General features: G+C 46.5%; 28 protein-coding genes (1 of these 28 running past the window's edge). 14 read left to right on the top strand and 14 right to left on the bottom strand.

All coding sequences use genetic code 11. From position 1 onward, the window contains the following. The 3 genes from VNM22_08585 to VNM22_08595 form a co-directional block, all read left to right on the top strand. Positions 1 to 242, top strand: partial view of a hydantoinase/oxoprolinase family protein gene (locus VNM22_08585; GenBank protein HWP47201.1) — the end only. It extends 1,825 nt beyond the left edge of the window; 242 of the gene's 2,067 nt are visible here — the last part of the coding sequence; the start codon falls outside the window, past its left edge; it ends in the stop codon at positions 240 to 242. Positions 243 to 345: 103 nt separating this feature from the next. Next, a complete protein-coding gene (locus VNM22_08590; GenBank protein ID HWP47202.1) occupies positions 346 to 1,737 on the top strand; it encodes a glycosyltransferase family 39 protein in 1,392 nt (463 codons plus the stop codon). A gap of 119 nt (positions 1,738 to 1,856) precedes the next feature. After that, positions 1,857 to 2,711 (top strand): hypothetical protein, encoded by an 855-nt coding sequence (locus VNM22_08595; GenBank protein HWP47203.1) that lies wholly within the window; start codon positions 1,857 to 1,859, stop codon positions 2,709 to 2,711. A 246-nt stretch (positions 2,712 to 2,957) separates the two neighbouring features. Here VNM22_08595 and VNM22_08600 read toward each other — a convergent pair whose 3' ends face one another. Beyond that, on the bottom strand, positions 2,958 to 3,161 hold the full coding sequence (locus VNM22_08600; protein HWP47204.1) for a nucleotidyltransferase domain-containing protein: 204 nt from the start codon (positions 3,159 to 3,161) through the stop codon (positions 2,958 to 2,960). A gap of 414 nt (positions 3,162 to 3,575) precedes the next feature. Here VNM22_08600 and VNM22_08605 point away from each other — a divergent pair, with 414 nt between their 5' ends. Next, positions 3,576 to 5,318, top strand: coding sequence for a hydantoinase B/oxoprolinase family protein (locus VNM22_08605; protein HWP47205.1), 1,743 nt, complete (start codon positions 3,576 to 3,578; stop codon positions 5,316 to 5,318). Next, on the top strand, positions 5,315 to 7,132 hold the full coding sequence (locus tag VNM22_08610) for a PQQ-binding-like beta-propeller repeat protein (GenBank protein HWP47206.1): 1,818 nt from the start codon (positions 5,315 to 5,317) through the stop codon (positions 7,130 to 7,132). The genes VNM22_08605 and VNM22_08610 overlap by 4 nt, the downstream gene beginning before the upstream one ends. 262 nt (positions 7,133 to 7,394) lie before the next feature. Here the strand turns inward: VNM22_08610 and VNM22_08615 are convergent, their stop codons facing one another. Next, a complete protein-coding gene (locus tag VNM22_08615) occupies positions 7,395 to 9,209 on the bottom strand; it encodes a VCBS repeat-containing protein (protein HWP47207.1) in 1,815 nt (604 codons plus the stop codon). Positions 9,210 to 10,201: 992 nt separating this feature from the next. Here VNM22_08615 and VNM22_08620 point away from each other — a divergent pair. The 3 genes from VNM22_08620 to VNM22_08630 all read left to right on the top strand — a co-directional run bounded on the left by VNM22_08620 (position 10,202) and on the right by VNM22_08630 (position 15,888). Continuing rightward, positions 10,202 to 11,026, top strand: a complete 825-nt coding sequence (locus VNM22_08620) for a gluconate 2-dehydrogenase subunit 3 family protein (GenBank protein ID HWP47208.1) — start codon at positions 10,202 to 10,204, stop codon at positions 11,024 to 11,026. 127 nt (positions 11,027 to 11,153) lie between these two features. Further along, on the top strand, positions 11,154 to 12,920 hold the full coding sequence (locus tag VNM22_08625; protein ID HWP47209.1) for a GMC family oxidoreductase: 1,767 nt from the start codon (positions 11,154 to 11,156) through the stop codon (positions 12,918 to 12,920). A gap of 202 nt (positions 12,921 to 13,122) precedes the next feature. After that, complete coding sequence (locus VNM22_08630) at positions 13,123 to 15,888, top strand: pitrilysin family protein (protein ID HWP47210.1); 2,766 nt, start codon at positions 13,123 to 13,125, stop codon at positions 15,886 to 15,888. A gap of 21 nt (positions 15,889 to 15,909) precedes the next feature. Here VNM22_08630 and VNM22_08635 read toward each other — a convergent pair whose 3' ends face one another. The 3 genes from VNM22_08635 to VNM22_08645 form a co-directional block, all read right to left on the bottom strand. Further along, entirely contained in the window at positions 15,910 to 16,980 is a 1,071-nt protein-coding gene (locus VNM22_08635; protein ID HWP47211.1) for an FkbM family methyltransferase, read from the bottom strand. Positions 16,981 to 17,058: 78 nt separating this feature from the next. Continuing rightward, on the bottom strand, positions 17,059 to 18,105 hold the full coding sequence (locus tag VNM22_08640; GenBank protein HWP47212.1) for an Ldh family oxidoreductase: 1,047 nt from the start codon (positions 18,103 to 18,105) through the stop codon (positions 17,059 to 17,061). A gap of 160 nt (positions 18,106 to 18,265) precedes the next feature. Then, positions 18,266 to 20,752, bottom strand: coding sequence for a DUF3536 domain-containing protein (locus VNM22_08645; protein HWP47213.1), 2,487 nt, complete (start codon positions 20,750 to 20,752; stop codon positions 18,266 to 18,268). Between the two features lie 330 nt (positions 20,753 to 21,082). On the opposite strand from VNM22_08645, the gene VNM22_08650 reads away from it, so the two are divergent. Then, positions 21,083 to 22,054, top strand: coding sequence for a peptidyl-alpha-hydroxyglycine alpha-amidating lyase family protein (locus VNM22_08650; GenBank protein HWP47214.1), 972 nt, complete (start codon positions 21,083 to 21,085; stop codon positions 22,052 to 22,054). A gap of 348 nt (positions 22,055 to 22,402) precedes the next feature. Here the strand turns inward: VNM22_08650 and VNM22_08655 are convergent, their stop codons facing one another. The 7 genes from VNM22_08655 to VNM22_08685 form a co-directional block, all read right to left on the bottom strand. Then, the gene (locus tag VNM22_08655; protein HWP47215.1) at positions 22,403 to 25,840 is read right to left on the bottom strand and encodes an EAL domain-containing protein; all 3,438 of its coding nucleotides are present in this window, start codon (positions 25,838 to 25,840) and stop codon (positions 22,403 to 22,405) included. 50 nt (positions 25,841 to 25,890) lie between these two features. Further along, entirely contained in the window at positions 25,891 to 26,940 is a 1,050-nt protein-coding gene (gene cheB, locus VNM22_08660) for a chemotaxis-specific protein-glutamate methyltransferase CheB (protein ID HWP47216.1), read from the bottom strand. A 15-nt stretch (positions 26,941 to 26,955) separates the two neighbouring features. After that, positions 26,956 to 29,535 (bottom strand): hybrid sensor histidine kinase/response regulator, encoded by a 2,580-nt coding sequence (locus VNM22_08665; GenBank protein HWP47217.1) that lies wholly within the window; start codon positions 29,533 to 29,535, stop codon positions 26,956 to 26,958. A gap of 83 nt (positions 29,536 to 29,618) precedes the next feature. Continuing rightward, positions 29,619 to 31,223: a CheR family methyltransferase gene (locus tag VNM22_08670; GenBank protein HWP47218.1), complete on the bottom strand. Its 1,605-nt coding sequence runs from the start codon at positions 31,221 to 31,223 to the stop codon at positions 29,619 to 29,621. A gap of 99 nt (positions 31,224 to 31,322) precedes the next feature. After that, positions 31,323 to 31,781 (bottom strand): chemotaxis protein CheW, encoded by a 459-nt coding sequence (locus tag VNM22_08675; GenBank protein HWP47219.1) that lies wholly within the window; start codon positions 31,779 to 31,781, stop codon positions 31,323 to 31,325. A 291-nt stretch (positions 31,782 to 32,072) separates the two neighbouring features. Beyond that, positions 32,073 to 33,710: a methyl-accepting chemotaxis protein gene (locus tag VNM22_08680; protein ID HWP47220.1), complete on the bottom strand. Its 1,638-nt coding sequence runs from the start codon at positions 33,708 to 33,710 to the stop codon at positions 32,073 to 32,075. A 168-nt stretch (positions 33,711 to 33,878) separates the two neighbouring features. After that, a complete protein-coding gene (locus VNM22_08685) occupies positions 33,879 to 34,661 on the bottom strand; it encodes a chemotaxis protein CheW (protein HWP47221.1) in 783 nt (260 codons plus the stop codon). A 694-nt stretch (positions 34,662 to 35,355) separates the two neighbouring features. On the opposite strand from VNM22_08685, the gene VNM22_08690 reads away from it, so the two are divergent. Beyond that, positions 35,356 to 36,867: a hypothetical protein gene (locus VNM22_08690; protein HWP47222.1), complete on the top strand. Its 1,512-nt coding sequence runs from the start codon at positions 35,356 to 35,358 to the stop codon at positions 36,865 to 36,867. Between the two features lie 122 nt (positions 36,868 to 36,989). Here VNM22_08690 and VNM22_08695 read toward each other — a convergent pair whose 3' ends face one another. Together VNM22_08695 and speB are read right to left on the bottom strand one after the other, a co-directional pair. After that, positions 36,990 to 38,063 carry a spermidine/putrescine ABC transporter substrate-binding protein gene (locus VNM22_08695; protein ID HWP47223.1) on the bottom strand — a complete coding sequence of 358 codons (1,074 nt, stop codon included), beginning with the start codon at positions 38,061 to 38,063 and terminating at the stop codon, positions 36,990 to 36,992. A gap of 96 nt (positions 38,064 to 38,159) precedes the next feature. Further along, positions 38,160 to 39,029: an agmatinase gene (gene speB, locus VNM22_08700; GenBank protein HWP47224.1), complete on the bottom strand. Its 870-nt coding sequence runs from the start codon at positions 39,027 to 39,029 to the stop codon at positions 38,160 to 38,162. A gap of 177 nt (positions 39,030 to 39,206) precedes the next feature. Here speB and VNM22_08705 point away from each other — a divergent pair, with 177 nt between their 5' ends. The 4 genes from VNM22_08705 (at position 39,207) to VNM22_08720 (ending at position 44,946) form a co-directional block, all read left to right on the top strand. Continuing rightward, complete coding sequence (locus VNM22_08705; GenBank protein HWP47225.1) at positions 39,207 to 40,820, top strand: ABC transporter substrate-binding protein; 1,614 nt, start codon at positions 39,207 to 39,209, stop codon at positions 40,818 to 40,820. Between the two features lie 12 nt (positions 40,821 to 40,832). After that, the gene (locus VNM22_08710) at positions 40,833 to 41,678 is read left to right on the top strand and encodes a class I SAM-dependent methyltransferase (GenBank protein HWP47226.1); all 846 of its coding nucleotides are present in this window, start codon (positions 40,833 to 40,835) and stop codon (positions 41,676 to 41,678) included. Positions 41,679 to 41,873: 195 nt separating this feature from the next. Next, the gene (locus VNM22_08715; protein HWP47227.1) at positions 41,874 to 42,941 is read left to right on the top strand and encodes a nitrilase-related carbon-nitrogen hydrolase; all 1,068 of its coding nucleotides are present in this window, start codon (positions 41,874 to 41,876) and stop codon (positions 42,939 to 42,941) included. A gap of 262 nt (positions 42,942 to 43,203) precedes the next feature. Further along, positions 43,204 to 44,946, top strand: coding sequence for a thiamine pyrophosphate-requiring protein (locus tag VNM22_08720; protein HWP47228.1), 1,743 nt, complete (start codon positions 43,204 to 43,206; stop codon positions 44,944 to 44,946). Positions 44,947 to 45,202: the final 256 nt, after the last annotated feature.

A 45,202-nucleotide genomic window follows, 5' to 3' on the forward strand; every position in this document is an offset into this window, starting at 1 on the left:
CCCTGAAAGATTTTTTGACCCGGCCGAAAACTTCTCTGAAAGAGGCCCAGAAAGGTACCCGACCTGTGTTTGTGGAAGATCGATTTATGGAATGCCCGGTCTATGAGCGTTCTCTTCTACCCTGGGACATCCATTTCTCTGGTCCTGCCGTTATCGAGCAGCCGGATACAACCATCTGGCTGGAACCTTGGGTCCGGGCTTACGTGGAGGAAGGTGGAAATCTATTGATGGAGATGAGATAAAATCGCCCTTATCCTAATCCCTCTTCCCTATCATGGCAGAGAAACCCGAGGTGAGGGAAAACACAAGAAAAATATCTCAAACCCTCTAGAAAACCAAAAGCCTATGAAGCAAACTAAAACGAACTATTCCCTCTATGCCTGGCTATTAACTTATTTTATCCTGGTAGGATCGATCCTGAATAATACAGTTCCCTATGAAACCGACGAATCCTTTTATATCACCTCTTCCATAAACATGGTAAAAAACCATAACTATCTCCTTCCCACCTATTTTGGAGATGTAAGATTTCAAAAGCCTATTTTACCCTATTGGATCGTTGTGTTAAGTTATAAATTATTCGGTATTCATCTCTGGAGTTCTCGAATTTTATTTTTAGTCATTGCATGTTTAACCCTTTTTACTCTTTATAAATTCGCACTGTTGATAATCCCCCATCAAGAATTTGCAATCCTGACCATCCTTCTGTTGTCCTCCTCATCGATTTTTATCGAATATTCTCGACTGGCCATGACCGATTTGGTTTTAACTTTTTTTACTACCTTAAGCCTGTATTACTTTTATAAAACCCTGGTCCAGCCTAAGGGGTTAAAAATAAATTATTTCCTTGGATACATGGCCATGGGCCTGGCTTTTTTATCCAAAGGTTTTGTGGGGATTTTTCCCCTCTTCGCCATGCTTTTCTATTTAATTTACTTGAAACCGGAGAATTATAAAAAATATCTCATTTATTTGATTCACCCGATTAACCTGTTAGCCTTCATGCTCATTGCCTTTCCCTGGTATCTGTATGCTTATACCTATCATTACCAGGAGTTATTCGAGCAAATCAAAACAGAATCTTCTGCTGTATCTTTACTGTCTAACCTTGAATCCATGATTGAAAATATGGCCTATTACTTCCGGGTCATTGTGTACTATTTACCACTTACAGTAGTTGCGGCTTATATATACCTAAAAAAAAGAACGGTATTTCCAAAGGAATTTACTTTATTTTTACCCTATATTGGCGCTGTTTTGGTGGTATTTATATTCTTCGTTGAGCGACACAGGGCCAGGTATTTACTGGTTTTATTTCCCCTTTTAGCCATCTTATCTGCCTATCTTTTTTATAAGAATGGCCTCGCCAGCACCCTGAAAAAGATTGCAATAGGTCTTTTTTGCCTGCATTTAACCCTCTTTTTACTTTATTCTTATTTCTCCGGAGAACCTATTAAAAAACTGGTTCTTTACTGGAAGAATCTTCAACAGGGAGACCTTGCCGTATACGGTCTGGATAGATACACTACAAGCTGGGCTCAGGCTTTCTCTGAAGGTCAATTAAAAGAATATGATAGGGAGGTTGAGTATATTATTCTTCTGAAAAAAGATTTGGACGCCTTCAAAAATTACGAAATCCTCCAGCAGGCCAAATTATTAAGAAAAATAAAATTTAAAAACTATCAACCCGTTAAAGACGAAAGGGAATACGTTTTGATCAAGCGGATATCGGGATAATCTCCTCACCCTATTGTCCTTTTTGTTGGAGCAAATCCTTAGTTCTTGACAAATCCTTATCAGGCCTTTAAACTTAAAACAAACGGTTAAGTTAGGATTCAAAATCGAGGACAGAAACGATGAGCGATATAGGAACATCAATCAATCGACAGGCTCTGTTGACCGAGTTGCAACAGGCCTTTGATGAGCGGACCGCAGGCGTTCTCCTGAACGTATTGGATAAAGTGGTCACGCAGATCTACCAGGTTGGTGTGCCGCGCGAGGACTTTCGAGAACTGAAGCAGACCGTGGCCGAGTTAGCCGAGGCCCAGCGGCGGACCGAGGAGCGGGTGGCCGAGCTGGTTGAGGTCCAGCAGCGGACTGAACAGCAGATAGGCGAGTTAGCAGAAGCCCAGCAGCGGACCGAGGAGCGGATAGGCAGTCTGGAGCTGGCTGTGGAGCGGCTGACTGAGGCCCAGCAGCGGACCGAGGAGCGGGTGGCCGAGCTGGCTGAGGCCCAACGGCGCAGTGAGGAGCGCCTGGGTAGATTAGAATCGGCTATTGAGCAACTGGTCCATGCTATCGATGGCCTTCGTAAGCAGGTTGGGGGCCTGAGTGACATGATGGGTGGGGATATTGAAGATGTTGCGCACGGTGTCGTGTATGCTACATTAAGACGTGAATTTGGCTGGCAGGTAAGCATGCTGGAACGGGTATGGAAAACCTGGGACGATGAGCCAGAAGAAGTGGATATCTTCGGAACGGCTATGGATCCAACAAAACCGGAAAGAAAGATCTGGATTGTTGGAGAGGCGAAACGTAATCTGACTCTAAGAGAAGTGGAAAAGTTTAGCGAGCAACTCAAGAGAGCGCGAGAAAATCTACCCGGCGAAATCTTCCCCTTGTGTTTCTGCTACCGGGCCCGACCCGAAGTGCAGGAAGCTGCACAGAATGCGGGTATCCGATTAATCTTTTCTAATGGAAAGTTGATTTAAGAGGCATCCTGCTGGAAAAGGAATCCTAACATCTTACGTCGTGCTTGTTTCACTTGCCATTCATCAGCCCTTTTTTGTCATGGAACACAAGCGGGGAGTCGTTTTCAGTGCCAAAATCCAGAGTTACAGCCACTGAAATACTACAAAACTCCTTCCTCGGTCAAAGACGCTTTGATAGCCTGCACCATCCTTTCGGCAAGTTGAATATCTTCCTTAGCCTCATCTTCCGTAATACTGAGATCAAATTCATAATCCCCGGTCTGCCTTATTGTATCGATAAAGAAACTCACCGGCTATCTCATCGATACTATTTTTGACCTCAGGAGAAACCTCATCCAAAACAACCAAGCAATCATAATCGGAATCCGGAGCATGATCCCCTCGGGCTCTGGAACCGAAAAGAATCACTTGTTTAAGTCGGTCACCGACTGGCTTTCTGATGTTTTGCACAAAAATAGCTCAGATTTCATCTTTTACTTGATCGTCTTGTGACATCGAGATGACAGGCCTCATAGAAATATGGCTACAAGCCTAAAAGTAAAATGTCAAGTAAGAGTTAGAAATTCTTATGGACTCCTATCCATAAATCTTCTATCCTCTTTAGACATGGAACACAAACTAGTCACCAATTTCAGCACCGATGTTCAAAGCTACTTCCATAGTTTTAAATTCCTCTCCAATCAAGATAGTCAAAAAAAATCTCTTGCTTTTAGCAAAGAAACCGGTTTAATAAGATTTATTCCTATTTTAATTTTTAATAATGATATAAAATGGCTTTTTTATTCTGAAAGTCAAGGTATCGTTGCCTGATAGCTTTGGTAAGGTGGGATGGAGGCTTCCCTCGAAGCGTAGGAATTTGATAGTATGAAAGTAGACCCGATTACCTTGGCCGTAATTCGCGGCAGTTTGGAGCAAATAGCCGACGAGATGGATGCTACATTGGAGCATATGGCTTTCTCACCAGTCATCTCCGATGGTTTTGACCGGGCTAGTGGCATTTATCACAAAACCACCGGGGAGGTTATTACCCAGGGACCTCGGGGACTTCCCAACTTCATCTATGTGATGGAGTTTACCGTCCGTTCCGTCATCGAGCGAATTTCAGATGTAGCTCCGGGAGATATCTATATCGTGAACGATCCCTATCTGGGAGGAACCCATTTAATGGATGTAAAGATGGTGAAACCCTTCTTTTATAAAGGGAAATTAACCGCCTTCCTGGCCAATAGCGGCCACTGGCCGGATATTGGGGGACGGGTCCCTGGTGGATTTTGTACCAAAGCCACGGAAATTTATCAGGAAGGGTTACGGCTTCCTCCCGTGCGGCTCTTTGATAAGGGTAAATTGAACCAGGAGGTCCTGGATATTATCCTGCACAATGTACGGGTCCCCGAGGAGCGGCAGGGAGATATCATTGCCAAGGTTGCTTCTCTTAACCTGGGTGCCGACCGACTGACCCGGCTTCTGGATCGCTACGGAGAAGAAACGGTTTTTGCAGCCATTGGGGAAATGAAAACCCGTTCAGAGCAACTGATGCGGCGTTATATTGAGACCATCCCGGATGGAAAGTACGTGTTTGAAGACTATCTGGACAGCGATGGGGTGGATTGGAAACCGCTAGCCATTCATCTGGAGATGGAGGTGAAGGGGAGTGAAGTCTATCTGGATTTTTCCAAAAGCAGTCCTCCCTGTCGAGGGCCGTTGAACAGTGTCCTGAGCACAACCATAGCCGGGGTTTATATTGCTTTTAAGCATATCTTTCCTGATGTGCCCATCAATGCCGGATGTTTTCGACCTTTTTCTTTTAACATTCCTCCCACGACTTTTCTCAATGCACAACCGCCTCGACCTGTATCCGGGTGCGCCGCTGAGGTCTGTCAGCGAATCATCGATGTCGTATTGGGTGCACTGAGCCAGGCTATTCCGGAGAGATGTTATGCAGCCCCCATGGGGACGGTCACAAATCTCTCGGTGGGCGGAGAAGATCCGGCCAAGGGATACTTTGTTTTTTACTCTTTTATCGGAGGGGGATACGGCGGAAATTACCTTACAGATGGATTGATCAACGGTAATCCTACCATTGCCCTGGCTCGAACTCAAGCTTTGGAGATTTTTGAAGCCCGTTATCCGGTTCTATTTACCCAATATGCCATTCGGGAGGGATCTGGAGGAGCTGGTATGCGTCGGGGAGGACTTGGGGTTATTTTTGAGTTTCAACTTAGGCGGGGAACGGCTAGTGCCTCTCTCCTTGGGGACCGGGGGCGCTTTGCTCCTTTCGGAGTCCTTAAAGGAAAACCGGCCAAATCTGCAAAACATACTTTCCTGCTTCAGGGAAAAGAATACTTTCCTCCCCATATCAGCAAAGATGAAGGGATACCGATGCAGGCGGGAGACCGGTTAAGATTGGAAACCCCTGGGGGAGGAGGCTATGGGGATCCGCTGGACCGTCCGCCAGAATTGGTTTTGCAAGATGTTCAGCGTGGATACTACGATCGGGAAATAGCAAAGCAAGAGTACGGAGTCTTGATCAAAGAAGGAAACCAGGAGGTTGATAGAGAAGGGACTGCAAAGTTACGGGCATCCCTTCGTCCTAAGGAGGAACTATGATAAAAAAATTTAACTGGCTGCTGATTATTCTCATGGGTTTGATAAGTTCGTCGTGGTTTGAAAATGGTAAAGCTGAAGAGGTAACCGATGCTCGCCTGCTCGAAGCCTATCAAGACAAAAAAAATTGGCGCCTCTATGGCCATGACTACTCCAACCAACGCTATAGCCCCCTTGACCAGATCAACGTAGAGAATGTCAAAAACCTGACTCCTCGATGGATCTTCCAAACAGGAAAGATCGGATCTTTTCAAACCAATCCTTTGGTGGTGGATGGGGTCATGTATGTAACCACCCCTTTTAATCATGTAGTCGCTTTGGATGCCAGGACGGGCAAACAGATTTGGCGGTATGAGCACAAGCTTCGTACGGAAAAGTTTTGTTGTGGACCGGCCAATCGAGGAGTGGCCGTGGGTTATGGAAAAGTATACATGGCGACCATCGACGCCCGGTTGATTGCCCTGGATCAAAGGACGGGACAGGTGGTATGGGATAGAGAAATCACGGATCCTGAAGCCGGAAAACGTGAGACGGTAGAGGCGGTACTGGGAGTTAAAGAATTTCAGGGAGGAACCGTTACCGGGGCTACTGGATATAGCTCCAATATGGCTCCCATGATTTATAAGGGAAAGGTTATAGTAGGAACCATGGGGGTCGGCTATGGGTTGCACATGAACCTTAAAGAAGGAGACCAACAACTCCATACGGCGATTGGAATCTCCGGGGGAGAATATGGCTTGCGAGGTTTTCTGGCCGCTTACGATGCTCAAAGTGGAAAAGAAATCTGGAGATGGTATACCATTCCTGAGAAGGGTTGGGAAGGGGAATGGCGAACTACAACCCTGGAAGGAGAAGATCTCCATCGGGATATCGAAGCAGAAAAGGTTGCTTTTAAAAAATATTTCCAGACCTGGAAGGTAGGCGGTGGTTCCGTATGGTCGGCCTCTGCTTTGGATCCTGAGTTGGGCTTCCTTTATGTAGGAACCGGAAATCCTTCTCCTCAAATGGATGATTCAACCCGTCCCGGGGATAATCTTTATACCGTAAGCCTGGTGGCCCTGGATGTGGAAACGGGGCAGCTCAAATGGTATTACCAACAGGTACCCCACGACCGGTGGGGCTATGATGTAGCAAGCCCGGCCATATTGTTCGATATCGTCCAGGATGGAAAAAAGATCCAGGCCGTGGGTCAGGCGGGCAAGACCGGATGGTTTTATATTCATGATCGACGAACCGGAAAACTTCTCCTGAAATCCGAACCGTTTGTCCCGCAAGAGAACCTATTTGCCAAACCTTCTCCCGAAGGAACCCGCATTGCGCCCTCTGCAACCGGCGGCTCTTCCTGGTCACCTGTAGCCTATAGCCCGCAAACAGAGGCAGTTTATATCTCCGGGATTCACTTACCTGCCCGATATATCTCCCGAACCTTAACCCCGGAAGAGAACAAACCGTGGGAAAGCTATACCTTTTTTATACAAATTAAAGAAGAACAATGGGGCACTTTTACGGCCATTCATACCTCTACGGGAAAGGTCCTATGGCAGAAAAAGATGGAGCAGCCTATGGTAGGAGGTGCCCTGGCAACGGCAGGGGGGCTGGTATTTACCGGTGAAGGAAACGGTTATTTCGATGCCTTCGATGCTAAAACCGGGGAGATCCTCTGGAGATTCCCCTGTGGAGCCGGAGTCAATGCCCCACCCATCTCCTATGAAGTCGATGGGACGCAATATATTGCCGTTGCTGCCGGAGGAAACTCGATTTTTGGATACCCTCTGGGAGATGATATCCTGGTCTTTGCCCTTCCAGAGAAGAAGTGAATTTGGCCCGACTCTTCAGGAATCAGGTACCAGGGGTCAGAAGTCAGAAGCTAGAAACGAGAATTCATAACCATACAATTTCCGTTTTGAAATACGCCATAAATCTTATCGTTTCTTCCCCGTTTGTCCTGAGTATGGCAGGGCTCCCTGTCAGAGGTTAAAGGTCATCCTTTGACCAGCCCAGGACGAACAGGGTACCTGGCCTGAAGGAATATTCAATTAGGAATTGGTAGGATTCCTGACTTCGTCCGCATAACAGAAGTTATCTTCCACCTGAAGCTGATACTGCAATATCTCCCGGCAGGCCCCAGGGGATTATGGTAAATTGAGTGAATTGAGAGGAAGAGGTAAGAATTCGCCATTCTCCTGGGGAAGCCCGGAAGATTCCCAGATCGGTTCGTCCATCCCCGTCGTAATCGGCCTGAACAGGTAAATCTCCTGGAGATCCCCAAACCCTTTGGATGATTTTACCGTTTTTGCGGATTCCTATCCAGGTTCCAGTACCAGGCCTCCAAACGGCTATATTGGCCAGACGGTCCCCATCGTAATCTCCCGGAACGGGAAGGTCTCCATTCTGCCCAAGAGTTTGCACCTTGATAAAACCATTACTGGAATTAAGGATATACCAGGTTCCGCTGGAGGGTCTAAAAACGGCCAGATCGTCACTGCCATCTCCATCGTAATCGGCAGGAGCCGGAAGGTCTCCGGATATGCCCCAGACGGTTACTGCGGAACCACCCCCTGAGAAAAGTATCCACCATTCTCCGGTAGAAGATCTCCAGACGGCCCGGTCGGTTATCCTGTCTCCATTATAATCCCCTGGAACCGGGGTGTCCTCTGAAGAGCCCCAGTTTTGAATATTCTCGGCCCCATTGAGCAAAACATGCCAGTCACCTGTGGAAGGTCGCCAAACGGCATAGTCTGCCGTTCCATTACCGTCATAATCCCCGGGAACCGGTATATCTCCAGGTAGCCCCAAGGGAACACTAAAGGTATTTCCTAATACCAGCCATTCTCCGGTGGAGGGTCTATATACCGCAATATCTGCTTTGCGATCGCCATTATAATCGGCTGCATCTGCAATGGGAACTGATAAGGCTAACCCTGGAGAAGGTACACGCATTATCGTTTGTCCCGAGTCGGGATGTACCATGAGTGATGACTCCTCTACGGCCTCGAAGTCTGAACCCTGAAGTTGATGGAGTTGGCGAAGATGATCGTTATCCCAGCGTTCATCCGGTACCCCGGAGAGAAACCAGGACGAGCCGTTATCGGCCAGAATCATTCCATATTTTTTTAGGGCCTGAAGGATGACCTGTACTTCAGGCGAAAAACCTGAAATATCAAAATCGGCCCGGAGACGAAAACGTTGACCCATGGGTGGATATTGAGCACCGGTGAGGCTGGAGGCGTAATGGCGGGCGGGCCAGAGGTACTCTTTACGGGTTTGTGGTGCCGTAAAACGAAGGGCATGCCGAATTTCACCGGAAGCTACTTCATCATAACGCACCAATCCCGGCAAGATGGGTAGACTGGCCGCATCAGCTGAGGTCCAACCGGCCGGTCGAAGCGCGTTAGATTTCAGGTCAAAGATCGCCCCTGAGTCTGCATACCAGCTTCCATTAGGTTGGGGAAAGGCATAATACATCTCGTATAGGATACAATTATCATAGTCCAACACCAAAACGTGACGGTCTCCACTGCTATTGCTACCCCCTTCAATGGGTGGATTGGGAGGAATAGGATACGGACCCGGGTCACTTTCGTCACTATACCCGAAGGTAACGGGTACCTTGGGCTGGGTCCCCGGTACCGTCGTATAGGGAATGCCTATAGGACCTCCATTCCAGGTTCCGGAGCCAAAGTCGGCATGAACATATTTCGTGGCCCCAATCGTGGAAATATAAGCCGCCGAATTGGGATCGACAGGTAGGGTATCTACGGGTACGTTCCATACATTATCGGCAGGAAAAACGGCACAGCCTGCTATCTGGGGAGATGCCAGAGAGGGGGTCGATAGAGTTCCCTGGACCAGGATACAGAAAACTAACGTAAATGAAACGGGGATTAGGCCCATCCCCTTTTGAGACCCACCCCTACAGGTAGGTTTGAAACCTGCTTTCCCAGGTGTGAAAAGGTCCGGAGGCTTGCTTCTCTGAGAAATTGATATTCCAACAAGGCCTGGTAAGATAAATAAATGTGCTTTCATGGTTTGCTCCTTTCACTACCTTTCTACCACCCAGGTAGTGGATTGATGTATGAATATTAAGATAAATCCCCTTCCGATATGAGGACTTCTAAAGTTTTGGGGTCGGGTATTCGAAAAGTAACCCGGGTACAGTTTTCCTAACAGCAAGGCATATGCCACAAGGCATTCTCCCATCTTTACGAGTAGAAAGAACTTGAATAGAAAGAATACTTACAATTTTTGGAACTTTAAAGTTAACAGACTCGAAACTCTTCTAAGGCTCTCCGTCTCTCCGGTGTGGGTAGATCCTTCTCCTGAGACTATGCAAGCAACTGCATCCTGTTTCGCGAAAGAAAAGAGGAGTTATAAGGGTTTTATATCTGTGACGATGAAAGACCTGTACCCCCCTCAGTTTCCTACCTCGTTCCCGGTTGAGGTGATGCCTGGGAGGTGAGAAGATAGCATTACAGACCAAAATGTCATACCTGGCCTTATCAGAAAATCTTTATCCCAAAGAAAGTTTTTCCTTGACAATCTTACAGGTACGTTTATGATGCGCCTGGGTAGATATAAAAATCCAGAAGTCCTCAAGTTCCCTCATCATCCTCCAACAAGGGTAAAGCGTTAAGGCCTGCGATAAAGGTTGCCCCTCATACAAGACAGAAGAGCTGGAGCCGATCATTCTGAAATTTATAATTCCCACCCACACCTTGCGCGCTCCGGTCGCCTGAGCCCGAAGGAATAGGGAACTGTAAGACTACCCGCGGAAAAAGTTTTTGCTGTGTGAAGAAAAGATTCTATTCCCTGAAGACGGTCGGAAGTTCATAACTTCTGTCGAAACCTTCCAGGGTTTATCACAGCAGGAAGGAGGCTAGGCGATAATGGATAGGCGCAAGTTTTTGACCATTTTAGGCAGTACGGTAGCGGCGTTGGGCAGTGCGCATCTTTTTTCGGCAACGCCTTCATATGGTCGTAAATTAGGGACTTTGAAAAAGGCGTACACGTTTTTCACCCAGGCCGAGAGCGAATTTATCGAGGCAGCTGTTGCTCGGCTTATTCCGGCAGATGAGTTGGGACCAGGGGCTTTAGAGGCGGATGTTCCCTACTTCATCGATCAGCAGCTCTCCGGGGAATATGGAGCCGGAGCAAGGTTTTATAATCAAGGACCCTTTGGAGCTACAACGCCATACCAGGGGTATCAGTTAGCCCTTACACCTCGGCAGCTTTACCGGGCAGGGATTGCGGCTACCGACCAATACTGTGAAGAAACCTACGGAAAACGCTTTGCCCAACTGGATCCTGAAAAGCAAGACGAGGTGTTAAAAGGACTCCAGGGAATTGCTGGAGATATTAGCCTTAAAGATGTCCCGGGAACTACTTTCTTCAACCACTTATTGAGCGATACGAAAGATGGGTTCTTCTCCGATCCGGCCTATGGAGGCAATAAGGATATGATAGGTTGGAAATTGGTTGGATTTCCGGGTGTACCGGCCATGTACATGGGCCTTATCGGTCGTAATGAGCCTTACCATGTAGAACCGGTGGATTTACGGAGTTTGCAAGAGGCCAAAGCTCCTGTGGATGAGCATGGGCATGTCATTCATCGTCGGGCGGCTATACCCAGGCCAACTACGGCTCCTACTTCGCGTCCTGTGGACTCTTCCAATTCAGATGATTCGAGGCCAGAACCGAGTTTTGCGGTTTGAGGCCTGATTCAAATTAGAGGAAGTTTAGGGGTATAAGTCTGAGGACCGAAATAAACCTGAAACGTGTCAGGTAGCTATGAGGGAGGTATTTAGCCTTAACCTTCATGAGCTGCCTGAGGAGGGAATTATGACCACCACATTAAAACCCGTAGATGTAGTCATTATTGGTGTTGGCTGGGCAGGCTCTATTCTGGCCAAAGAGTTGGCACAAACCGGTCTTAAGGTGGTCGGATTGGAGCGAGGGGGTAACCGAAGACAGGAGGATTTTACGCTACCCGGTATCCATGATCAACTCAAATATGATCGTCGTCTGGAGTTATTCGAAAATCTTTCCCGTACGACCCTCACCTTCCGAAATACCACCCGGGAAGTCGCCCGACCTATGCGACGACATGGACCTTTTCCCTGGGGTGAAGGAGTTGGGGGAGCGGGGCTTCATTGGGCGGGCTGGACCTGGCGCATGACTCCCTGGGATTTTCAAATTAAAAGCCAGACTATAGCCCGATATGGGGAGAGAATGCTTCCAGAAGACTCCACCATCCAGGACTGGCCCATTACTTATGACGAGCTGGAACCTTACTATGATAAATTTGAATATACCTTAGGTATTTCCGGTAAGGCCGGCAATCTTAAAGGGGAGATCCAACCCGGGGGTAATCCTTTTGAAGGAAAGAGGGCCCGTGAATACCCAAATCCACCTCTGAAAAGAAGCTATGGCGAAACTTTGTTTGCCAATGCAACACGAGAACTCGGATACCATCCCTTCCCCATGCCTGCCGCACAAATGAGCCAACCCTATAAAAATCCCGACGGGGTAACTCTGGGAGCCTGTGTATACTGCGGCTACTGTATGAATACAGGTTGTGAAGTTATGGCTAAAGCCGTTCCACAAACGACCACTCTTCCCGTAGCTTTGAAAACCGGAAATTTTGAGATACGGACCCATGCCGCAGTAACCCGAATAAATACTTCCGGAAATCGAGCCATCAGCGTCACTTATTTCGACGGTCAAGGGCGTGAACTTGAACAACCGGCAGATCTCATTCTGCTCACTGCCTTTACCTGGAGCAATACCCACCTGCTGCTGGTCTCCGGAATCGGTAAACCCTATAACCCGGCAACAGGAACCGGAGTTGTAGGAAAAAACTACTCCTGGCATAACGCCTTGCCCTATATCCCCCTTTATTATGATGAGGGTCACATTTTCAATCCCTTTATGGGTGCCGGAGCTCTCGGTACGGTTATTGCCGATTTCCAGGGAGATAACTTTGATCACACAGGCCTCGGCTTCATCGGGGGAAATATCCTTGCGGCTATAGCCATGGGACATGGGCCCCTTACCTTTCAACCAACGCCTCCAGGAACCCCCAGTTGGGGTTCGGAATGGAAAAAAGCCCTGGCCCATTATTATACCCGAACGATACAGATAATCGGACTGCATGACCATCTATCTTATCGCGGCAACTACATGGACCTTGACCCAAACTACCGGGATATTTATGGAAACCCACTCCTGCGCCTGACCTATGATTATGGTCCTAATGAACGGCGGATGTCAGAGTATCTGGTTAGTGTGGGTGACAAAATCGCCAAAGCCATGAGACCCAGTAAATATGCCGTCTATGGATTAGATGCACATTTCAACGCAGGGGCCAGTTATGGTATTATCCATCAGGTCGGTGGAGCCATTACAGGAACTACTCCGGCAAATAGTGTCGTCAATAAGTATCTGCAAAGCTGGGATGTCCCCAATTTGTTCGTGATAGGTGCCAGTTCTTTCCCCCAGATCTCTTCCTTCAATCCAACCGGAACTGTAGGAGCCCTGGCCTATTTCGCAGCAGATGCCATCAAAAACAAATACCTCAAGAACCCAGGACCCCTGGTCCCCTCATAAAACAGAAAGTGGGCCGCTTTATGCGGCCCATTCTTTTTTTATCCCGTTTCTCGCCTGACCCGCCTGATCGGCTTCTTCCGAGAGCACCGGCATCCTGACCTGCTCCTACCCCATTAATCAACATTTTCCTTCATTATCAATGGATACTCTCTTGCCAAATCCGGGTTAATCCTCTTAGATTTACAGGTAGATGCTAACACGTATGGATAAATTTTATCGCCATCCAAATTTTTCCATGATTTATCGTTTAATCTTTATCTTTTTTCTTTGGATTCCAACCGTCCCGGCGGCTCCCATTGAATCCGCCACCCATGTAACTTTGGAAAATGGTCTTCAGGTCATCCTCATGGAGAATCATACCAGCCCCCTGATCGCTTCCACGGTCATCGTAAAAACCGGGGTACGAAACGAAACGCCGGATATTAATGGCGTTTCCCACCTGCTGGAACACCTTCTTTTCAACGGAACCTCCACGCGAACCCAGAAACAACTTTATGAGGAAGTGGATTTTTACGGGGCTTATAACAATGCTTCAACTTCCAGGGACTATACCCTCTTTCAAATGCTGGTCCGAAAGGACTATATTACCCAGATTCTTAATATCCAGGCCGATATGTTATTTAACTCTACTTTTCCAGAGGAAAATGTGCAGAAGGAACGAAACATTGTCATTGAGGAGATCAAAGGAAGTGAGATGAATTCACCCTCGGTAGAAGCCGAGAAATTCTTTAATGCTAAACTATATCGGGGAACTTCTTATACTCTGCCGGGATTGGGTACTCCTGAGCTTATTTCAACAATTCCCAGAGATAAAATTCTTGCTTACTATCATCGGTTCTACAGACCGGAGAATATGATCCTGGTTTTAATGGGAGATTTTGAAACGCAGTCCATGCTGGAAATTGTCCGCAAGGAGTTTGACGTGCGGGTAAATCAAGAGGTTTCAGCAGCTCGTTCCTCCGATATCCAAGAACCCATCCTTCCAGATCTCAAAATCCAGGGAAGGAAAGTTTATACCAGACGACTGGAATCCCAGGGGAATAATTTAAGTACTCTCCCTACCTACCTGAACATGGCCCTGAATGCACCGCATATCTCGGATCCGGATTTCTATGCCTTCTCCGTATGGAGATTTATCCTGAATTCAGGAGAGCTCCCGGAGTTTAATCTTAAAAACCTGAACACTCTGGGAATTCAAGATTTACAGGTAAATTTAGACTTCAACGATCAATTCTCGTTTTTAATTATTTCGGCGACCCTTTCAGAGGATTCCAATGCCGATCAAGTCCTCCAACAAATTCTGACGAAATTGAATCGGCTCAAGACCCGGTCTCTATCTCAGGAAGTCATTGAAAAGGTTTTGGTAAAACCAGAAGTGGATGAGATTCTTCAGAGCGAACAGTATCATTACTACACTTTCTACAAAGCTCCTTATCTGGCCGCAGCCCCTTTTGAAGGAGTCAGAGATCACCTCAAAAATTTAAAGGGCGTGACTCCGAAGGCTCTCCAGACTGTAGCAAATAAGTACTTTACCAATCCCCCGGTTCTGGCTACTCTGGTAGGAACTAAACAGAAAGATGAAGAAAGGGAATTAGAGTGGAAAAGTGGAAAAATAGCAGGGCCTGAGACCGGGAAACCAGAAGAACTCCCAACCTCTTCAACTTTCCATTCTCCGATTTTAAAGAGGGAAATCTTCCATAACGGTTTAACTGTTCTTGTTAAAGAAAATCCCGATACCGAAGTATTTGCCTTCCATCTGCTGGCGAAGGATCGTAAGGCTCTGGAACCCAAGGGAAAATCTGGCATTGCAGAGTTTCTTCACCGCATGCTTCCTCAAGGAACAAAATATCGAAACTCCCAGGAAATCTCCGCAGACCTGAATGCTATAGGTGCTACCCTTAAGGTGACCGATGATCGAAGTATTCCCTACGATGATTATTATTTTTCACCGGCCTACTCCTATCTTCGATTTGAAACTACGGCCAGCCATGCCTATGAAGGACTGATGCAACTGGCCGATTTGATTAAAAATCCCGAATTTGATTCCGAACAGGTCGAACGGGTACGAACCCAACTTCTAAACGACCTTAGAGAAGATCAGGAGAGTACTCGTATACAGGCCCGGAATCTGTTTTATCAAACATTATTTGGTGATGACCCCCTGGCCAGGCCCATCCTGGGAGAAGAACAGGACGTTAAATCCATCACGGTTGAAGATCTCCGACAGTTCCATCAGACTTACTTTGCTCCCCATAATTTGATTCTCTCGGTCGTCAGTGGGTTACCGGCAGAAAAAGTGCTGAACTGGTTAAAATTTTATTTTGCCGACCTGCCAACCTATCCAGAAAGTAAAAAGGAAGAGATGAAGAGTAGAAAGGAGTGGAACCGGGGAAGGATGGGAATGTTAGAAGCGCAAGGGGTAGAACGTACAAAGGAAAAAAAGATTGTGGAAAGGGAAATGGGGAAGGGTCAGTCCTATATTTACCTGGGAAACCTTTTTTCGTTTAAAGAAGCGGATGAAGTGGCGATTACTGTGATAAATGCGATTTTATCTGATCGAATAGCCTTCAATCTCAGGGAAAGGCAAGGATTGGCCTATGTTATCGGCTCTTCTGTTTCCTTTTACAGGGGCATAGGTTGGTTCCAGGTCTTTATGGGAACCCGACCTGAAAATTTATCTAAAGCCCAGCAGGGACTTATAGCCGAGGTTAAAAAATTTCAAACCGAGGAGGTTAGTTCGGAAGAGTTGAAAAAGACGGTTAATCGGCTTTTAGGTTCTATGCTGATGCGGCGAATGACCAGTATCCAGCAAGCTTATTTCCTGGGACTTCAAGAGTTCCAGAATAAACCCTTAGATGCCGAGGACCGGTTGGTGGAAAAGGTTCAAAAACTTACCCCGGTAGATATTCACCGGGTTGCGAACACCTATCTGGATTCAGAAAAGTATGTAATGGTCATAGTGAAGTAGATCCTGGCTTAAATTTCAGACTCATTGAGGATGGGCAACTATATCTATATGATCCGAGCGGCTTTTCTCAAAAAAATAAAGTATTTTGGAAAAATCATCCTTACAAGGTATCAGACGTTTTTGATCCGGAATAATGGAGATATGGTAGTTATTTTCTATCAACAGGCGTAAATATTCTTTGCCTGAAACTTTGGATACATTTTGTAACCCACCTGGAGAAAATTCAGAAAATAGGATAGGACGATGTTCCTTTAATAGGTTCCTGGCTCCTTGTATGACCTTATATTCTGCCCCCTCAACATCTAGTTTTATGACGTGAATTTTCCTGACCCCCTGAAGGACCTTGTCCAGCGTAACAGACCTTACTAAAATTCTACCGGCGTCTAAGATTTCTAAATCACGGCCAAAGTCGGAAATTATTCCATTACTGGCCAGAGGGTCATAAAGAAAAGTTGCTTCTTTTTCGGCAACAGCGTAGGGATATATATCGATATTTTCAAAGTTGTTACTTTGGGCGCTTGAATACAGAAGACCGCAATTATGTTGGTTTGGCTCAAAGGATATAACCCTTCCCTGATTTCCAACGATTTGAGCTGCCATTAAACTGAAATAACCGATATTAGCCCCAACATCAACAAATACCATGCCAGGTTCCAGGATTTTTCTGAGAGTAGCGGTTACATGGGGTTCATATTCTCTTTTCTCCAGGATGGTTCTGCCAACCGCCCAGTCATCGGGTGAAACATAGAGTTTAAAATTATCTAATTCAACCAAAACATATTTTACTGGGGAATTAGACTGAAAAATCTTCCTATTCTTGAACTCTGGGGATGCCAGGAACATTGAAACCAGTGAATGGACCTTTTCGCCTTTAAGGATATGGGCCATATACGTATGCCAGCCATCGGGATCGGGATTTCTTCCCAGGAAAAGGCGATAACAGTAGTAAACATCTTCTTTGGTAGCTAATTCATCAAATTTATTTTTAGGAATTTGGCCTATTAACCTGGTCTTTAACCCGTGCTTCCAGGACCCAGGTATTTGTTTCTTTATCGCTTGGGGAATCAGCCTTATCAATTTCTGTATAAGCATATGGATGACTTCCTCCATCCCTTAACTTCTTTTCCCCATCCACGGGGATAGGATTGGGTGGAAGGAGGTCTCCCCGTTCTACAAACCCGGTGGCAATTTGAGCTTAAATCGTTCTGCAGCTTTTCGCAGTTTCTCTATGGTACCGATGGGGAGGGGAATGCCGTTCTTGATACGGTCTTCATAAACCCGCTCTTCCGGCTCACCGGGTACAAAGATTTCGGATACCCCCTCTACCTTAGGTAGTCCCTTCAGAGCCGTTACCAATCGATCGACATTTTCCTTATACTGTTCTAGATCGGTGAAGTTACCGATATGAATAGCGCCAACGAAGCTGTTTTGAGTTCCTGGAGCCACCGGATTCTGGTTAAGCAGGGTAGAGGTAATGAGGGGATTACCTACCATTAAACTCGACAGACATTCAAACATCAGGGCCAGGCCATAACCTTTGTAACCTGCAGCCGGTTGCAAAAATACAGCTTTTTTAGGATCTGTGGTAGGTCGTCCATCCTTGTCTAAAGCCCATTCTGGAGGGATCGAGGTTCCTTTGTCGATGGCTACGTGTAATTTACCCCCGGCGGCTACGCTGGTAGCCATATCCAGACTGAGGAATTTGTAATTCTTACCCGGTACGGCAATGGCAATGGGACTGTTATGTACACCGGCGGCGCGAGCACCGGGCGGTGCCATATTCGGAGGGCTGCAAACCACAGCAATACCGGCCATACCCCTGGCAGCAGCCATCTGGGTATAATAAGCCATGGCCCCCTGGTGGGTAGTATTACGAATTAATCCCCAACCAATCCCGACTTCCAGGGCCTTATCAATAACCTTCTCCATGGCAAACGTCGTAACTACAGGACCAAAAGCCCGATCTGCTTCGATGAGTATGGTGGCCGAAGTTTCCTTAAGTATCTGAATATGGGGACGTGGGTTCATAATCCCCGCATCTACCCGCTTCGAGTACTCCTCTATCCTCTGGACCCCATGAGAATCCACCCCCCGTAAATTGGCCCATACCAATACTTCAGCCTCCTTGGCCGCATCTTGCGGTGGCATTCCTAACCCTTCAAATACCTTGGCCGTAAATTCCTGCAAAGCCTTCCATTCTACACGCACCTCTTCCATTTTTTTCCTCCTCTTTTTCCCTCCATTTTTCCAGAGTTACCTGACAGGATGTTTGTCTTTTTTTACCCGGTTTTATCAATCCCGGTCTATAAAGACGAAGGACCCTTTCCCTCTGAAAAGATTGTCCGATTATGCAAGCGTGATCCTCTACCCAAGGAAATCAGGAACGCTTCATTTCTTCAAGAATTTTTTGGTAACGATCCACATTAAAATAAAATTGTTTTGCAACTTTTAGCAAGGTTTCCCGAAAACGAATAACTTCCTCTTTCTTATCCGGAGGGATAGGTTCTTTTTTAGAAAACTCAGAAGTTAGAATGTCATGGAATTGATTCTGATGTGAGGCCAGCTCTAAATTGAGATTAAAGCGCCGGAGAAGATCATGGAAATCCTTTAAAATTTCTAAATTCTCCAGAGTAGGATTCAGTTTAAGATTGAGCACTTTTTCATACAAGGCTTTATCCACATATTCTGTGATATAATCGGTCCTTAGATTATACCGATTCTGCCTGGCAGTCTCAACAATTTCCAGAGCTCTCCCATAGGATGTTTCATCGTGATTTTCAATGTAAGATACAATCTCATGCTCGAGTCGACGGCTCAAAGTATATTCCGCAGCGATCCGATACTCCTCCGGTAAGTCCAGACCGGCCTGGCGAAGAGATTCCATAAATTCCCGATCGTTATCGTAAATACTGGAATAAGCCTCATAGTAGTCCTGGGTTTTTTTCCGAACCAGCAAGTTTAAAAGGTGTTTTTTCTCATCCCGGAACATATCCCGGATGGTATAATGGTTCTTTCCCAAAGTCTCTTCTATGAACTGGTCAAGTTGAGGAGGGTTTTCTATCCGTTCATTGAGTTTTTTGAGAAGTTCTTCCAGGTCCAGATCTTCTGTATATTCGCGGATGGTGGTTCGGAAATCTTGTTCTCCATAATGACAGACAACAAATACAAGATCTTTCCTTTCCAGGGTCGTAGAGGCCGTAACCAGAGCATGTCCAAGGGCTAGGGAGATCTTTTCTCCCCGTAGAATCTGATGGAATTTCATATCCACCTGATAGTTATATGTATTAGCCATGCCTGGAATCAGGTCTTTGAAGAGGGAAAGAATGGCCACATGGTTTAAAAACTTTTCCAGGCTTACCCGACAGGGAAGGACTAATTTTTCATAAACGCCCCGTCCGTTTTTAAACGTCTCTATATTACTGGGCGCTTTTTCAAGGCGTTTCAGAAATTCCTCTTGAAGTTTGAGGCCGAAATCTTCGGCTAATTGAATCGCCCGATCCGCATACATTAAAATTTGAACCGTTTCCAGCCCGGAGATCTCTGTAAAAAACCATCCACAACTGGTATACATAAGGAGCGCATGCCGCTGGATTTCTAAAAGTTTAAAAATGTGGGACTGCTCTTCCTGGGTTAAATTTTTTTTCCTGGCATGTTTTCGCAGGAACTCGGCACGGGAATCCTCGGAGCGATCCAAAATTACAGATATATAATCATTTCTAGCTTTCCAGACATCTTTCAGATAGGAGCCTCCTTCCTTTTCAAACAAGGGAATAAGCTGATCTCGGAGCCAGTCTAAGGCTTCCCTCAGAGGTTTTCGCCATTCCTGGGTCCACTCCTCGGGTCCTCCGGTCCGACATCCGCAGTTCTCTTTCCAACGGCCTACTCCATGGGCACAGCTCCAGGCCGTTCCCTCATTGTCAGGTCCTTCTTTGAGTTCAACCTTCATGGTGGGAGGATTATAGGCCAGAAAGCTGGCATAGTTGGTTAGCTCCAGACCACGACTTTCAGCCAGGTGGGTAACGGTAAAAGCCAGAGCCTTCTCACCTCCCTTAAAGTGATGGCCGTAAGTTTCTCCATCTGTAGCTACATGGATCAATTGGGTATGATTACGATGAGGGTCTATGGCACTTTCCAGACGAGTGGTAAAAAGCTCGGCAGATGATAAGAGCTTTTCAAAGGCAAGAGCCTGAGAAATAGGTCCATCATAGAAGAAAATATCAATATATTTTCCCTTACCGACAAAACATCGATAGGGCTGGCTGGGATCGATATGACCGTTTTCTACACTGACCCATTCTTCCTTTCCGATGGGAGATACACGCTTGGCTTGATAGGGAGATAGGATAATATATTTCAAATTAAAGTTGGCCAGAACCTTTAAGGTATCATAATTAACGGCTGTTTCAGGAAGCCAGATAGAATCCGCTGGTCTTCCAAAGTGAAACTCAAAATCTTTTAATCCCCAAACAATTTGGGTAATTTTATCCTGCTCATTGGCCAGAGGCAGGATCACGTGATTATAACATTGTGCAATGGCATTCCCGTATCCCCATCGTTCTAAGCTCTGCTGATCGGCTTCTTTTAACCTTTGATAAACATCGGGGGCTTTCACCCTGAGCCAGTTTATGAGGGTTGGCCCAAAGTTAAAGCTGATCCAGGCATAATTGTTGACAATATTCAAAATACGATCCTGTCCGTCTAAAATTCTGGCAAAGGCATTGGGTCGATAACATTCTGCAGTAACCCGCTCTTGCCAGTCATGAAAAGGGTAAGCACTCTCCTGAGGCTCAATAGCTTCAATCCAGGGATTCTCCCTGGGTGGTTGATAGAAATGTCCATGGATGCAGAGATAAGCCCTGGGCATATTTAACTTCCTTCCTTCTATAGGTTATGGTCTGTGGGATATCATCTTGAGGAGGCGAATTGTGAACGGTTGATGGATTTCCCTCATCCTTCATCATTCGCTCCCCACCAAGAATCTTGATTTGAGAAAAATTTACTCTCTTTCCTTGAAAAAAACAGGGAAATATATCAAAACAAAGCTTGACTTTGATTCAATATCCAGGCAGAATAATAGCGTTACTTTTTACGTTTGAGCAAACCGACCATGCTGAAAAATATTCTCAGCATTTAAAAATAACAAAAGTCACCGATGTATCTACGTTTGTTTAAAAATAGCCTTGGAGGTATAGATATGAATAAAATTTTATCGAGTGGCGGGTTTACCTATGAAGTTGAGCAAAACTGGGCCAAACTTCCGTCCGGACCTGATTGGTATTTCAAGGACGTCGCCGGAGTCGCCGTCGATTCCCAGGACCGGGTTTATGTGTTCAATCGGGGTCCTCACCCCATGATTGTTTTCAATAAAGATGGAGAATTTATTAAGTCCTGGGGAGAGGGGATATTTACCCGGGCCCATGGAGTGGATATGGGTCCCGATGAAACCCTTTACTGTACCGATGATGGAGATCATACGGTCCGAAGATGCACCTTAGATGGTAAGGTTCTCATGACGCTGGGTATTCCCCATCAACCGGCTCCCTATCAGAGTGGAAAACCTTTTAATCGCTGTACCCATACCGCTCTTTCCCGAGACGGTCAATTTATTTTTGTTACAGATGGATACGGTAATTCTTGTGTCCACAAATACACAAAGGACGGAAAATACGTCCTTTCCTGGGGAGAACCGGGAACGGATCCCGGGCAGTTCAACATTGTTCATAATATTGCAGCCGATGGAAAAGGAAATTTATACGTTGTCGACCGGGAAAATCATCGGGTGCAGATTTTTGACGAGGAAGGTAATTACAAAGGTCAGTGGGTCAATATGCACCGTCCCTGCGCGATTTATAAAAATAAGGTTTTTGATAATAATTTCTATTTGGGAGAAATAGGAACGGCTATGTCGGTAAATTGGTACGTTCCTCGTATCGGTCCCCGTTTAACTATTCTGGATGAAGGGGGGAAGGTCTTAGCTCGTATTGGAGACCGTCCCAGCCCAAATGAACAGAGTATCTTCAGCGCTCCCCATGGTATTGCTGTGGACTCCCGTGGAGATGTTTATGTGGGTGAGGTAACCTGGACGAATCTGGTGGGGGGGGATCGGGGCCATAAAGAAGTCCCTCCTGGTCCTCTGATAACCCTTCAAAAACTTCACCGGAGATAACCTCACCTTTCCTCCTTTATTCTCGGTTTGAGCTGGAACCTAAAGATTCAATTCATTACTATCCGTAGTACCTTGTTGACTTAGGTTTGCTTGACGTTTAAGCGGCCTTCACCCCCGGCCCCTCTCCCGAAGCTTCGGGAGAGGGGGGGGTTGGGAAGTGAAAGCTGTACTATAAGATCGAAATTAAGTAAACAATGTAGTAGAATCCCTTTAAAGCAGTCATAATCGGAGTCGTTCTTTCTTACTTCGTCCCTTCCCTCCTATTTCGCCTGGTGTATACCTGTCTATGTTTCATAGTGTAACACCATTTCACATTGAAACATCCTTTCAACCGTCTTTCTGATAATTTCACTTATTGCTGTTCCCCAGGTCTCGTTCATCGGTTAGGGTCTTCCTTTCCTGTAATAGCCGGACAAATTCTTCCGTCGGTAGAGGCCGACTGAAGAGATAGCCCTGGATCTCATCACACCCGTGGGAGCGCAAGAAGGCCAGTTGTTCCTGGGTTTCCACGCCTTCGGCTATTACTTTCAGCTTCAGATGATGGGCCATGTTGATAATCAGCATGGCTATCATGGCATCATCGGGATCGGTGGTTATATCCAGGACAAAGGATCGATCTATTTTCAACGTATCTATGGGAAATCGTTTCAGATAGGCTAATGAAGAGTAGCCTGTTCCAAAATCGTCCACCGATATATGAACCCCCATCTTTTTCAATTCCTTCAAGGTAGTAATGGCGGCCTCTATATTCTCCATGATGATTCCTTCTGTTAACTCCAATTCCAGATAGTTGGGATCAAGTCCGGTTTCATTGAGTGTTTGGGCCACTACCTGTATAAAGGTTTGTTGTTTAAACAGGCGGGTTGAAAGGTTAACGGCCACCCTCAAGGGGGGATAACCTGCTTCTTGCCAGGCTTTATTTTGGGCGCAGGCAGTACGTAGAACCCAGAATCCCAGAGGCACAATCAATCCAGTTTCTTCGGCCAGGGGGATAAATTTCATGGGAGGAATCAGTCCCAGATCTGGATGCTGCCAGCGCACCAGAGCTTCCATTCCAACGATCTGTCCCGTTAAGAGGCTTACCTGAGGTTGGTAATAGACCACGAATTCCCCACGTTCCAGCGCATGACGTAGTTTACCCTCCAGGCTCAATCTCTCGAGGGCTGTGGCGTTCATAGTTGAAGTGTAAAATTGATAGTTATTTCGACCCTGTTCTTTAGCTCGATGCAGGGCGGTATCTGCGTTTTTCAATAGGGTTTGAGCATCTTCCCCATCATCCGGGTAAAGGGCGATTCCAATACTGGGGGTGATATGGAGTTCGTGATCCTTAAAATAAAAAGGGGACTTGAAGGTTTCCAAAATTTTCTGGACGATCTTGATCGTGCCTCTGGTATGTTCCACTCCGGGTAATAACAGCATAAATTCATCGCCTCCCAGGCGGGCTACGGTATCTCCTTCCCGCAGGCAGCCTGTCAGTCGCTGGGCAACGTCCTGTAATAATCGATCTCCCGTGGCATGTCCTAACGTATCATTGATGACCTTGAATCGATCCAGGTCGATGAGCATCACGGCTACCTGCTGTTGGTTGCGGTGGGCATGGGCCAGTGCCAGAGTCAGACGATCATTGAATAACAACCGGTTGGGCAGATCGGTCAGGGCATCGTAATAGGCCAGGTGTCGGATAGTTTCTTCAGCCTGCTTGCGTGGGGTGATATCCATCCATGAACCCACGATCTCTAAGGGTTTGCCGGTAGGATCACGGAGTAATTTCATTTTATCGTATATCCACCGGTAAGTTCCATTCTTATGTTGGAAGCGGTATTCATAATCCAGGGTATCCTGACCGAAAAGGGTCGGTTGCTGATTGAGAACATGGGACCGATCTTCTGGGTGGAGGTGGTCAACCCACCAGTTGGGGTCTGTTAGGCATTCAGTTACTTGATAGCCCAGCAAGGTCTTGATATTTTCACTGACAAAGGAGAGGGGAACAGGGTCTTGGGGATAAATAGAGGTTGTCCTCAAGCTATAGATCACCGTCGGGCTGACAGTGAGCAGGTGATTGAGATGTATATGGGCTTCCTTGAGTGCTTTTTCCGCTCGTTTACGCTGAATGGCTTCCGCCAGCACATTGGCAACTGATTGGAAGAAATGCACATCATCCTGGGAGAACATCCGCTGACGGGTAGTATGTGCACCCAGGACCCCGAAGGGTTCCTGGAGGTTTCCGATAATGATGCTGACACCGCTGACAATACCATGATTGTACAGTAGCAGGTCAGTGAATCGGGTCTCGGTATATAGATCTTCGACAATGACCGGTTCCTTCACGAGTAATGTGAAGCCTGCCTGTGAGTTATGGGCCATGCCGACGGTGATTTGGTCGATCAAGCTTTCCTCCCAACCGACACCGGCAACAAGTTTCAGTCTATTACCATCGGGCAACAGTTCCAGCACTTGACAGTATTCTATTCCAAGCGTGGTGGCAACCATCGTCACAGCCTGATCGAAGAGCTGCTGAAGATCTGCACCTGCCAGCGCCAACTGCCCCAGGGTGGCCACCACGGCTTGCTGCTGGGCGCGGGTGGCCAGGGCTTCCTCTGCCCGCTTCCGCTCGGCTAATTCCTGCTGAGCAGCCGTGTACAGTCGGGCATTATCCAGAGCAATGGAGGCCAGTTCGGCAAATCGGCTTAATAACTCAATTTCTTCGTCTTCAAATTTCTGACCTTCTTCGGTCCAGGCCAGGCCGATCACCCCTATAACCTGCTGACCAGATTTGAGGGGTACTCCAACGAGTGCACGGAAGATATTGAATCTTGGATCCGATGTACGGCCTGACCAGGTAGGATAATCTTCTACCTTTAGAGGTTGTCCCGTTTGCCAGACCTTTCCGGCCAGCCCTTCGCCATATCTCAATCGGTAACCGATAAATTTACTAAAAGCCCCTATTCCTACTTTAACCGTCATCTCGGCTCCTTCGGCTTCAGCCAGATAGATGTAACCATGGGGGGTACCGATCAGAGCCGCTGCACGTACTGTGATGGCTTCAAGTAGATCAGCCAAATCCAACCGGCTCATCAGGGCCAGAGTGGTTTCGTGTAGCGCCGTGAGATATTCATTCTGCCGGCGTAACTTCTCTTCCACCCTTGTCCGTTTAATAATTTCCGTAGTAAGAGCCGCCGTCCTCTCTGCCACTTTTTCTTCCAGATGCTCGTTCAGTGCCCTCAATTCATCCCGTACCTTCATCAGTTCCAGATTCTCCTGAACAGCGGTTTCGTAAGTAGAAAGGAGAAGGTCTAAGATCTGCAGACGTTCTGCATTGATAAAATAAGTATGGTCCGCAAAGAAGACATTGATACCCATTTGCACGACCGCACTTTTACGCAGTTCCATATTGGCAAGTATGTAGTGGATGCGAGAGAGAAGATATTTTTTATCATAGGGTTTTGTGATGAAATTACTGGCTCCACACTCCAAAGCTCTAAGAACATCTGTAGGGTCAGAAAGAGCCGTCAAAAGAATCACGGGAATGTCTTTGAGATTTTTATCCGCTTTGATCAACCGGCAGAGTTCGTAGCCATCCATTTCCGGCATGAGAATATCGCTGATCACCAAGGTGGGTCTGTAACGATTTAACATGGCAAGAGCTTCTTTACCATTTCTGGCAATTAAAACGTGATAAGTGTTTTGCTCAAGGATATTCCTCAGATGCTCAGCCTGGGTAGGACTGTCTTCAACGATAAGAATTTCGATTTTAGGGTTCTGAGACTCTCTCTGGACATGATTCATGGAGCTGGCTCCTTTCTTAACTCAAAACTTAAAAGATAGATTTTAGCGGCTCATTTTTTATTTGCTAAACCCGCCAATATCGCTGCAATCTTATCCGGTGAAAGTATATAGGTCGCTGCACCAAGCTTGATGGCCTCTCCTGGCATGCCGTGGACCACAGAACTTTCTTTATCCTGGGCAATGGTCATCGCGCCTTTTTCTTTCATCAACTTCAATTCCTCTGCCCCATCTTTACCCATACCGCTGAGCAGGATGCCCACGGCATTTTCCCCATAGTTATTGGCTACAGAACGGAAAAGATAAGAAACCGAAGGCCGAAGACCATTTTCCGGTTCATCCTGGGTGAGGACAATTCTTCTATTCCCATCCACCTTCATCTGAAACCCATCTGGAGCCACATAGACATGCCCTGGAAGAATGGGTTCTCCATTCACTGCAGCATGAATCAACAGGTCTGACTGTTGATTTAACCACTCTATAAATCCCTGGATAAAACCTGCTGTCATATGCTGGACGACCAGGATAGGAACCGGAAAATCTTTTGGAAGTCGGGATAGAATGGTCTGGAGTGCAAGAGGACCACCGGTGGAAGCACCTATGGCGACAAGCTTGATTTCTGCGGGTATTTGCCTGATCTCCACCTTCGAAGGTACCGAAGTCGGTACCTCTTTTGGTGGGTATTTGGCCCACCGTTTAACTACCCTTACTTCCGACATGAGTTTCACCGTTTGAACTAATTCCTTTGCCATAGCCTCATGGGCTGGATGGCCTATAGCACTTGGCTTTTGTACCACGGCAAGGGCTCCTGCTTCCATGGCACGAAAGGCCGTCGTTACTTCTTGGATCTCCATACTTCCACTCACGATGATGATGGGCGTTGGAACCGTCTCCATGACTCTGCGGGTTATCTCAAACCCGTCCATCTTCGGTAGATGGATATCCATTGTGATGAGATCGGGTTTCTGGTCCCTAACCACTTCCAGGACCTCCTCGCCATTGGATATAACCCCTATAACTCGAATATCCGGATCAGAGTTGAGGATATGGGTTAAAAATTCAGCTATCACAGGTGAATCTTCTACAATAAGAACTTTGATCATATTTCTCTCCTTGGTTTATATCAGCCTTTGGATTACCTCCAACAGGTTACTCTGTTCAAAACCGCTTTTTATAATGTAAGCATTGGCGCCAACATCTATTCCTCGCTCCTGATCCTCCTTCGAAGCCAGTGAGGTAACCAACACAACGGGTAATTCTGAAAGTCTCTTGTCGGTACGGATCTTGGCTGTGAGTTCAAACCCATTCAGCCTGGGCATATCCACATCCGATACAACCAGATCAAAGTCTTCATTATTTAAGGCTGTAAGCGCATCAACACCGTCTACAACGGTTTTGACGTGATATCCAGCCGATTCCAAAATATTTTTCAATAGAGTTCTCGTCGTGATCGAGTCTTCTACAACCAAAATAGACTTTCTTTTGGCTTCAACTTCCTTGTCTACAGGAGTAGTTCTAGAGGGGCCGGAGGCTATCTTTATAGCAGATTTCATCAAATCAGAGACATTCAAAATAGGTACCACTTTACCCGTTCCCAAAATGGTAGCTCCAGCAATATTACGTACCCGGGAGAGCTGGTTACCCAAGCTTTTAACCAGCACTTCCTGCTCATTGAGCACTTTATCCACGCTGAAAGCGATACGCTTTTCTTTAGTACCAAGAACCAATACAGAGATAAATTTAGGGGCTTCTCCCAACGGGAGTGATGGGGGGAAGAGTCCTCTTACCTCCATCCCCTCACTCTCCATCCCCTTTTCCTGAAGCTTCAGAAGGGAGGCAGAGGAGATTTTAGGCATTCCTTTAAGTACGGGCGTAAGGCATTGCGCCCCTACGGTTAAATCAACGGCGTTAGCACCTTCCCTTTGTACCGGACGTAGGGGCACACGGCCGTGCGCCAGTACTTTTTTTTCTCTCTCAGGAAGTTCTAAGACATCTGCGAGCCGAACAATGGGAACTACTTGCCCGTCCAGGGTAATGGTATCTTTATTTTCAACGGTTTTAATTTCATCCTTTTTAATCCTGACCACTCTTTCCACATTCACACTGGGAATCACAAAAAGATGTTCATCCACCTGAACGAGAACCCCTCTGAACGTGGCGAGCGTCAGCGGAAGAAGTATCCGAAAGGTAGACCCGACCTGGGGGTAAGTTTCCACGGATATGAGGCCTCCAAGTTTTTCGACCTTCTCTCGTACGATAGCCAGACCGAGCCCTCGACCTGAAATATCGGTAATAAGGGGGCTGGTCGAAACGCCTGATTGGAAAATGAACGAGAGGATCTCTTGCTCGCCAAGTCGGTCTACTTCTTCTTGGGAAACTAGGCCAAGCTTGAGGGCGCTAGCTTTCACTTTCGTCAGGTCGATTCCGGTTCCGTCATCGGAAATGAGAACTTCAACGCTGTTGCTGTTTTTCTGAGAGATGGAGAGAGTGATTGTCCCTCGAGGCGGCTTCTTTTTTCTTATTCGTTCCTTGGGATCTTCAATTCCATGATCGATACAATTCCTTATCAGATGAATGAAGGGATCTTTCATCTCTTCTAAAATCCGCTTGTCGATTTCAATCTCCCCTCCTTGAATTACCAATTCCACATCTTTGCCGAGATCCCGGGAGAGTTCCCGGATGAGCTTCGGAAAGATTTCTAAAAGCGATGAGAAAGGTAACATGAGCACCTTCTTCATATCTTCCAGGAGATTATCCACCATCCCTCCCAGAAAACGGCTGTCATACTCAGCCGACCTGGTTAACATCGCAAGCCTGTTCTCCAGCGATCCAATAGTCGCATGGCTCCAATCCAAAAACTCCAGGAGTCTAGGACCGGGAATAGGGTCAGTATACCCAACTCTTCCCTGACGCAATTTATTTTCTCTTTTAAGTAACTGCCGAACCCTTCGGACCTCGGGTTGAACTTTTGTCCATTTTTGCTTCCACAGGTTCAGGATAGCTTTAATCTCTTTGAGATCCGCAGCACGCTGGTTTGTCATGAGCTTTACAGAGAGCATCTCTTCCACTTGAAGGAGCAGCGAGTTTAATTTTATCGAAGAGATTCGGACTGTGTCTGTCCCTGAAGGCTTCTCAGGAACAAAGGGTTTCTGACTTCCCGGTAAGTGAAGCGGACTTTGTTCTCCCCCACTTTGACTTTCACCGGTAGAAGGAATAGCCTGTACCCCTTCTAAGGGATTCTTACTTTCTATTTCCTTCAGTCCCTCATGCGGAGGAGGCGGGAATACATTGGAAGAAATACCCTTAAGTTGCTGAAGCAGGATTGAAATCTTCGATTTTTCCTCGGCGGTTCGTTCGATCTCGGTAGAGGAAAGGCATTTATCGAGGCTATCTACGACCCCATGGAGTACGTCGAACAAGGTGGGCGACAAGGTTATTTCCTTGCGTTTTAATCCGGCAAAAACGTGCTCCATTGCCTGGCAGATCCTTTCAACCTCCGTCAGGTTTACGGAGCGGGCAGCACCTTTCAAACTGTGGGCTTCCCGAAAGATGGTTTCGAGGAGCTCCATCTGTTTTTCACCAACGGGAACTTTTTCCAGTTCAAACAACCCGGAAGAGATCTTCAGAAGGTGCTCCTGGGCCTCGACCTTGAAGGTCGAGAGTAGTTTTTTGAGAAACTCCTCATCTGTTTTGTTCATAACGCCTCCTTCAATTTGAAGACGATGGAGGGGAACCAGGAACAATCTCAGTTTTTCTCCCTGTCTGCCTGCAGGCAGATTATTCACTTTCTCCTTTCTGTCAGGGAGATTATGAGTTCTGAGAGTTTACCGGCGGTCATACCCTCGGATTCCGGTAAAACATCCCCTTCCTGATAACCCTGTAAGAGCCTGAGGGTATTCTCAAAATATCTGGCCGATTCTTTAAACCTTCCTTGTTGCTGGGTGAGATTTCCCAGCACAAAGTGAGCAAGCACAAAATTCTGATCGAGATAGAGGGCCCGCTTTAGAGCTACCATAGCCTCTTCCATTTGACCCTGCTCCTGGAGAATAAGTCCAAGGAGGTAATGATAACCCGGATTCAACTTGTTAATGGCAATGGCTTTTTTACACCAGGAAAGTGCTTCCTGAAGCTTACCCTGGTTGGCGTAAACTTTCGCCAAGAGAGCCGCCGCTTTCTCTTGAAGGTTCAATTCTTTTTGCCCTTGCGAGAACAAACTCAAAACCTTCTCGGCTGCTTCTGCGTAACAACCCTGCTCATAAAGGATCAAAGCTTCCCCATACAAATCGCCCGTCGGAGGGATCTTAGCCGGTTGTTTCATGGGAATTCTTTCAGGGAAGCCGGGTTCCTCGTCTGGAGTAGTCCTGGTTTCCTTTGTTCCTTGGTGAGGCAAACGGTTCTTTCCAGCACTTTGATCCCCAAGGGCCGCAGAGGTCGTTCCGTCTATAAAGTTAAACCATGCTTTCACCTGAGCACCATCCGCAGGAATAATTTCGGTTATCCCTGTAAGACAGCTAAACTCGTCACTATAAAGGAGTCTCCCGCTCATTTTCCTGTAAAGAATGGCATTGGGAAAATGAACCGAGGTGAATTGAGAAAAGAGGGTGCGGGAAACTTCACCGGAACCGGTCACAAGCCATCCCCCCTCCTCAAGGGAAAGGTAGAGATTTCGGATGACCTTTTTGGCTTCTTCCGGAGCAAAATAGATAAGCACATTGCGGCAAAAGATAATATCCAGCGTATGAATGTTATTTAAGGGTGAGGGATAACCTCCTTCCGCCAGATTCAGATAAAAGAAGGTCACTCTCTTCTTAATATCCGGGAGGATCTCAAACTGATTTTTCTTTTTCTGCCTGAAATATTTCTCTTTAATCCATAGAGGAGTATCCCGAAAGGACCATTCGCTGTAAATACCTTCCGAGGCCTTCTTAAGAAAACGGGGATTGATATCTGTAGCCAGAATCGTGATATGCCAATCCTGCCAATCCGGGAGCACTTTGCTCAGTAAAATAGCGATAGAGTAAGGTTCCTCACCCGTGCAACACCCTGCGCTCCAGATTCTCAAACTCTGATTAATCCCACGACGGGAACGGATCAATTCTGGAAGAATATACTCTTCGAGGATCTCAAAACTTTTTTTCTCCCGAAAGAAATAAGTTTCTCCAATCGTAAGATGAACGGCCAATATCTCGATCTGGTCCCTGGTTGGTGGGGAAGACATTAACCACTGAATGCACAATCCGACATCCTCAAAACCAAACTCTCGTGAAGCGGAACTTATTCCACGCTCGAGGTCATTCCAACGTTCCTTAGGAAAGTATAGACCTAGCTGACTCGAAATGAACTCACTAAACTGAGAAAGAAGATCATCTGAAAGGATCCGGTTCATAATTACCTTTACAAAGCAGGAAGATAGAAGTCAGAACGGATAGTAGGGACGATCGGCCGGTCGTCCTTACTTCTATCTCACGAGATTTTCCTCTTTCTCTCACTTCCCCTCCCTTCCTAAAATTTCAGGAGGGGGAGGGAAGTAAAGGGAGAGTAGCTTATCAAGATTATGCAAAATGATTGCCATCCCATCTTCGAGTTTTACCATCCCCTTCACATATTCCATGCCGGGAAGAATTTCCTCTGTCGTAATTACTTCCTGCTCCGGGTTTTCGATCACACCCCTCACGGTGTCTACCATCAAGGCTATCCTCTGACTTGAGGGGTGTATAATAATAAGCTGATCACTCAGATTCACCTCTCGCTCCGGCAAGCAGAGCCACTTACGGACATTTACCACAGGAATAATCTGTCCTTGCAAATTAATGACGCCCAGGATAAACTCAGATGTCTTCGGTAAAGGAATCACTTCAACCACCCGCACAACTCTTTCCACCATGGAGAGATCAAGGGCATAACGTTGTTCATCCAGGATAAAAACAACCAGTGATTTATTCATAACTATTTGTCTGCTGGCAGGCCGAAAAGTAAGCTTCTCAGGGGATACCTCCCTCAGGTAGGTTTTTTGTGATGACCGGGTGGAAACCCTCTCTCCTGCTTGCTTTGGACCTGTCGAAGAGCAACCCTTTAGGGGGGGGGAGGAAATTGTCCTTCGACAGGCTCAGGACAAAAGGGGTACAGCCTCCCTTCAAAGAAACCTTACTCCTGAAAGTCTCCTTTGATCTCCCCACCAAGGGCGACTTTGTGCCACAGCGTAGTGTTAGTTCCGTTGCTTCTCATTGCAAAACCCTTATATCTTATATTGTTCAACCAGTTGCTTCAGTTTCTGGCCCAACTGGTGCAGGGTTTGAGCTGTTGTTTCCACCTGTCGGGTACTGGTAACATTTTGGGTACTGGCCTGTTTAATATTCTCCATAGCCAGTGCTACCTGATCCATCCCTACCAGTTGCTGCTGACTCGATGCAGCTATCTGTACTGCGGCTTCCGCCGACTTCATTATACTCTCCGCCAGTGCAGCAATGGACTCTCCCGCTTCCCTGGATTGCTTTACACCCGCCTCCACCGCTTTGCTTCCCTGCTCGGTAGCCATCACCGCTGCAGTTGTTGCTTTCTGGATATCATTCAAAATGGCTCGCACTTGTGCCGTTGCCTGTTTTGATTGCTCGGCCAGGCTTTTCACTTCCTGAGCTACCACAGAGAACCCTTTCCCCTGTTCTCCTGCTTTTGCCGCTTCAATGGCTGCATTAACCGCTAAAAGATTTGACTGCTCGGCCAGGTCATCGACGGTGGCAATAATCTCCCCGATGCTTTGGCTCTGCTCGCTGAGCCGCATAATACTCTCCGCGATGGATTCTACCTGTTCTCGGATACGATTCATCCCCTCAAGGGATTCTTCTATAGATTTCTTGCCGCTTTGGGCTATTTGGGCTGCTTCTTGTGCACTCTTGGAAACATAATTTGCTTTTTGACTGGTCAATTGGGCTGTCTGTTTGACTTCCTCAACGGTTGTGGTTGTTTGACTTATGGCTGTAGCGGTTTCTGCAGCACCGGAGGCAACCTGAGCAGTTGCCGTCAAGATTTCACTGGTAGAAGAGGCCAGAACATTGACGCCTTCCCGCATCTCACGGGTTACCTCCTGCAGATTCTCCATCATTTTGCGAAACGTCTGGGTCAAGATGCCTACTTCATCGGTTCGATTGTCGGAAGGAACACTGACAGCCAGATTCCCCAGAGCGACCTGCTCGGCTACATTGGAGATTTCCTTGAGAGGCCTGGAAATGATCCGATTCAGAAACATCACCATCCCCATACTTATCCCAAGGGCCATCAAACAGGTGATTACAAAAATACGGACAGATCGATTTGCCTTCTGCTCTGACTCTATGAGAGAGAGTTGGGCGTTTTCCTCTGCTTTCTTTCCCAGTTCTTCGGCGATATTTAGTAAATTTCGACGACGCTCAAACTGTGTGCCGAGAACTAACCCCTTGGCCTCTTCAACCTTCCCCCCATAAATCAAGGGAATGACCTGGGTATCCCGGACCTGCTTTAAAGCCATCAGGGTAGTACTCAACTCTTCAAGTTTACGGAAAATGTTAGGATCGTTCTGATTACGTTCGAGGAGCCTTTTTAGGATCTCATCAATCTGATGGGTACGGTCCTTAATATCCTGCTCCCACATCTCTTGATCAGATCGGTTGTTCACCAACATCAGGGTTAATATACCTGCCCGTTCTGCATTTAGGTTCGTTTTGAGAGCTAATAGATCTATAGCATTGGCAAAATCCTTTTGATACAAGCTTTTCTGGGACCCCTGAATCGCTATAATACCCGTATAAGCCGTGGCTACTGCGATTATCAATAAAACTACAATCAAGCCAAAGCCCAGGAGGAGTTTAGTTCGTGTTGAGAGATTGAGAAACCAGTTCATAACTTATTCCTCTCTCCAATTTTAGATTGCAGAATGTAGACTGGTCACTCCGCAATCCACGTTCTGCATTCCCCAGCAGTTATCCTCAGTACTGTTTGACTAACTGCTTCAGCCTGCCTCCATTTGTACAGATTCTACCTCCTTGCCTCTACCTGCCGGTTTCCTCCCCTACTCAACTTCCTCATGTACGATAAGGCTTTTGTCTGACAAAATTCTCTCTGCATCTAAAATCACCAGTCGTTCCCTGGTCACACCCTTGAGATACTCTTCTCGAACACCCGTAAGGGTAGAAAAGGACGGCTGGATATCCTGAAGTGGAATCCACTGTACTCCAACAACAGCCTCTGCGAGGATACCGAACTCTATCCTATGGTTGTGGAGGATGATGACCTTGTTGAGATGGGTTGGTTCCTGTGCCGGTAGATCAAAAAATTTCTTGAGGTCGATGACCGAAAGAATTTGTCCCCGCACATTGATGATGCCAAGAACAAAGGGTGGAGTACAGGGTAATGGCGTAAGTTCTTTCAGGGGATGGACTTCACGAACATACACCGACTCAATTCCGTAATTTTCATGGGCCAGGAGAAACTTCACAACTTCTATACGTTCCCCATCTGCTTCCTTCTCTTTGGGTTCCTGTGCAAGTACCCTGGCTCTGGCTCTAAGGATTTTTTTCTTCTCCTCAGGGGTTGGAACGAATCCGCCTTCAAGGATCGCTCGAGCCGCCTTTAAACGGCTGTAGACCTCCTTGCCGGATTGCTGATGGAACTGAGCAGAGTTGGGAGTTGGATTCTGGAGCCGGGCCAGATTAAAACCGCATTGGTTACAGAAATAGCTTCCTGGTGGATTTACATGCCCACACCCAGGGCAAGAAATTTCCAGTCTGGTTTTGCAGACCTTACAGAACTTCGCCCCTTCAGGATTCTCATGATGGCATTGAGGACACTGCATGAAACGACATCTTTTGAAGCCCGGATATCAGGGAGGATACCCCTGTAATCCGTACTTCCTGATAGGAAATCTCAAGTAGAGAGACCTTTAAAAACTAGTACGCTTGCCTTACCTTGCGCCCCTGGTACGGGCGCAAGGCATTGCGCCCCTACTCAAAATTTATGGAAAAAACGTTCTACTATCCTAAATTCTAGAGGAAATTCGAGGTGCTTTTTCTCTGGATTTGGCAGAGTTATATTCTTATCGTCTTAATTTGACGCCTGTAAGGTTTAAAAAAACCCCTTCAGCCCATAATTTATCGTTGGCTTAGTCGCCTCTATCCTGTAAAAAAATAATGGGAAATTTTCACATTCTTATTTATCCCTGTCAAGACTTAAATTTCTTTTTTAATTTTTCAACTTGAAAAGAAAGTCTAGAAGTACGGGCGCAAGGCACATTGCGCTCCTACCGGTTTTTTAAACCGGGTTTCTTGAAAGGTTTATCCTCAACTTAAAACCTTTGTGCCCTTTCAAAGGAGTCAGAAACAGAAAAATCACATTTAACCATCACTTCATTACTCTGCAATATTCCCTTAATAATCGGGCATTTTCCTTTATATGGTTAGGAAAATTAGAACCATTGATTAAGCTTATAAATTGCAGAAGAAAATGTCAGGCAAGATCCTGGTATTTATCAGGAAAGGAGAGAGCATTCTATGCATCTTAAACGAACCTTTATTAAAATTGCCTTCAGAGGAGTTGTTCCCGTGGTCTTCATCCTAACTTCATCCACCCACGCGGCCAACCCCGATTTTGGGGTTCAGGTAGAAAGGGCCTTGAAGCAATTTTCCATGATCTTGTTTGGTATCCAGGGAACTCTGGATCAATCCGCCCCACCGACCTCAGGACCTTATCGTACGGTCTCTCAAACTGCTGAAGATCAGATCTTACTGGCACCAGGTCTTCAGGCACGATACATAACGCGTCAGGCCGCCGATCTCACGGATCAAATCGTCTTAATTCCCAGGGACAATCCTGTTTACATGGTGACCTGTGTGGAAGGGACCCGTAAAGTCATCGGGACCAACCCCGACGGAAGTCCCAAGTATAATCCTTCTGTCCAGCTCATCAGTTTGATTGATGGTTCGGTACAAACTATTTTACGGGGTATGGATCGTTGTGATGGTATTCGTGAAACCCCCTGGGGTTCTATCCTGGCTACCGAAGAAACCTCTGACGGCGGAGCTTATGAAATCCTCTTTCCCTTAAGTGTTAGGAACCATGTGGTTATTAATCGGGCAACGGGTGAAATTCGGGATCCAGGCGGTGCAATCTCTCAATTCGTCGTCAAACGCACGGCGTTACCTACGATAGCCTGGGAAGGCATCGTTATAACCCCTGGCGGTGTGGTCATTGGAGGGGATGAATTACGTCCGGGTACTGCTAAACCGGATGCAGATGGTGGAGCCATTTTTAAGTTTATCCCACAAACTCTTCGTACCGACAATACCCCGATCACCGATTTAAGTCAATCTCCCTGGGTTGCAGGAAATGTTTATGCTCTGCAGGTAACGTGTAGGAATGACAAACCCCAGTATGGGCAGGGTTGTGAGGTAGGTCTGGCGGGTTGGGTACCGGTAAATGCAGCAACAGCCCGTTCAGATGCTAATTTGAAAGGAGCTACGGGCTACTATCGGCCGGAGGATATGGATCAGGATCGAACTTATATCGATCCCAATAATCCCAATGCCATACGCTTCTGTTGGACCGATACAGGCGCTTCAGAGGCCTATAACTTTGCCGAAGTAGTCTGTGCCGTTGATTTTGATGCGAACAGCCCATTCTCTCCGGTGGTTGCAGAACGCTTTATTGAAGGTGACCTTGAATTTAATTATTTTGATAACCTGGCGTTCCAACCTGGGACGAATAATCTCTATGTCCTAGAAGATAGCGGGATAGAACCTCTGGTAAAAGGAAATGATATCTTTGCCTGTCTTCCAGACGGTTTTGATCGAGATCTTAAATCCGACGGGTGTGTAAGAGTTCTGTCTGTAAAAGATTCCTCTGCAGAACCAAGTGGTTTTATCTTCTCTCCGGATGGTAAAACGGCGTATCTCTCCATTCAACACAGCGACGATACCAACATGCCTCTGGTAGATGATTATCCAACCGATGATATCATCGCCATTACCGGCTTCCAGGTTCCCCTTCCTGGTTCCGGGAAGTAGAAGGGAAGGCTGAGAAAACTTTTCCTCTGAACTCTCCCTTTAATCTTGTAACCCTTCAATGAATAGAGGCAACCTCTGGATTGCCTCTACTCATTGAAGGAGCAAAACCTGCAGGTGAAGTTTTAAGCGGCTTTGATCTCGGTCCAGATTTTATCCCAGAGTTGAGTAGCCTCGCTTCCCAGATCTTCTATAAACTCCAACTTGGCCAGAATGGAAGGTGGGGGATAAACCGAGGGGTTTTCTTTGATTTCCTTTTTGATATACTTCAAAGCAGCCGCGTTGGGAGAGGCAAAGAAAGTATGATTTGAGATTCCGGCACCTACTTCGGGCCGTAAAACATAATTAATAAAAACCTCGGCCGTATATTTATGGGGAGCCGACTGGGGAATACACATATTATCCGTCCAGATGGTAGAACCTTCTTTCGGAATTACATATTGAATGGCTTCATTCTCAGAAGCCGCCGCAAAGGCATCTCCACTGTAAATGTGGGAGATCCAGGACTCTTCCGAAATAAGCATCGGCTTAGCCTGATCTGAAGTATAGGCCTTGATCAAAGGCTTCTGTTTGATTAAAAGTTCTTTAGCCTTAGCCAGCTCCTCTTCCTTCCTGGAATTCACCGAGTAGCCCAGATACTTAAGAACCGATCCGATTACATCCCGGGCTTCGTTCAGCATGGTAATTTTACCTTTATATCTTTCATCAAAAAGGGCACTCCAGCTATCTAACTTTTCTTTAATATATTTTTTGTTATAGGCAAACCCTGTAGTCCCCCATTGATAAGGAACGCTGTACTTATTCTCGAGGTCATAAGGAGGTTTGTGAAACCGGGGATCAATATTTTTAAAATTAGGGATATTCCCCATGTCTAAAGGAGCCAGCATTCCTTCTTTTATCATGATCCGAACCATATAATCCGAGGGGACAATTACATCATAACCCGTAGCCCCGGCCTGTAGTTTCGCCAGAAGAGCATCATTACTATCATAGGTATCGTAATTGACCTTAACCCCAAACTCTTTTTCAAAGTCGGCAAGGGTGGTTTCTCCAATATAATCAAACCAGTTATAAACGTTTAATTCCTTCGATAACTTACTTTTATCGACCTTTTCGGCCGCTGAAACCTCAGGAACGAATTCAGTTGCCCCTTTACCGGCTAGAACCCATGATGCGGTCACGGCTAAGCTTTCTCTCAAAAAATCCCTTCGGGAAACTTTCATAGGAAATCCGGAATCAAAACCCAGGAGTCAGAATTATTCTGAGTTCCTGGATTTCAATTCCTGAATTTTGGATTATTTATTACTTGTTAAATATTTATAGCCGATCAATTTATATACCAACTTAGCACAGGTAAAATCTGAAAGGATCTGGTTTTCTATAGGACATAACTCCGTGACATCAAACCCTATCACCTCTTTGGCTTCAAATAACTTTCGTAAAAAAGCCAGGGCCGGATACCAGAGTAAACCCCCGGGCTCCGGAGTTCCTACGCCGGGTATGACAGAGGGATCGAAACCATCGGCATCGATAGTAAGGAATACCCGATCTGTTTTAATATGGCTGAGTGCTTTGTCTATCCAGTGGGGGTTTGAGTAAATTTCCCTGGCAGAAATCACCGGGATATTTTTCTCTTTTACCAGCTCAGCTTCTTCCAGGCACATGCTTCGGATACCTATATGTACACCGGGGGAAACTTCCAGGATTCGCTTCATAATACAGGCATGATTATACTTAGAGCCTTCATATTCTTCCCTTAAATCCGTGTGGGCATCGATTTGAACCGTAGTAAAAGTACCGAATACATCGGCAAAAGCCCGAGCTATCCCGATACTGATGGAGTGCTCGCCTCCCAATCCCACCACATATTTTCCTTGCCGAACCAGTCTGGCTACTTCTTTTCGGACTCTTTCCACCATTTCTTCCGGCTCGGGTTGATCGGCGCAAAGGGGTTCTGAAGTATGAATACCCATCTGAAAGGGTTCGACCTGTAATTCTTCATCATAAAGTTCCACCTGATAGGAGGCTTTTAAAATTGCTTCTGGGCCTTTATCGGTTCCTTTGATATACGTGGTTGTCTTTTCATAGGGGATTGGTAATATAATCACCTTGGAAGTATCGAACCGGGAATACTCCGGAGGAAGTCCGAGAAAATCTAACGGCATAAAAGAGAAAATTAAAAATCCGGGATGAGAAACCAGGATTCGGAATAGCTTCTGATTTCTGGTTTCTGACCCCAGATGAAACTATATTGTAACGAAAAAGTATTGTGATACTGTATGTATCAGTTACTTCCTTCGACCTGTCAACATCTATTTTTTTATTTTTAAGGAGGCAACCCTATGCGCTCAATTTCCTATAAATTACTATTCATTCCTACTTCTGGAAGGCTCATTTTAAACTTCCTCTTTCTTGGAATAATCTGGTTATCTTCGTCTATCCAGGCTGCAGAGCCTAAATACGGTGGAACAATTATTCATGGTCGCGGTGGGGACTCTGTGGGGCTGGACCCATCCCATGAAACAGATGGAGAATCTCTGAATGTAGCTCGAAATATTTTTGATACCCTGGTACGGTATAAAGAGGAGAGCACCGAAATAGAACCTGCATTGGCCACTTCCTGGGAGATTTCCCCGGATGGATTGGTGTATACTTTCAAATTGCGCCAGGGGGTTAAATTCCATGATGGCACCCCCTTTAATGCCGAGGCTGTGGTGTTTTCCTTTGATCGACAGCTTAACCCGGATAAATATCCTGAGCTTAAAGAAACCGGGCCCTATAAGTACTGGCTTGGAATGTCTATGGGAGATATTGTCAAGTCCGTTGAAGCTGTAGATGAGTTCACCGTTAGATTTACCCTCAAACGCCGGGAAGCCCCTTTCCTGGCTAATCTGGGGATGCACTTTGCGTCGATTGTGAGTCCTACGGCCTTAAAGAAACTTACCGTTGACTTTACTCGGCATCCGGTCGGTACCGGCCCTTTTAAATTTGTAGAATGGATTAAGGATGACCGGATCGTGTTGGAAGCCAATCCGGATTATTGGGATGGGCGCCCTTATTTAGACAAGGTCATTTTTCGTGCCATACCCGATAATACGACCCGATTATTTGAACTGAAATCTGGAACCATTGATGTCATGGTGTTCCCCAATCCAGAGGATATCCAGCTCATCGAAGCAGATCCTGATTTCAAGGTACTTCGACAACCGGGCATGAACATTGGATACCTGGCCATGCATACCGAAAAGAAACCCTTTGATAAGGTTAAGGTCCGTCGGGCCATCAATCATGCCATTAATAAAAAGGCAATTGTAGATACCATCTATGAAGGGCTGGGAACGGTAGCTAAAAATCCACTTCCACCTATTTTGTGGGGATACAACGATCAAATCCAGGATTATGCATACGACCCCAACAAAGCCAAAGAGTTATTAAAAGAAGCAGGCTATCCCGACGGATTTGAAACGACCTTATGGGCCCTGCCGGTACCCCGACCTTACAATCCTAATGGTCAAAAAGTTGCCGAGGCGATTCAGGCAGACCTCCAGAAGGTAGGGATTCGGACCAGGATTATCAGCTACGAATGGGGAACTTACCTGGAAAAGTTAGAGCAGGGCGAACATGATATGGCTTTGTTCGGTTGGTTTGGGGATAATGGGGATCCGGATAATTTTCTATATATCTTACTGGACAAAGATAGTGCAAAAATCCCGGCTCAAAATATTGCCTTCTACAAAAACGATCAGGTCCACGAGCTGCTCATCAAAGCTAAAGAAACCTTCGACCAGAAAGAGCGAGAAAAACTCTATCAACAGGCCCAGGTCATTATCCACGAAGATGCCCCCTGGGTTCCACTTGCACATTCGGTGGTCGTTACCATCACCAAAAAAACCGTCCATAACTATAAAATCCATCCGGTAGGAGACTGGCTTTATCACAAGGTTTGGAAAGATTAACCCTAGAACCCTATGAATCCTATAAATAAAATCTCAGAAACTGCCTTCCTTGTAAACGCTTCAAGGGCCCGGAAGGTTGAGATTAGTCAGGATAGATATGCCAGACTCTGGGTATCCGATGCGACGAGGGAACTATGGGATGACTTTGCAAGCAACGTATATGCCCAGGATGACCAGGTGGTATCCGTCCGAACCCGATATTTTCTGGATCATTTAAACGCCTTTATAACCTCCTTTGAGTCCCCGGTTTTCATCAACGTTGGAGCAGGATTTACCTCTTATCCGTTCCTTATTCGACAACCCTGCCGATGTATCGAAATTGATTATGAACACATTATCCACTACAAGCGTAATAAGATTACAGACTGGCAACGGGAAGGTTTATTGCCCCCCCATCAGGTAGAATACTTTGCTGCGGATCTCAACCATCCCGTGCAGAGGGAGCGCTTTAAATCGCAACTCGCTCAATGGATAGATAACCATCCCTCGTTTATTTTACTCGAAGGAATAACCTATTTTCTGGCTAAGCCCGTACTTAGGGAACTTCTTGAGGCTTTCTCCGTCGTTCAATGCACAGACTCCCTGGTTGGCTTTGACTTTTGGAAACCGGATATTCAAACCTATCCGGTGTTTATCCGGTTACAAAAATATGTGGCCGAGAAGTTCGGTTATAAGGAAACTCAGTATAATCTGTTTGATGAGGACTTTATTAACTCTCTTTTAGCTTATCAGGTTGAGGAGATAACCACGGTTATTGAACAGGAGATAATCTATACCCAGCCCCCTATCTTGCAAGACCGCGAAAAGGTATTACCCGAAAATTACGTGATCTTAAAAAAAACGGAAAAAAGTCTTTGACACGACCTTGTTTTCAGGTGATAAGGGAATCGTTGAAGGGTGTAGAGTCAGGGGAATTTGGGGTATGGGAGGGTGGGGGAGTGGGAAAGAATATACTTCCATACCTCCCTACTTCCATACTTCCATACCCCCACACCCCCACACTTCCACACTCCCATGCCTTCATACTTTCACGGTCCTTCAAGGAGGATGGATATGATAAAACCTTACACTGCAGTTGGACTCATCCCTACTGTACGCGGCATTCGCAGGCGTGCGGATATCAAGATTAATCTTGAACATTTATCCCACCTGGTAAAGGCGGCTTCTTGGCTGTCGAGTCTGGATCTTCCGGTCAGGTTGATCGCCTTTCCAGAGGGGGCCCTTCAGGCTTTCAACGATGAGGTACTCGACCTGGACCATGTCCAGTTTGCGAGGGAATGTGCCATCGATATTCCGGGTGAGGAAACCGAAGAATTAGGCAAGATAGCCCGTGAGTACGATATCTTCATCATGGCCCAGGCGAAAGCACGCCATCCTGATATTAAAGACCGTTTCTTTAACGTTGGTTTTATCCTCAACCCCCGAGGAGAGGTCATCTTAAAGCACTATAAAGTTTCTCCACTTTTTCCCGTTGAACACTCGGTCTGTCCCCACGATATTTATGACTGGTGGATTGAGAAGTATGGCCGTAATCTCAATGCTTTTTGGCCTGTTGTAGATACCGAGATCGGTCGCTTAGGAATTATGATGGCCAATGAAGGGTCCTATCCTGAAAACGCCCGGGCCCTGGCGATGAACGGCGCCGAAGTCGTATATCGTGCTTCTTATCCCCACCCGGCAACAGGCAATGAAATTTTTGAAATTCAGAGTCGCGCCCGGGCCCTGGATAATAACCTGTATATTATAGCTCCCAATATGGGAACCTATTATCTTTTTCCTGAAGATACGACTCCTATTGATACCTTTGGTGGACGTTCCTTTATTATTAACTATAAAGGTCAGGTTGTAGGTCGACAGGAATATGGAGCCGGTTCGACCTATGTAGCCGGAGTAATTGATATTGAAGCCTTACGAGATCATCGGGCCCGTGCCCAATGGGATAATTGGCTGAAAGATCTACGTACCGAACTCTACCAGATAATCTACGAACAACCCATCTATCCAAAGAATTTATATCTAGACCGTGCTCCCATGAAGCACGCTGAGTATCGTGAGAAGGTCATTCAGCGCCAGATTCAACTGATGCATGATCGAGGAATTTGGGTAAAACCGGAAAGATAACCCTTTGATGTCAAACGAGACGTTTAACCTACTACTTTGGCATTAATCCACGAAGCTGTGAAAAGTGTGGGGGTGGGGAGTGGGGAAGTGGGAAAGTGTGGGGGTGGGGGAGTGTGGGAGTATGAAGGTATGGGAGTGTGGGAGTGTGTGGGAGTTCTATTTCTTACACCCCCATACTTCCATACCCCCATACTCCCATACTTTCTTACCTCCCGCACTCCCACACTTTTCACAGCCTCGTGGGTTAATATTTTTTTAAACCATGAAAAAAACAATTCCTGTTGAAAACACCGGGCAGGCCTATTTAGAACTGCTCAGGGATCGAGGTATTAAATACTTTTTTGGAAATGCTGGAACCGATTTTGCCCCTCTGGTGGAGGCATTCTCTAAATTTGCAGCCGAAGGAAAATCACACCCTAAGCCTGTTCTGGTTCCCCATGAATTTGTTGCCGTAAGTATGGCCCATGGTTATTATCTGGTAACAGGAGAGCCCCAGGTCGTCATGGTCCACGTTACGGTAGGAACTGCCAATGCTCTGGGGGCTATCATAAATGCTGCAAGGAGTCGGGTTCCCATTTTTTTTACAGCCGGACGGACTCCCATTACCGAAGAAGGTTGTAAAGGAGCCCGTAATATTTATATCCACTGGGCTCAGGAAGCCTTTGATCAAGCTGGGTTACTTCGGGAGTTTGTTAAGTGGGATTATGAATTGAGAAACTTTATCCAACTGGAGACCGTTGTGGACCGGGCCCTGGAAGTTGCCATGACAGAACCCCGAGGGCCTGTTTATCTCACCTTGCCCAGGGAAGTTCTTGCAGAAGAGCACCGGGAAATTACCTTCCATTCCCCCAGCCGCCATGCAGGGATAACCGGTTCCCTGTCCCGTCTCTATCCAGATCCAGAACGCATGAAAGAAGCTGCCCAGATCCTGGCTCAGGCTAAAAACCCCCTCATTCTCACGGACGCTTTAGGCCGTAACCCGGCCGCTGTAGGTGCACTGGTCGAACTGGCCGAATCTCTGGCTATACCTGTTATCGAATCGAATCATACCCATATGAATTTTCCCACCGATCATCCCCTTCATTTGGGATTTTCGGTAACCGATAGTTCAACCCCTTATTTGAAGGAGGCCGACGTCATTTTGGTTATCGAAGCCGATGTTCCCTGGTATCCTTCGGTAAGTAAACCAGACGAACAAGCTAAAATTATTCATCTCGGGATAGATCCGCTCTATACCCGTTATCCCATCCGAGGCTATCCATCCGATCTTGTTTTGACGGCGGATCCTCAAGTAGCCCTCTCGGCGCTTACTAAAGAAGTGGCTAAATACCGAACGAAGATGAAATCTACGATTCAAAAACGGTATAAAAAGCTCCAAGAAATCCACGATCGGCAGAGGGAGAGCTGGAAAAAAGAAGCCCTTAAAGTAAAGGAGGATAAACCCATCGATCCACGATGGCTTTCTTACTGTATCAATCAGGCTAAAGATGAGGATACCATCATTGTGAATGAATACGACCTTTTACCAACCCAGGTCCAGTACCGTTACCCTGGAACCTATTTTGCGGCTCCCCATTCGGGTTGTCTGGGATGGGGTCTTGGGGCTGCTCTGGGAGTTAAGTTAGCAGCTCCGGATAAAACGGTCATTGCGACCGTAGGAGATGGAAGTTACATTTTTGGAGTCCCCACCGCTGCCCATTTTGTTGCCCAGGCCCAGAATCTTCCCATTCTGGTAGTTATCTTCAACAATCAATGTTGGGGTGCCGTCAAATGGTCTACGGTAGATCTATATCCTCAAGGCTGGGCCGTCAAAACCAACAACTTCCCTCTCAGCAACCTGGAGCCTTCTCCCGACTATGAAAAAATAATCCAGGCTCATCAGGGCTATGGAGAGCGGGTTGAAAACCCTGAAGAAGTTCTCCCTGCGCTTCAGCGGGCTTTAAAAATTGTCCGGGAAGAAAAACGACAGGCCGTGCTCAACGTGATATGTAAACATCCTTCGTAGAAAGTAGAGCCGTCATCCCATCCCCTCTCAGGAGTAGATTTTTTGGACCCAGCCCTGTGAGGGATGGGGGGCCTGGGGATCCGGGCAATCTCCAAGTTCCCCCTTTCCGTCGTGGGAAGGAATCCTAGATATCAGGCTAAGCAGGTTAAACATCCTCGTTTGATTTAAGGGGAAAAGCCTTATTTTCGGCTTGAACCCCCTCCTTTCCCCCTCTCCCCTCACCCCCTGTCCCCCTCTCCTGTGTAGGGGCGGGAGG

The sequence above is a fragment of the Candidatus Limnocylindrales bacterium genome (assembly GCA_035559535.1).
GTDB lineage: Bacteria > Moduliflexota > Moduliflexia > Moduliflexales > JAUQPW01 > JAUQPW01.

Coding starts and splice junctions, on each gene's coding strand:
- VNM22_08590 (HWP47202.1), top strand. CDS start 346: ATGAAGCAAACTAAAACGAACTATTCCCTCTATGCCTGGCTATTAACT.
- VNM22_08595 (HWP47203.1), top strand. CDS start 1,857: ATGAGCGATATAGGAACATCAATCAATCGACAGGCTCTGTTGACCGAG.
- VNM22_08605 (HWP47205.1), top strand. CDS start 3,576: ATGAAAGTAGACCCGATTACCTTGGCCGTAATTCGCGGCAGTTTGGAG.
- VNM22_08610 (HWP47206.1), top strand. CDS start 5,315: ATGATAAAAAAATTTAACTGGCTGCTGATTATTCTCATGGGTTTGATA.
- VNM22_08615 (HWP47207.1), bottom strand. CDS start 9,209: ATGGGCCTAATCCCCGTTTCATTTACGTTAGTTTTCTGTATCCTGGTC.
- VNM22_08620 (HWP47208.1), top strand. CDS start 10,202: ATGGATAGGCGCAAGTTTTTGACCATTTTAGGCAGTACGGTAGCGGCG.
- VNM22_08625 (HWP47209.1), top strand. CDS start 11,154: ATGACCACCACATTAAAACCCGTAGATGTAGTCATTATTGGTGTTGGC.
- VNM22_08630 (HWP47210.1), top strand. CDS start 13,123: ATGGATAAATTTTATCGCCATCCAAATTTTTCCATGATTTATCGTTTA.
- VNM22_08635 (HWP47211.1), bottom strand. CDS start 16,980: ATGCTTATACAGAAATTGATAAGGCTGATTCCCCAAGCGATAAAGAAA.
- VNM22_08640 (HWP47212.1), bottom strand. CDS start 18,105: ATGGAAGAGGTGCGTGTAGAATGGAAGGCTTTGCAGGAATTTACGGCC.
- VNM22_08645 (HWP47213.1), bottom strand. CDS start 20,752: ATGCCCAGGGCTTATCTCTGCATCCATGGACATTTCTATCAACCACCC.
- VNM22_08650 (HWP47214.1), top strand. CDS start 21,083: ATGAATAAAATTTTATCGAGTGGCGGGTTTACCTATGAAGTTGAGCAA.
- VNM22_08655 (HWP47215.1), bottom strand. CDS start 25,840: ATGAATCATGTCCAGAGAGAGTCTCAGAACCCTAAAATCGAAATTCTT.
- cheB (HWP47216.1), bottom strand. CDS start 26,940: ATGATCAAAGTTCTTATTGTAGAAGATTCACCTGTGATAGCTGAATTT.
- VNM22_08665 (HWP47217.1), bottom strand. CDS start 29,535: ATGAACAAAACAGATGAGGAGTTTCTCAAAAAACTACTCTCGACCTTC.
- VNM22_08670 (HWP47218.1), bottom strand. CDS start 31,223: ATGAACCGGATCCTTTCAGATGATCTTCTTTCTCAGTTTAGTGAGTTC.
- VNM22_08675 (HWP47219.1), bottom strand. CDS start 31,781: ATGAATAAATCACTGGTTGTTTTTATCCTGGATGAACAACGTTATGCC.
- VNM22_08680 (HWP47220.1), bottom strand. CDS start 33,710: ATGAACTGGTTTCTCAATCTCTCAACACGAACTAAACTCCTCCTGGGC.
- VNM22_08685 (HWP47221.1), bottom strand. CDS start 34,661: ATGCAGTGTCCTCAATGCCATCATGAGAATCCTGAAGGGGCGAAGTTC.
- VNM22_08690 (HWP47222.1), top strand. CDS start 35,356: ATGCATCTTAAACGAACCTTTATTAAAATTGCCTTCAGAGGAGTTGTT.
- speB (HWP47224.1), bottom strand. CDS start 39,029: ATGCCGTTAGATTTTCTCGGACTTCCTCCGGAGTATTCCCGGTTCGAT.
- VNM22_08705 (HWP47225.1), top strand. CDS start 39,207: ATGCGCTCAATTTCCTATAAATTACTATTCATTCCTACTTCTGGAAGG.
- VNM22_08710 (HWP47226.1), top strand. CDS start 40,833: ATGAATCCTATAAATAAAATCTCAGAAACTGCCTTCCTTGTAAACGCT.
- VNM22_08715 (HWP47227.1), top strand. CDS start 41,874: ATGATAAAACCTTACACTGCAGTTGGACTCATCCCTACTGTACGCGGC.
- VNM22_08720 (HWP47228.1), top strand. CDS start 43,204: ATGAAAAAAACAATTCCTGTTGAAAACACCGGGCAGGCCTATTTAGAA.